This is a genomic window from Firmicutes bacterium HGW-Firmicutes-1, from assembly GCA_002841625.1.
Lineage (GTDB): Bacteria > Bacillota > Clostridia > Lachnospirales > Vallitaleaceae > HGW-1.
This window is the reverse complement of record PHAG01000013.1, coordinates 1-57,671: the sequence shown is the minus strand read 5'-3', so window position 1 is coordinate 57,671 and position 57,671 is coordinate 1. Positions and strand designations below refer to the sequence as shown.

Sequence of the window (57,671 nt, the reverse complement as noted above, 5' to 3'; positions counted from 1 at the left end):
GGAAATAGAAGTTAAAAATAGAGAAGGTAGTCGTATAATGAGATATATGAACCCTTCTTCTTATGTGATAGCCCTTGCAATAGATGGTGCCCACAAATCTTCAGAGGAATTGGCAAGTCATATTGAGAAGCTTGGAGTTCAAGGAAATGGTCATCTAACTTTCGTTATCGGAGGATCTTTGGGGCTATCTGACGAAGTTTTACAGCAATGCAATGAAAAGTTGAGCTTTTCGAAGATGACCTTCCCCCATCAATTAATGAGAGTCATTTTGCTAGAGCAGGTATATAGGTGTTTTAGGATTAACTTAGGTGAGCCGTATCATAAGTGACCTCAAAATGGGTTTGATCTTCCTCAGTATGAAAATTCATTAAATTTATGTCATTTAAACATAGAATAATTTCCTCAGAAAGTCGTTCCTCTATACGGTCACTTCTCTTAATTTTAATTTCTTTTATTAATGAATGAATCAATGTTTTTTGTATTTCAAAGGTGGCTATTGAAAATAGATTTTCAAAATTCTGTAATACTAAAGTGATTTTCTCAATATCCATTTTACTATTACTAATATTATTGATTTGTTTAGTTATCTCATTTTTTTCGCTAATTAATTTCATTTGTTCGTTATTTAGCGCTACTAATTTCTCCTTTATTTTTTCTATTTTAAGTGTTTTTAATATTTCTTCATCGGCCGCATATTCATAATATTTATCTTCTGCACCAATATTTTTTTTAAGCTTCTGTTCAGTTAATTTTAATTGAGCCTCCAATTCTTTTGTATCAGATGAATTCGAGAGGCGTTTATTTAGTATTTCATATAAATTTGGTGAATTAATAAATCTAGAAATTCTTTTTATTACTTGATCTTCTAAGGTAGCTGCTTTGACGAGATTTGGTTTGCAAATAGCTTTTTTATTGGCCCATTGTGAACACGCATAATATCTATAGTATACTATACCACCATTTTTTAGGGCACCTTTAGTCCTATGACTCACCATACTTGCTCCGCAGACTGGACATTTTGCTAAACCTGATAATAGGTAATGAAGATTTGTGATTTTTTCAGGAGCTTTTTTCCCTTTGCGAATTTCTCTTGTAAGTTCCCAAAGTTCTTCAGAAATTATTGATTCATGAATGCCTTCTGAGAGCGTGTAATTATTTGTAGTACCCTTTCTACGCTCCTTTTCCCAATTTAGTTGTTTCCCCCATCGTATATATCCCGCATAAACGGGGTTATCAAGTATAGTTTTTATAGTGGCATAACTCCAACTTTTATTGTTTTTGGTGGAAAATTCGTCTAGATTATTATTTAAAAACCTACAAATTCTTGAGTACCCACAGCCTTGTTTTGTATACATATCGAATATTTTAAGAACTGTTTGTTTTTCTTTCTCATTTATAATAAGTCCTTTTTCAGATGAATAATCATAACCAATAGCAGGTTTTCCACCATTCCACTTTCCTTCTTCTGCTCGCTTTTTCATCCCAAGTCTTGATTGTACAACTATGTTTTCTCGTTCCATTTCAGCAAACGCTCCTACTAAATAGAAAAAAAATCGTCCCATATTAGTGCTTGTATCTATTTTATCTGTGATACTAATTAATACAACATCATTCTTTTGGAGATGCTTTACTATATCAACTAAATCGCCCATATTTCTGCTGATTCTAGATAATTTCCATATTATTATGGCATCTATATTATTAACTTTAATATCTCGCAACATATCCTTTAAAGCTTCTCGTTTATCGATAGATGTTCCCGTAATACCTGCATCACAATATTTTTTCTCAATGCTAATTTTTCGATACCTACAATAATCTTCAATTTCATCAACCTGGGCTTCAAGAGAATAACCTTCTGTCTGTTCTTCGGTTGAAACGCGAGTATAAATATATGCGGTTTTTATTTCTTTGTCAACGGTGTCTTTAACATCTTTTTTAAATTCATCCATAAATTTACTCATAAATATTTCACCTCACAGGATTATGATTATTATATTATAACACAGTAGTTAAAGAGTTCCACATAATGTGAAACTCCTTCATATAACTTATCTGTCTGATCTAACTCAGCTAGCTCAACTAACGCATCTAACTGATCTAACTCATTTATCTCGTCTAATTCATCTAATTCATTTAGCTCATCTAAATCATCTAATTCATTTAGCTCATCTAAATCATCTAATTCATTTAATTCATGTGAAGCATCTGTTATACTCGATACATAAATAATTAGAGCTATTAATGAATCTAAAAAATGATTCAGATCGTGTTTTTCCTCTCTATTACTTAAAATTAAATCTATTCTGTCCATTTCTAAAACTCCCCCTTATATTTTTAATATGATAAACCTCCTTTATTCTAGATTATTATTGATTATAACTATTCAAATATCTAAAGTCCAATTTTACTCCAAAAAGTTTGAAAGAATTATTTAGCAACTTTTTTTATACTATGTATAAAGTTCCTGTGATAAGAAATTTTTAAGTAAGATTAAGGGTTCATGAATATATCAGGTCTTTCATGTTTTACATATTGAGACTCAAATCAAAAAAACATATCAAATCAAGCAATATATATTTGAATATATTGCTATTATGAAATTATTAAGCATAATCCTATGGTATTAGAGTTGCATTCTCTTATGATTAGATATTTATAAAACAAAAAACAATCTGTTCATGTGCTTGCAATTGTTCGCCCCGTGGAATATAATATTAACAAGATATATATTTTGGAAGGTGATTTTGTGAAATATATCACGGCTCGCGAAGCTGCAAAAAAATGGGGTATTACTCAACGGAGAGTACAAATTCTTTGTTCTGATAATAGAATCCAAGGAGTATTCAAGTTGGGAGAAAATTGGGCAATACCAAGAGATGCGGAGAAACCACAAGACTCAAGAAAGAAGAGGCTTTAGACTAAATATGGGAAAAAGAGTTTTTACAGCAATAGATTTGTTTTGCGGATGTGGGGGGTTGTCTTATGGGTTTAAAAAAGCAGGATTTAAGGTATTATTAGGAATTGATAATGATGCTGCAGCGCTTAAAACATTTGAACTAAACCATAAAGGATCTAAGCATATTTGTGGAGATATCACGCAGATTTCATATCAAGAAAACATCAAGCCATTAATAGGTAATAAAAAAATCGATTTGATCATAGGAGGTCCACCCTGTCAAGGTATGTCACTTTCAGGGAATAGACTATTTGAAGATCCTAGAAATAAATTGTATTTATCATATATTAGATTAGTAGATGAGATAAGACCTCAAGCGTTCGTTATTGAAAATGTTCCTGGTTTAGTTGGACTTTTCAAAGGTGAAATTAAAGAAAATATTTTAAAAAAATTTGCAGATATGGGTTACATAGTTAGCTTTAAAATTCTTTGTGCAGCAGATTATGGTGTTCCCCAAAACCGAAAAAGAGTATTTTTTGTTGGTTTAAAAGACAAAGAATTTATATTTCCAAAGGAGTTTGATAATAAAGTTACATGTGAAATGGCAATATCCGATTTATTTCCATTGGAATTTGAATTGGGGAAAGAAGTTGATGGTTACTATACCTTGCCACAAAATGAGTACCAAAAGTTAATGCGTAAAAATTCTGAAAATGTATATAATCATGTAGCTGCAAGACATTCAGAGAAAGTTCAGAATATTATTTCGCTGGTTCCAGATGGATGCAATTACAAAAGTCTGCCTGATGAATTTAGAAGTACTAGGAATTTTAATGTTGCATGGACAAGGTTTGGTAGTAATAAACCAGCACCAACAATTGACACAGGGCATAGACATCATTTTCATTATAAATACAATCGAGTACCAACTGTAAGGGAATGTGCAAGGATTCAATCCTTTCCTGATATCTTTGTTTTTTGGGGAAATAAGACCCAGCAGTTTAGACAAGTAGGAAATGCTGTTCCTCCATTAATGGCTCAACGCATAGCAGAGGATTTAATAAAATATTTGAGGTAGAAAGTAGGGATATTATGTATAACATTCCAAATGATTATTACTATCGATTGCATCATATTCGGCCAAGGTTCAAAGGTGATATCGAAAATGTATTAATATATATGGCTACAGAAATAACTAAATTGACAGAGTTGCCCTATGACGAATTTGCTAACAGGGTAAATGCGGCAATTAAATTATTTCCAGGTAATATGCATAGAAAAAATAAAACTATTAACAATTGGAGAACTGAGATTTCTGCTTTATTTGGATTTATAATTACAGAAAATGGAATTACAAAACCTGGGTTAAGAGCAATTGAACTTTCAACTAGTCAAGATTTAGTTGAGAGTTTTAAAGTATATCTTTTCAATTTCCAATATCCTGGTGGTCATATTAAACCTCATGAAACATACAAAATGATTGAAGCTGGAATTAGGTTTAAGCCAGCTCAGTATATTTTAAAATTGTTACAATATGCCGAGAAAGAAAGTGGTAATAGAGTTGGTGTTACAAAAGCGGAAGTTACACATTGTATTTTTAATGATCTAAGGTGCATAAGAGATAATGAAGATGTATCATTAACTTGGTTGAGGATAAATGAAAATAGGGACCATGAGATTGAGTACGATCAGACTGGGGATGTAGTTCGTTGTGCGGGTGATATTATAGATTATATGGAAATTGCAAATTTACTTGTAACGCATGATGGGAAAAACTATTACATAAATAATTTGGAAAGTGAAGCCATATTAAAGTTTGTAAATTCTACCCACTGGTTTACCATTTATGACAAGATGATTCACAGTAGAACAGCTGATTTGGCTCAAATTAGTTCGTTCCAGAAAAGCTGGTTTGAATATGTGAATCGTGATGTTTCTGATACGGATTTCCAAACAGACATATTAGCGTTCATTTCTAATAATCCCCAAGAATATGATGAACTGAAAAAGTCGAGCCTTGAATTAATAAAACAAAAATTAGGTTCTGGAGAATTATTAGTAGCAAAGGATATTGGAGATATTGGGGAAGGGTTGGTCCATGGACATGAATGTGAGAGAGTAAAAATAGGAGGAAGAGAGGAACTAATACATTTGATTAAGCGAATACCTACCCAGTTTGCTGTTGGATATGATATTCAATCAGTTGAGTTAGATGCTAGAAAAAGGTATATTGAGGTTAAGACTACTATAAGTTCTAAGCCTTTACAATTTAACAAAATTCATTTAACTACAAATGAATGGAATACCGCTGAAAGCATCAGAGATAGGTATTTTGTGTATAGATTATTGGTTAGTAAGTATGAAAGAAAATTATTTGTTATGCAAGATCCAGTCGGATTATACAAGCAAGATATACTACAAATGGTACCAAGGGATGGAGCAGATATAACCTTCAACCCAAATGATTCAGGTGCATTCGAGGAGTTGTTATCATGGGAAAATTAAGAGTTGCATCTTTATTTTGTGGATGTGGAGGAACTGATGTAGGATTATTAGGAAACTTTGAGTTTTTAGGCAAATACTATGATCAAAATGATGTGGAAATAGTTTATGCAAATGATATTGATGATAATGCTTGTAAACTATTTGAATTAAATTTTGATATAAAACCAGATAACAGAGATATAAGAGAAATTTTAACATCTGACATCCCAGAATTCGACATACTTACAGGAGGATTTCCTTGTCAGTCATTTTCAATTATAGCACAAAATCCAAAACGACTTGGTGTAAAAGATGAGAGAGGTAAGCTGTTCTTTGAGATGTGTAGAATATTAAAAGAAAAACAGCCAAAGGCTTTTATAGCTGAGAATGTGAAGGGACTATTATCTGCTAACAAAGGGAGAGCATTTCCTTTAATTATTGAGGAGTTCAAAAGTAGTGGATATGATGTTTATTATAAATTATTGAAATCGGCCAGTTATGGTGTTCCCCAAAAGAGGGAAAGAGTTTTTATCGTTGGATTTAGAAATGATTTAAATATAGAGTTTAATTTTCCAATTGAAAGCCACAACGAAGAAGAGTTTATACCGTTATTAAGAGTAATAGAATCAAAAGTTGATGAAAAGTATTTTTTTAGTGAAAAAGCAGTACAAGGAATGATGAAAAAAAGAGAAAGTATGAATAAAGGAAGGGCCCAGGATGTATCAAAACCTTGTAATACAGTTGGTTCTCATTTAGCAAAGGTATCTTTGAATAGTACGGACCCTGTTCTATTAGTAGGAGATAGATATAGAAGGTTTACCCCAAGGGAAGTAGCAAGAATCCAATCGTTTCCCGAGACCTTTATTTTAGCAGAGTCAGAATCAACGCAATACAGAGCATTGGGTAATGCTATTCCTCCAGTGATGATGTGGCATACTGCAAAGGAAATTATAAAGACTTTAAAAAGGGCGGATATCAAGTGAGTAATTCGTGAGAACTTTGACAGCATCTATGTCTATAATAGTGGGTAGATATGAAGCCCTCTAAAGGGCATATTGATTTTGGAATCGCAAAGAGTTAATAATGTTATTTTTGGATATTATTTTTACTTATTTAGAATGAATTATGGAGGTAATATTATGTCATATACGGATAAATTATTGCAAATATTGAATAAATTAGATAGTAATCAAAAACAAGAACTATATGATTTTGCAGTTTCATTAGAAAATCATTCAAGAGAAATAGATGAAGAGAATAACTAAAAAGAGCAATTTCAGAAGTAGTTGTCCCGATTATTGTTTCTGGAGCTAGAAAATCTGACCCAGTTAAATATCTCTGAAGATTACATTTAAATTGGTTAATAATAAATACGCATAGTCAAAAAGGACTTTTCTTCTAACAATAGAAAAGTCTTATTTATGTTATTACACCTCTCGCTGTCATTCCATATCTATTTTTCCGATACAATCGTGTAAGCCAAACTTCTTAAAAATTCGGATCTTTTCATCCTGGATAACTTGGCTTTTTCTGTAATCAATTCATCATCAAGATCAATTAAGTTTAATGATAATAGTTTTCTGTTTGAAGTATGGAACTTTCTGTCTCTTGAGAGCTCTTCACCTTGATATTTATCTACAGCGTCTAATAATAGCTTCGTTCTTGTGCCAAATCCGTCATCAATTGCCTTTGTTTTTAGTTTTTCATGAACCTCAGGGCTTAATGAAAGCCAGGTTCTTTTTGTGGTCATATATATCACCTCGTTCGTTTATTTGGAGCTTATAATAAGTATAAGAAATATTAAGATATAAAGCAACACTTTTTCGAATGAATTATGTTTACTAATATGTATATAAAAAGTTGACTTTTATCATATGTTGTGATATAATTTCAATATAGATTATATAATGGAGGTATTGAAAATGAAAAATATAATAAAAGATAAAGATTTAATAGAAAGCAGGTTCTTAAACACAAAAAACGGAAATTTTATTATAGCTAGAAGAAAAACAAATTTTTTCTTTCTACACTCAATTGAAACGACAATGGGATCCCAATACAAAATAAATAGCATCAAAAAATACACCTTAGCTACACATAGTTTGATTGCAGCTCGCATGATTGAGATTTTTAGTTAATAAATTTTTAGAAAGAGGATCTGGTTTTCGGAATCGTATAACTACTTTTTTCAATATATTTGCTGCATCAAAATAGTTTATGTTAATAGATATTAATTCATATTAATATAAACTAATATATATTAATACAAGTTAACATGTACTAATAGATGTTAATACAAATTAATAAAAATTAATCTTCATCTGTTCTGGTTAATATTATTTTTCCTTCATCAGTAATAGTTGAAACTACCGCTTTTTTAGATTGATTGATAAATGCATCTCTTTTATCCATAATAACTTTATCTAAATTTGTCATTCTGCTTTTAAAATCTTCGGCCACTTTTCCTTTTAATGTTAATTGCATCATATAATCATCACCTTTTATCAGTCTTATTGATTGGTTTAATATATATCATATCATATTTTCGTAAACTATTCGATTGTCAGCAACTTAAACAACTATTTTTAAGCGTAGGGGAGGGAAAAAACATGTATATTATTTTTGCAAAAGATATTATTATAGATGATGATGAAAAAGATATCATTTCTGTGCATTTATTAGACAGATTAAATGTAATAGCTTTTGAGAAAGAAGGACAAGATTTAATGTTCAATATTGATGATAATATGGTACACATGGTTGTGCTACCAACTGGCATTCTAATTAATAAAATATTTAGAGAAACAAAATTAATTAAATAAAAATAATAAAAGACCGTTCCCTAATATAAGGATATAAGGAATGGTCTTTGTTATACATCATCTTATCCCATTTAAAGTCTAGCGTTTTCGAAATCGATCGCGTTTTCAATATCGTTAACGATTTCATTGGAATTAATATTATTTTACGCGAAATCTTACCGCCTGTGATTGCGAATGTCACTAAACAGCATTAATAACTAAGATATATGCTTAACTTAACTCTTCATTTATTGAGATATTATCACTAATACTGAGTCTTTAGATAGTAGAAGGAAATTCACAAGAAGGAGCGATTTAAATTAAATGAAATTTAAATACAGTAAGGATATGTATAAGGGACCAGTCCAATCCGTTTTTTTAATTGTTATTATAATTGGTATTATCACATATTTTACAACCGATACAATTTTTACAGCAATAACTTTAAGCTTTGGAATTGGTATAATTTTGTTTATAAGCTTAGCTGATGTATATCGAAATCAATTTGCTTTTTTTATAGAAGAAAATTATTTGAGAATTATTTACAAGAAAATATCGATGGATTATTTGTGGACTGATATAGTGATGATTATCGAATATAAAAGCTATTTTAGTATTAAAACAAATAAAGATATAGAATTAACCATACTCAAAAAAGTGAACGACGAAATCGGCTTTAGATCAGCCATTACTCAAATAATAAATCAATACAACATTCCATTTCGAGATCAAATAGATAGCAAGAATAAAGTAGCCGCGCCAAGATCAAAAAAACTGTAGATATTGATAATCATTATCAGTAGACAAGTCGATCCTGGTGCGGCTTTTTTTTAAAAAATGAGGCCATCGTAAATTATTTAACAACCGCCTTATTCCTTTATAATAGCTTTTTTTTGTTCAAATAATTTTATGTATCGGTAGAGCGTTGGCCTACTCACTTCGATTAATCTTGCAAACTCAGCCGATGTAATTTCTTTTGATTGTAATTTTTGGTAATATTTACTAAAACTAGAGGGGAGAGTAACGCCAGGTCTGCCTATTGGCTTTCCAGACCTAGTTCCATATTTTTTTGCTTTTTGGATACCTTCATTCACGCGTTCAACAATCTGTTCTCGTTCCATTTCGGCGACTGCACCTAAGATCGTGAGCATAAATTTATATACATTACCTTCCGTATTAAAACCTTCTTTAATAAAATGAACTACCACATCTTTTTCAGAAAAATATTTACAAAGATATCTAAGATCATCGACATTTCGCCCAAGCCTTGAGATGCTTTCAATATAAATTTGATCTCCAGGTGTAGTATCGAGCATTAATTTATTGAGCTGAGGCCTATCTTTATTTTTCCCAGATAATTTATCTACATATCTCTTATCGATTTTAAATTGATTTAGTGATATTTCTTGCCGTTTTTCGTCCTGTTTAATAGTCGAAACTCTTTGATACGCATAATTCATATACTTTTATCACACTCCCTATTAAATTTCATCCTAATAGCTTGTACGGCTATCTCAAAGTTAAATTGTAAGATGGAACACCTTTAATCATTTCTTTTATATAGCGGCCATTATAAATATACCTGAACTATTGACTTTTTTAAAATAAATAGATAAAATAAATATGAAAAGCACAAATCACCTCTGTACCAACAATGCGAGGAAAATTAAAAAGTTTTTGAAATTGTCTCTATCTCATAATAGAGGCGATTTTATTATATTGATAAGTATATATTGTTTCAAAAACGCTGTCAAATTAATGATACACTTTTTTAAGTAATAAATGTGATAAAATAGGCATCTTAATTAGCTAATAAGTCTATTTAATTAACTGTAGGTTTTTAGAGATATAAAAATGGGAAGAATTCTCAGGGCCAACCAACTGAAGGACTAATGATTCCATAATCGACCGCGTTAAATATTTAACAATTTCCATAGACTAAGGATCTCTTATGGTTTGATCGGAGTTGCCTTTTTATTAAAAGTACCTGTTTCTTGCCGAGATAAAAAAAAGAAGATGTGAATGTCCTCGTCTTCGACATCCCCATCTTCCAAAGCTTAAATAATAAAATAATTATAAAAAAAATCATAAATTGATGCCCTAGGAACGATTTCAACTACTGAAGAGGTAAAAGATCTAAACTTGACTTAAATTTAGATGAAAATATAGATAGAGGCGCTGAGAACGAAATCTAGGCGAATAAACCTAATGTGAAGCGAATTTACATAGCTAATCATAGCGAATGCTCCGTTATTCATACTAAAATCGTTAAAATGTCTATATATCTCTCTAAAGAGGACCTTAATTTCGGAATCGCATAGCTTCGTCTGAAATCGTTCCACTTAGTTACTTTTCTAATTTTATTCCAGCTTTTATTATATATTTTTCAATAAGTACGAAAACTTAAATTCTTATGTTATTTCTCGTGCAGATATGTTTTTAAGCTACTAAATTACTCTTAATTTCTTAACTTCTTCTTTAGCATCCTCAAAAGGATTAATAAATTGAACCTCTTGCTGCTCGAATAAATAATTATAATAGTACAATTTTTGTCGAGTAAAATTAAGTGCTTTTCGGATTTCGGCTTTACTGTAACCTTTTCTAATCATTTCTGAGACTTTTCCTTCTATATCTAGTTTTTTCTGATCTCTTTCGGTTAGTCCTGTTGTTTTATCTCGTCTAGCTTCTTTGTGTCTTTGTATGTCTCTTAATTTGACATCTTCTTTCGTTATAATACATCTCATATCTCTTTGTTCTTCATTCGTAATTGCTAAATCTAAAATAAGCGTTTCGTTTTTATAGTTGTAGCCATATGTTAATCCATCAGCTCTCTTGGTATCTGTCATCCATTTCGTGTACATTTTGAAGATACTATCGAGCTTATAATCCAGATCATGCTCTGTAATAGGGCGAATAAAGCTATTATTTAACTCACAAGCTCTGTATAAGACATAGTTAATATCATCTCCAAAAACAATGAATAAGGAGTATATATAAGCTGTTAAAAGCGTGTTGCTGTGTCCTTCTAAATTGTGATTTCTTAGTTTGACAAGTTTCTGAAGATCATTTACTCTAGCTAGAGTTAAGTGGTTATCGAATACTTCTTTGTTTGTAACCTTGATTAATCCTATCGAATTTTATAGGTAATGTATTCTCATGGACAAAGATTGAATTACCATATATTTCTGATTTTTCATTAATTACTATTGTTTTTAGTTAATATTGATATATCTTTATATTTATCATCTATTGATTGATCTAATATTTGATTTAATAAATAAGAAATTGTTTTGCCTTCTGATATAGCTTGATATTTTAATGATTTTAAAATATCTTTATCGACATAAAAAGTGGCTTTTTTAGTGGTTTTCATCGTTTTATCCTCCTTTTGTAAAATTTAATTATTAAGAGACAAGTAATGCAATAGTGTATTAATTTAAGATGCGTAACCAGCTAATAAGTTAGATTATAAAGGGTGTTTATCTAGAATTATTGTTGCTGGTGATATTTATAAAATTAGCTTCAAAATACTTTTTTGCATAAATTGTCGAGATGTTATTAAGGACTAGCCCCCATCTTCATAGATAAAGACATATCTTATAGATAATAATATTTGAAAGACATTTTTACTAGGAAATTGTTGGGGCAACTCTGTTTTCAATGTTAACTTGAAGTTTATTACACCATCTGTAAAGTCTGAAATAAAAAAAGACTCTAATCCAAGTTGTTTTAAGTCTTTTATTCTAGTGCGATAATTGTTTAAATACTTTTCTTTTGCTTTCATACTTCCATATCTGCTAAGATAGTCTATAAAAACTAACAATTTTGCTTTTGATGTTGGTCTCATAATAGAAGCTTGAATTATTTTTTTAGCTTTTACTAGGTCTAATGGATTCTGAATTTTAATTTTTTGCAAGTATTTTTCCATGATTTTTACTGCCTGGGCATCTGTTAATATATCTTTTAAGATTACACCTCCTTTCTTATTAGAACTAAAAAGTTCTAAAAGTTTTCTCCTCCGAATTGAAGCTTCAAATCTAAATAAGTTTTCTGAGAAGGGTTTTATAATCTCAATATTTTCATCAGTAGATTCATTATCGTTGTTAAGTTTGGATTTTATCTCTTCGAATTTATTATAAAATTTAAAAGAATGTGATGTATTATAAAAAAATGCAGTTGTATCATAGGATATATTTTTGAAGTAGGGAACCTTACATTTATTTAATATTTTTATATATTTTTGGATTAAGTCAACTTGTTCAACATAGAAATTATAACAGTAATCTAATCTACTAACCTGCCAATACAAAATATTAGGCAACTCAAAACCAAATATTTCTTTAGAGATTAAATGAAAACTTTTTTGTAATTTCGGAATATCACTTTCATAAGCCATAAAAACATTAGAACCGTAAATTAAGGTTGGCATAGAGAAGCTAGCCATAAGTAAATTTTTAACGGGATTGTTTATTGTCTCAGGATAATATGTGAATGTAATTCCCTTTAATTCTTTGACATATTTAATTATTTTTTTTCCTTTATGAAGTTTCCAGGCAGCTAAAATAGAGGTATTAAGTTTTATTTTCTTGTAAATTTTTACTGTATCAAACATTTCATATCTCCTTTAATATATTGCTGTTTTAACAGCTTAAAGGGAGCATAGAAAATGATTAATTAAGATTTCAAGTATTTATAAAAATTATTTTCTTTTTTAGTAGGAGTGGAGTAAATATAACCAACACTGGCGGATAGAAATAGAAATCAAAATCAAAAACTAAAGTAGGGTTGATTCTTAGTTTTAGTGATCATAAAATTATTTTTTAGTATCATAAAAAGACAATTGTACTCACGAGATAATAAGAATATAATATAAGGAATGAGAAAGTATAGTTTTCATGCAATTTGTGATAAGGAGAATTCATATAATGAAGAAGTTTTTGCCACCTGATTTAATGGTCGATTTAGCTTGTATTGCATCTAGTGATGTTGATATAGAATTCCTTTCGATAATTTGCTGCTATGTTAATGAACCAAATAAATATTTACCTATTTTTGAAATGCCAGTGATAAGTAGTAAATTTGAAGAAGTTGAAGACATTTATAGTGATAATTATTTTCCAAGTATTGTTATAAAAAAATCAACAGTGCAAATGATGAACTCTCTTGCAAGAGCAAGGTGTAGCAGAATCATACTGGTAGGTTTAAGTGAAGAGCAAAAGAAATATCTTAAATTAGAAAAGTATTGGAAGGTTACATTTTTTGATATACATAGTATAAATGAAATAAATGATAAATTAAAATTTCTGAATAAACAGTTTAAAGGATTTTTTAATTGTAATAGAGCTGATATATCAAAGGGACTTTTGCATGCAAAAGATAATAATAAACTTCTAGTTGTTGACAATGCTGCACCGAGAATTAGTGATTATATTAAAAGAGAAGATAAAGAGAAAGGACTTATTGTTTTAGAATCTAAGAACGATGTATTGGACATTATAATACTTAATTACGCTTACTCCGTAAATGCTGATGTAAAATTAATAAATCACTTTAATCCATCTGAAATTAAAGAAATTAGAAGTAACTTTATAAAATGGAAAAGAGATCAGTCACATACTGCGTATCTCAGAATAAGAACATACATAGAAAATATATTTGAAGACATTAATGTGGCTGATTATGAGTATTTAACTTTTTTTAGTGACGGGATACCATATGGTGTTTTTTTTAATTCAGTCATCCCATGTTCTCATGTTATAAGATCAAATACACTTGACATATTTCTGTATAATAATATTATTTATGAACAATTTAACAATAACTTCGATAGTGCCATTGTTTTTTCTCCAGAATTATCAGATTTAAACTATACAAAAAAAGAGCATATAGAAGTATGTAATAGTTTGTTAGATGCTAGATTTTTTGTAAAAAAGCTCATTAATAAGTATGCAAAAGTGGAAGCTTTCAGTTACTATGGAAGTCATTATCCATATGATATATTACATATTTGTAGTCATGGAGGACAAATAGATGGTTATTATGTGGTACATGAATTTACTGATCGAATGGGTATAAACCACACAATTGAATATGAAGAAGTAGTAGGGTTTTCCCTAGATGAACAGGAGAAGGACTATGTTAATGTAGTAAGTAAAAAAATATTTAAGTTTTTTGATAATTTAATTTGGGATAGTGATGAGCTTGATAATGAAAATTATCCTAAATATATTTATACTGATATGTTTAATTCTATTAGATGTGAGGATGAAAACTCAAAAATAACAAGGGAAAAAATTGATTTAATAGAGACATCTTGTCATGTTAGATGCTATGACAGCATACATCAAGGACAATTTCATGTATTAGCTTCTCAAAACTATCCGTTTATATTCAATAATACATGTAATTCGTGGCCTGAATTTTCAGATCAATTAATTGCAAGTGGTTGTAGAGCATATATAGGCACTTTGTGGAAAATTGGAGATGAGATTGCTGCTTGTTCGGCTAATATATTTTATAGGAATGCATTTAATGATAATATAATTAATACAGCGAATAAGATGATTAATTCTATTGAGGATGAAAAGTATAAAGATATATATTTATTTTGTGGATTACATTTCTCGTGCTTAAAAGTATCAAAAATGCTTTCAAAAAAGAAAGTCATTATAGAGTTATCAAGGTATCTATATCAATGGTTGGAGAAAAGTCAAAAAGAAAATACTCAGGATGTATTATTAAATACCAAAAAAATAATTCAGTTTATATGTATGGAATTAGTACCATATTATGAACTGCCTGGTATGGTTGAACTTTTAGCTAGAGCAGCGCGAACTTGCTTTTATCTTGATGGTAAACTTTCAGATTAGAATAAAAATTTAATTAAGGATTGATAATTATTGTTTGTAAAAGACCAAGTTGAGGTGGAAAATTTAATAATGGCTTTCTCGAATTCTATATTATAGGTTATTATAAGTCTTATCCCAGGGGGGGTTTTTAATGATAGAGTTCAAATTCTTTTTTCTAATGTAGATAAGTGTTCACATAGTAATAGAAACAAAAATGAAACTGAAATGAGAGGTAGTTAATACATGGGAAATAATTGTGTTTTTTACAATAAACTAGTAAGAGATAAAATACCAGAAATAATTAGAAAGAATGGTGAAGTGGCAAATTTCCACATATTAGATGAGGGTGAGTATAAAGAGATACTTGGACAAAAATTGCTTGAAGAGTGTAATGAATGGATTAATGATAAATCAATTGAAGAACTTGCTGATATATTGGAGGTTTTTTATACAATCATTGAAGTACAGGGGATTTCTATGGAGGCGGTTGAAAAGGTTCGTAAAGAAAAGATTGAGGAGCGTGGAGGCTTCAAAAGAAGAGTGTTTTTGGAAAATGTTGTTAATAAGAGTGCTGATAAGTAATATTGACATAGTTGTTAGTAATTACTGGATTAAGGAGCGAATTAATGGAGAAAGAAGATTGTTTTATGGGAGTAGCTATACTAGTATCCAATTTAAGTCATGACCCTAATACGAAAGTAGGTGCTTGTATTGTCAATGTAGAAGGGGATATTATTGCGACAGGGTATAATGATTTTCCTAAAAGGTGTAAAACTGATAATTTTTCATGGGGAAAGACAGGAAAATTATGGGAGACAAAGTATGGTTATGTTTGTCATGCGGAAACAAGCGCTTTAATAAATTGTAGTGGCAAAAGCACATTACATGCCGTGTTATATGTAGTTGAATTTCCGTGTCATGAATGTGCTAAAGTATTAATTCAAGCGGGTATAAGTAAAGTAGTTTATCTTAAAGATGAACAAATGAATAGAGAGAGTGTAAAAACAGCAAAAATTCTTTTTGATTCAGCTGATGTTGAGTATAAAAAGTTTTCCTCAGATATAGAAGATATAGATATTAAGTTTAGGAGTTTATGAGTTGAGGAGTATATTTTGTGTGATTGATTATAGGGTATTGTAAACATTGATGACAATTGTTATACTACAATAGTACATACTAATAAAGGGGTTACTGCTAAGTAATACCTTTGATTTTAATATTCAATTCTTAGGAGATTAATATGCCAGTAAAAGTTATTTCTACAAATCAAAATGCAGAGACAATTGTTGCCGCTTCAGCGCGGATATCAACTACAAAAGGTTCAGCGCTAGAAATTTTCAATAGACAGAATCCGATTGATAAAGATAGGGACTTAATAAAAAAGGTATTACAGCTTGGTCATAATTCATTAATTGAACATGCCATATTTAACCTCGCATTCGAAGATGTATCAGCATTTGTTGAACAATTTATGATTGAATTTAGATTAGCTTCATTTACAGTCAAATCCCGTAGATATGTTGAATTTACAGACATGGGATATAATATACCTAATTTTGATAAATATGATGCTGAGTTTAAAAGCAAGTATATTAATCACATGGACATGTTATTTGGTTTATATGGGGATATGGTTAATGAAGGTATACCGAAAGAAGATGCAAGGTTTATATTGCCATATGGGTTTAAGAGCAATTTTTATTGTACAGTTAATGCTCGCGAAGCAACTTTGATAATTAAACGAGCTCTTAATAGTAGATACAATGAAATAATCGAAATTGGCAATAGCTTACTTGAACAATTAAATTCTATTTATCCGAGTATCATAAATAAAGAAACAATTTACAAAGAGGGTATCAAAAAAATCAATAAAGATAGTATTAAGAAAGAGTTTGACAATATTTCATATGAAAATATCGAATGTGAATTATGCTCTTATACTCAAAACCCTGAAGAAATTATTGCAATTGCAGAAATGTTAAATGAAACGGTAATGTCGTATCGAGAAATGAAAACCTTAGTTAGTAATAACGAGACTTATAAAATGGAACTTATTAATAGGGCTGTAAAAAAAGAGAAGAAGAGAGAATTGGAACAAATTACATTCACCTTTAATATATCTAATATTTCTTTAGCTGGATTAACGCATCTGGTAAGACACAGAATGCAGTCAATAATTATACCCGACCTATTAACGACATTTGATAAAATGAAATTTATTATGCCTGATACAATTAGACAGAACAAAAAGATACTAGAAAAGTATAAAAATGCGTTAGAACAACACAAACAAATCATTAGTTTTTTAGTGGATAATAATATTGATGAATCAGACTTAATTTACTTATGTTTGAGTGGTAATTTAATTGATGTAATGACAACTATGAATTATCGAGAATTATTACATTTTCTAGAATTACGCTCTTGTTTTAGGGCACAATGGGAAATCCAAGAACTATCATTGTCTATAATTAGACTTTTAAAAGATAACTTTAAAATTTTAGGTAAATTTGCAGGACCATCGTGTTATACAGGTGGTATTTGTAGAGAAGGAAAATTTTCCTGTGGGAAAGCAAAAGAAATTAAAAATTTAATTGATGGAGTTGATGAATAATTTGTATTATGAAGATGTTTTTTATGATGTTAAGGAAGCAATGGCTGTTGAAGAATATGAAATAGCCCTTATGAAGCTTAATAATTTAATAGAGGAAGCAGTTGAAGAGGAAGCAGTTTCTGTGTTGATTAAAGCTTTTCAAAATAAATCAGTAATTTATCGTAAGCTTGGAGATTTCAATAATTCTATTAAAAATAATATTAAAGCAATAGAAATTGTAGAGAATAATTTTCAAGTTGAAGATGAGTATAATGAACAAAAAGGTATTGCATTAATGAATTTAGCTGTTACTTATAATTATTTCAAATACAATGAGTTAGCGTTATTTAATTATAATAGTGCAATTAAGTTATTTTATGAAGTAAAAGTAAATGAGGAATTTAATAGCAGTACGCTAATCAAAGCCCTTTTTAATAGGTTTATGCTGCTAGTTGACATAAAGGACGATTGTAAAATAAAAGCCGAGGGGATAACGATTTTAGAAATGGCTAAAGAAGTTAAAAACGATCCGATGGTAGCAAATATTTACAAATCAGTTTACGAACTAATGGTTAGCTTTTTTAGTAAAGATAAAGATTTTAATTTGGATGAATTCATAAGGTAATATTATAGTATAAACATATAGGGATGAGGTGAATGAGAGTATGAAAATATTAGGAATAATTGGTGACTTGGGATTATATTTAACAATTGGGTTTTTAACGATTGTAGGAATACTTGATTTGGTAGATAAGTATAACTTTCCAGTACCTGTATACACTAAATGGGCGTTAAAAAAAAGGCAACAAGAGTTACGAAGAGATTTAGGCATTTTTTTTGAAACAAATTCTAACTATATTAACAAGAACGAGGAACTTTTTATTAATAGCGTTTTTTCTATGTTGAATTTAAATCAAGATAAAATGTTCAAATTAAGATATGCATTGTATAAGTTACAGGTGGAAAACGATGGTGATGTTAAAGCAAATAGCATTGAAAAAAAATTAAAACAAATATGTATTAGCGAGTTGTGCCTGATTAATCAACAAGCATTGGAAAATATACTTTACAAAAAGGTAAAGTATTTTATAGACTTTCATGATTTAATGTTTGTCGCACCATTGAGTAATGAGAATAGAATCAAAAATGAACAAATAGGATTATGTCAACTTTCATATGAATTATGTGATATGCTCGCTAAGGATATTCTTAAAATATTAGGAGAATCAATAAATGAGGTTACAAAAGTTATAATACCAATTGATGGTAATTTATTATTTGGTTGTAAGGTTGCCTCTATATTAAAAAAACCGTTTGTTCATGCTCAAAGTTCCCCTCAAATATTTGCTGATAAATATTGGCATGGTAAATTGGATGTAAAAGATAAAGTGATTATAGTTAACGATGTTTTAGTTACAGGAAATCAAATAATTGAAACAAAGGGATTGTTACCTGACTCTATGCATATATTTGGATTCTTTTGTTTACTGAATAGGAATGATTATAATGGTGTTGAAAGGCTGAATGATAATAATATTATTCCTAATTATATTATCCAGTTAAATGATGAAGAAATTGAAAAGATAGTAAGGGTTGGTGTTAAATAATTGCTAGTTTTATGCAGGGGGTAGCAGAAGAATGCATTGTTATTTTTGTGATTTGTACATAAAAAGTAGAGAAAATGTTGTAATAGAGAATGAATTTGCTTTTGCAATATATGATGAGTTTCCAATAAGTGTTGGGCATGCATTAATAGTACCCAAAAGACACTACGGGGATTATTTTTTGAGTATGGAACAAGATGTTCAGTCGATGTTTAGCTTAATCAGAGAAATGAAACAGATTATTTGTAAAGAATTTAATCCTGATGGATTCAATATTGGAATAAATGTCGGAAAATACGCTGGCCAAACTTTAGACCATGTTCATATACATCTAATACCTAGATATAAAGGTGATGTTAAATGTCTTGAAGGGGGGGTGCGAAATATAATTCCTCATAAAGGATCATATTGGCACAAAGTTCCAGTGTTTAAAAGTAAATATAAGTATAAATAGTCAACCTATTAATAGCAAAGAGTATTAATTTAATAATGGAGAGATAGTTATGGATGATTGTAGTATTTGTGCAGAAATAAACATGTTTGAGTCTGAAACAAATTATTTTGATAAATATTTAAGGAACGAAATACCATATAGAAATAATCGAATAATTTTTGAATCAAATAATTTTTTGGTATTGCCAACATTAGGCGCTTTTGTCAAGGGATATTTATTGATTATTTCAAAGCGCCATTATCAATCTGGAATTAAGTTATCAACTGATTTATTAGTTGAATTAAATTATGTCATAGAGCAAATTAAATCAGTTATAAAGGATATATATGGGAAATCAACAATAATGTTCGAGCACGGAACTATTTCTAGTGAAGGTAGGAGTGCGTGTTGTGTGGAACATTTCCATTTGCATCTAGTGCCTAGTAATATAAATATAGCTAATACTATAAAAAGTTATAATTTTGAAACATTATTTGTTGATGAATATATTCCTCTGGATATAGAGTTTTATGGTGGAATGCAATCTTATATTTATTATGAATATATGGATATAAAGGAAATTTATCTGAATGATATTTTCCCGTCACAACTTATAAGGCAAGTATGTTGTAGAGACATTATAAATAGTCATAAATGGGATTGGAGAAAGTATAAGTATATTAATAATATTATTGGAACCATCCAAGATATGCAATTTGCAAAAGAAAATAATATTGTTAATATTGGGAATGGGTATAATTTCAAGTGGTATTAGTTGTATAAAACGAAAACACTAGATTTTATTCTATTTAGGAATTGATTTTAACCATCTACAAATTTTTCTTCTGAACCAGGAAGTCTCCACTAGAGTTATAACTTCAATACTATTCTATTGCCAAAAATGCTACCATTATTTCGCCAGAGGTTGATAACCTCTGCATACAATTGCTTTTGAATGGCCTTATGCTATACAACGAGTGATAGTTCCTATTATAAACTGCATCAATTATTAGTTTTGTATTTAATAATATATATCTTTAATATTTACAAATGGTTTCTATCCAATAATAGGGCAACCACATTTGAATATTTCTTTTCTTTAAAGTGAATTTGAAAATATCCGCAGAAATAATATCTATAGTAAGTATTCACTTAATTTACTGCTGATAATTATAAATAAAAGCTTTTCTCCCTGATGTAAAGTCTTTCCTCCCCCTAAAAAACAAATTGTAAATCTAATCTTATCAACTTGAATTGTGATTAATTATAAGTGGATATAGTGTATTGTCACCTTTATAAACTTTCAGAATTATAACCTTCTTTTGATTGTATCCCTAAGTATATTTTCTAAAATAGTTTGGGATATATCTTTTTTTTTCATGATTAATTCTTGTTATGTAGAAAATTATTTTAGTTTGGAAAATTAATTAACATGTATAATTGCAGGGAGATTTTTGGTTTTAAATAGAAATAATATATTCAAAGTTCAGTTTGAGGTAACGATTGATACGGTGAACCGTATCATAAATAAAAAATGTATGTTCTTCTCATCATAACATTAGTATAACACATGACTCTTTTCGTAATGTAAAAACAGATACGCAATAAAGTCTAACTTTAAGGGGTCACCTCAAAATCATAGAGGTGTTTTATGATTTTATTCATATAAAAGCGTTAAGTAAGTGAAGCAAGTTAAGGATTTTTAAGCATTTGTTTAGCTGAAGTAACTGTTACCTAACACCCTAGTTAAAAATGAGAATTTTTTCATCATATCAAAGTCTTAACCTAGCTCTAGGTATTTTGCAGTACCTTCAATCACGAAACCAGTTCCCTGGTAATCCTTATATCCCAAAATGTCTTTAGTATCTATTGCAAGCTTTACTTTATGATTTTGAATTACAGTTTTTTCTGTTCTACCCAATGCAGGAATTAAAATCCTTCATTGGAGGTTACAATTAAATATGAGTTCCTAGTATTAACCACATGTGGTTCATCTGTCCCCCATGATATCATTGAAACTACACTTTCCTTTTTTAAAACATCAAAAAACTTTTCTGTAGCATTGTATATTTCCTCCTAAAAATTTAGTTTATAATATATGATTGGTTATTTTGTTGAGTGATTACTAAATCTTAGAACTAAGTTGAATAAAATATACATGACCTACAAATAATAAAATTATAAAAAAAGAAAGAAGATTAAAATGGGTATAGTAACTAACAAGACAGACTCTTTCCAAGCTTGTATTGATGCATGCGCAAAATGTACACAAGCATGTTATGAATGCTTTAATGCATGTTTAAATGAACCTGATTTAAAGGCAGGTATGTAATTAGGTATAATACTAAATTAATCCCCTGTTAGGTTGAACAAAAAATTCTTGGGCAGCTTAACAGGGCATTATAATATTTATAAATATTGACAAAAGGAGTGATAAAACTTGTTTTGGTTATCATTAATCCCTGCATTAATTACCATAATTCTAACCTTTAAAACAAAGAAGCTGATAGTCTCGCTTTTTATTGGCGTACTTACCGGCTCATTTTTAAATAATGGTTTTATTGGGGGAATTACAGGTGTGGGAGAATATATGATGGATGCAATGTCAGAAAAAGAAAGTTCTTATACATTGTCTTTTTTAATTGCATTTGGCTCATTGGCTGAATTAATAGAAATGGCTGGTGGGATATCTGGTTTTAGTGAGAAAGTTAGCAAGTGGGCTAAAAGCGAAAAAGGTGTTTTAGGATGGGCATGGGTTTTAAGTGCAATAACCTTTTTTGACAGTTCTTTTCATACCATTGCAGTAGGAACTGTGTTGACGCCGACAGTAGAAAAGGTCAAGGGCTCTAAAGAAAAGTTTGCATTTATTCTATCAGTAACGAGTTTACAACTGATTTTGATGATCCCTATTGCAACAGCCTATATTGGTTATATGGTAACAGTAGTAACAAATAATATCAAAAATACAGGCATAACTGAAACGGCATATACAATTGTAGCTAAGAGTGTACTCTGGAATTTCTTCACATTAGCGATGCTTATTATTGGAATAGGCGTAACAATATTTGGTCTAGGCTTTGGGAAATATAGGATAGGAAAAACGGTAAAGGAGGAGGATGAGTTTACAAAAGCACATATAATGAAGGAAGAGCATGCCAATCAGTCTATTATAGAATATCCAAAAAATAGTAAAAATTTGATTATTCCAGTAGCTATACTTCTAGTAAGTACAATTTTCTTTTTCTGGTGGACAGGTAGAGATAAGGCTACAAGCTTCTTTTCTGCGTTAAGTTCAGCAGATTTTAGTGTTTCAATATTTTCAGCAATTATGCTCACTTTACTTATAACAACTATCTACTTTTTAATCCAAAAAATAAGTTTAGCAGAGATCGAAACCCACATTGTTAAAGGCGGAGAAAAAGTGCTGTCCTTAGTCATTGTATTAATACTGAGCTGGGCGTTAACATCTGCTACTCAAGATTTAGGTTTCAATAGTTTGATTAGTGGTGACTTGGTTAAAAGTATACCTAAGTTCTTAATACCTTCAATTTTATTTCTAATAAGTAGTATTATAGCTTATACTATTGGTTCATCATGGGCAACATGGGCGCTTATGATGAACCTAGCGATTAATTTTTCGCTTAATTCTGGTGTTAATATTCCGCTTATGGTAGGTACTGTTTGGGCTGGTGGAGCAGTGGCAGATATCATATCACCATTATCTGCACAAATGGCTGGCACCGACTTTGGAGAACATCTTGCCACTTCTTTTCCTTATCTATTGGGAGGGGTTGTCACTGCAACTCTAGGATATTTGTTGGTGGGCTTTTTTATATGAGTTCAATAAACTATTATTTTTTGAAGAAGGTTTATATTAGTTTGTAACTGTATGAAATAACGGGATGTTGCTTTCTAGTGATGTAAAAACTCTGAATATCCCGAGTAAATATGTGTGGCAAAGTTAATTAAAGAAGGTAAACTAGAAAAAGTGAACAGAGGCGTATATAAGTGTATAATTAAATAGAAATAATATACTCAAAATTTTCTTTGAGGTAGCGATTGATACGATGAACCATATCATAAGTAATGGGTTAAAGGGGACAGGCACTTTGCTCTCAAATTGAACTTACGTAGCATGCTAATATAGTGACTAGAATTAATAGTAGCTTAACAAAATGGCATTGGGGATACCTAAGTACCATTTAGACCGAACGAATATCATGAGTTCGCTCTAACTTCGGGTAATATAAATTGCAAACGAATTAATCAATTACAATAGTATACTGAGTATTAAACAGTATTAAATTATCTTTATAAAGTGATTGAAAATAAAAAATAAAAATGGTACAATTAAACCGAACGAATAAAATGAGTTCGGTTTAATTGCTGGAGAGGGGTAAATAATGAAAGAACTAATTATGAATGGTGAGGATAAATACATCGAATATAAGAGAGAGTATACTAAAACCTTATTAAAAACAATAAGTGCGTATGCAAATTCACATGATGGATATATCATTGTAGGAATTGACGATTCAGGCAATATAATTGGTGTAACAGATTTTAATTCAGTAAGATTAAGTATAGAAAATGCAATTAACGATAATATATTCCCGAAACCATTTTATGAAATATATATAGAGGAATACGAACAAAAGAAGGTTGTAATACTGAAAGTTTATAAAGGTGACAATACACCATATACAATTGATAATAAAGCATATAAGAGAATGGATACATCTACTATTCAAGTTGATAAGATTGGATATGACGATTTGGTTTTAAGAGGAAGAAATTTAAGTTATGAGGTGTTGCATTATCAGGGAGACAAGCTTTCATTTAACATTTTAGGCAGTAAATTGAGAGAACAGCTTAATATAGGTATCATTTCAGAGGATATTTTAAAATCCTTAGAATTATTAACAAGAAACGAATATACAAATGCAGCTGCCCTACTATCTGATCATAATCCTTTGCCCAATTCAAACATCTCATTAATAAGATTTGATGGAAATTCTGTTATGAATATTAAAGATAGATTTAATTTGTCTAATATTTCAATAATTACACAATTTGAAAAAAGTATTGATTTTTATCATAAGCATATAAATAAAAAGGAAACAATTGATGGGGCTTATAGAAAAACCATCGAGGAAATACCACTCGTTGCTTATCGTGAAGCTATTGCAAATGCTATTGTACACAGGGATTATTCAAGAGCTGGGGAAATAAAGGTAGAAATATTTGACAATAGAGTTGAAGTTATATCTCCAGGGGGACTTCCTTTAGGTATCTCTGAAGAAGAATTTATAGATGGTAAAATATCAATACCAAGAAATAGAATAATATCTGATATTTTTTTAAGATTGAGTATCATTGAAAGATTAGCCACAGGAATAAGAAGGATAAAAGAGTATTATAAAAATGTTGGGCTAACACCTGTCTTTGAAGTGTCAGAAAATGCAATAAAAGTTGTGTTGCCAAAGATTGGCGATGATTTTAGTATAGATGAAATGGTAGATAAGAATAGAGCCATAGTTATGAAACTAGAAGGGAAAGAAAAAAATATAGTTGAATATATAGAGAAAAACGGTAGTATTAATAGAGTTATTGCAGAAAAATATCTAGGACTTAAAAAGACTCAAACCATTGAAATAATTAACACCTTACAACGAAAAGGTATAATTATCAAAATTGGAAGCGGTAAAAATACAGTATATATAATAAACAAGTAGCGAACGAATCCTTTTGGGTTCGTTTGCGTTCGGTATTCGTTCGGATAACGGAAATACAAAAGGTAATTAATCTGAATGAATAATTGCATGAATGGTGTAGAAAGGTATCTGATTAAATACAGTGAACCTTTCATCGCGATCTTTACGGTCGATAGGAAATTTACTATAATAAAAACGATAGCCCTTTTTCGAATGGACTGTCGTTTTTATTATTGAAAAAGTATTTCTATAATGTTAAAGTACTCCAATATAATAAAATTGGAAGAGGAGACTATTTAAAGAAAACGTGAAGAGAATAATTAGAATCTATTGTGGCTAATAAAATATCCTTAGCCTCTGTATTATAGGTTGTTTTCAGCAAATCTATAAGCCAATCCTTGGTTCTGTTAATATCCCGAAGAGCAGCTATATCAATATCACCTTCTTTTATAACCACAGCTGGTAGCGAAAATGGTTTTGTAGGTATTTGCAAATCATTAGGTGTGAGGGGTTGATAAGGAGTGTTCAAAAAAACAGATAATTTACCACTAGGTTCCCAAAAGGCAGTAGCTATTTTTTTTATATCTTCGATTTTTTCCATTCTAAGTTCCGATAATAGAAAATCGAGGGTTATTTTAGCTTTAACCAGATTTTTATATATTATAGCACCATTTTGAATAATAGGAATTGGAGCAGGACAAATAAACTTTTCAAACACTTTAGATTTTAATGTAAGTAGTAAAGATAAAATATACATAAAAACCAAAATAGATGTGGTTGTTATCGAACCAGTCATTCCTAACCCTTCATCAGATAAAGGGTGAGCTAAGATATTGCCCATAGTAATAGCGATTATGAAGTCAAGAAGTCTCAATTGTGAAATTGCTCGCTGACCTAAAATTTTTGCAGCTATAAGTAGTATGACATACGCAAGGATGCCTCTTAAGATCCATTGAATGATGGTGAGTGATTCATGACTATAGAAAAAGCTCAAAGTAGTTAACCTCCAGAGCAATATTATATGAATTATTGGAATGAAACATGTTACTAGTATACCAAGATTAATATGTATTTATAAGCAAAAACTGTTAGCACATATAGGAAGTACGTTAATATTAAAGTTAAATTCAAGATACAATTAAAATGTATTTAGTTGATCACGGTGAACCATATCATAAATAAAATTGAAAAAGGATATGAAGAGAGATTATGATAATTCAATAAACACCAATTAATAGGAATTTGGATATATTGTAGTATGAATAGGACAAACTTAGGAGGTGAAAAATTTTGAGACAACTATGCTATTATTATATCAACAAAAATCAAATATGTAGTAGACTTAAACCCATTGATAATCCATTTAAAAACAATATCAGTTGCAGTTGTGAAGGGCTTCTTCATCAACAATTTTCATTAAGTGAAACTTTTAGGAATCTTGAAAGTGCCCCATTGACTATCTATAGAGCCACTCCCTTTGAAGTTACATCATCAAATACACTTTCAAATGGGAATGATGTTACGTCGGTATTTCCAAGAGGAACTGTAATTGCGAGTAATCTATCAAATACAGCCTTTACCATGACTGTAGCAGGTGGTGGAGAAGAAGAAGAGACGGAAATTATACCACCGGGAGCGCAAGTTGCTATCACAGCAAGTGTCATTAGGTTAGTTTTCGTATTTGCTAATGTTTTTCCAACTGACCCAATTAGAGCCCTATTTAATTTTGACATATTCTTTCCAACAGGCCCAATTTAATAAACGCAATGGGAATAAGGGACTAATTAATTTGGTAGACACTTAATTACCAAAGATAAATAGAACCAACTAGATTAAAGAATACATAATTGGTAGACATGATACAAATTCAAAAATCACCTTACAACGAAAAGGTATAATTATCAAAATTGGAAGCGGAAAAACCACAGTATATATAATAAACAAGTAGCAAACGAATCTTTTTGGATTCGTTTGCGTTCGGTATTCGTTCGAATAACCGAAATACAAAAGGTATTAATCTGAATGAATAATTGCAGGTGCCTATGATATGTTTGCTGAACCTAGTTACGAAATATAAAGCAGTGTTATTAGTACTTATATGATATAATATAAGTTTACAATTGAAAGTTGAAGAACTTAGGTGTGAGAAGGATGCACTAAGAAAGCACTTTGGATAATGAAAACTGGTTAATCGTACAGTATCTGAAAGGAAGATTCACAATGTTAGAAAGAACTAATTCCAGACAAGAAACTGGAAAGCTTCCACAACGACAATATAATAAAAAGATTAAGTACCATGAAATAGGAAGAAAAATATTAAAAACGTTCGTAATACTATTTTTAGTAATAATGGCAGTCGGTGGTATTTCTGTTTTTGTTATTATTAAAAAAGCTCCTGAGCTTGACCCAGATAAATTAATACTGGCACAAAGCCCTCAAATTTTTGATATCAATGACGAGTTAATTGGTAATATTAATACAGCAGTAAATCGTCGTTCAGCTGATATTGATGATATACCACAAGTTTTGAAAGATGCTGTGATTTCCACAGAGGATGTTCGGTTTTATGAACATTTTGGAATAGATATTAGACGTATTGGAGGGGCGATTCTCTCCAATATTAATAATGGTTTTGGAAGTCAAGGTGCAAGTACAATTACTCAACAAGTGGTGAAGAATTTGTTTTTGACTGCAGATAAAACTTGGACGAGAAAAATACAAGAGCAATATTTAGCGATCCAACTAGAACAAGAATATGATAAAGATGAAATTTTAGAAATATATTTAAATGTGATATATTTTTCGGATTCTCGTTATGGTGTTTTAGAAGCTGCTGATTACTATTTCAATAAAGAGCTTTTAGAATTAACCATTGCAGATGCGGCTCTATTAGCTGCGATACCTCAACGACCAAATTACTATAATCCGTTCAAGAATCCAGAAGCTGCGCAGATAAGAAGAAACGTGGTTATTGATTTGATGGAGGAAAATGGCAAAATCACGACTAAAGATGCTGAAATTGCCCGAAACATACCTATTGAGGAACAACTTCAGAAAAGCCAGCGTGAGGTATATCCGTATCAAGCCTTTTTAGATCAAGTATTAATTGAAGTGGAAGCTATTGATGGAATAGAGGCATCAGATGTTTATACTATGGGTTTGAAAATACATACTACGCTGGATCCGGAAATACAACAATATGTTGAACATATAATGCAGTCACAGGACGTGATTGAATTTCCTGATCACAAATTTCAAGCGGGTATTACGGTAATGGAAACAAAAACTGGAAAAGTTCTTGCAATAGGAGGTTCTAGAGTACAGGCTGAAGGTGTAAGAAACTGGAATTGGGCAACAGACCCAAGACGGTCTCCGGGATCTTCGATTAAGCCTATTTTGGACTATGGTCCTGCTGTAGATGAATTTAAGTGGTCAACGTATCATCAGCTTTTGGATGAACCACATACATATTCTAATGGAACACCTGTTAACAACTATGATTTGGAATATAGAGGATCTATACCATTGAGAAAAGCAATGGAAACATCACGAAATGTAACAGCTGTCAAAGCCTTTCAAGAGGTTGGTATAGAAAATGCTAAAACCTTTGGTGAACGTTTGGGAATAGAATTAGATACCATTGAAGAGGCTTATTCCCTTGGAGGATTTAAAACAGGGGTATCATCATTCCAGATGGCAGGAGCTTATGGTGCATTTGGTAACAACGGAACATATAATGCACCACATACTGTTAGAAAGGTAGAGTTTCCTAATGGAAAAGTAATAGAGTTAACTCCTAAAGAGGTAGTTGCAATGAATGACTATACAGCATTTATCATTACTGACATAATGCGTACAGTTGTAGAAGGATCAGAAGGCACTGGTCGATTAGCCGCAGTATCAGGTATCGAAATTGCAGGCAAAACAGGTTCATCAAACTTTACAGAACAAGAAAAAGATCAATATAATATTAGTGATGGAATTAAAGACTCCTGGTTTGTGGGATATTCTACGGAGTTGACCACTTCAGTATGGACTGGATATGGGAATAATGCGGATGGCTATATTGACACGAGTGCTGGTTCTGGAGAAGGGCAGATTGCAAGGCTTTTATTTAAAGAGGTAATGACATATGCCCATGAAGATAGAGATGTGGCTAATTTCGTGCAACCAGATTCAGTTGTTCTTCTTGGCATAGAAAGGTCTACAGGGTTACTTGCCAGTGATTTTACACCTAGTGGTGAAATTGTATATGAATACTATGTTAGGGGGACAGAACCAGCTAAAGCATTAAAAAAGAAGGATGAGACAAAACCTGATAAACGACGAAGAAAAGAAGATAAACACCGAAGAGATGAAGATGATGACGATGACGATGACGATTAAAGGGGATTGAAGGGGACAGGCACTTTGTTCTCGTATTAGAAAGAACAAAGGAATCAGCAATGTTTTCCAAACATTGGATATAAAATAAGTAGTGAACGAATATTTTTGGTTCGGGTTGTATATACAGTCGATACGACGAACTAGCATAAGTAATCTGAATCAAGCAATTCCTCGGGCTAGGTAGAAATTATATATTTAAAATTCAGTTGAGGTAACGATTGATACGATGAAACATATCACAATGGACGCGATGTTTTTACACATAACATTAGATGACATATATGGAAGTGCTTGGAATACCAATTCTGACTTTTTGAGATAGGAGGAAATAGTGATGAATGAATATAGGAGAGAATATCCATTCTTCTCATTGTGTGGACTTAATTGTGGACTTTGTCCGCGCTTTCAAACAAAAGGTGAATCAAAATGCCCTGGATGTGGTGGAAAGGATTTCCATATAAAACACCCTTCATGTGCCATTATTACATGTAATAAAAAACACAGCCAAGTGGAATATTGTTTTCAATGTGCGTCTTTTCCATGTAAAAAGTATAGTGATTCAAGCAACGTTGACTCCTTTATTTCTTATCGAAACGTTATCACTGATTTTGAAAAAGTCAGTAATGAAGGATTAGACAAGTATAAGATTGAATTGAATCAAAAGATTGAAATACTTGAATTCCTAATCAACAACTATAATGATGGTAGAAGAAAAAATTTCTATTGTATTGCAGTAAATATTATGCAATTAAATGACCTTGAAAATATTATGGCAGAGATTAATGAGAATATAAGTAAAGAAGAGATCCCTATAAAGGAAAAGCTCGAACAAATTAGGTTGTTATTTGAAATCCAAGCAAGCAAAGATAATATTGAACTTAAGTTAAGAAAAGGCTGAAGATCAATCTTTTATTCTAAAGATGCAAATGGAAATTATATTAAATACCATATAATGGGTTTACCTTATAATAAAAAAATCCTATCTTAGGTTGTCTAAGATAGGATTTTCTCAATTCACTAGGGGAATATTTGCTAGATTGTTATTGAACTCAATAACAGTCCATGATTAAAAATCGAATTTAAGTAATATCTATGGAGAAGGTTTAGGTATTGGAAATTAATAATTTTTTGATTTATCATCCAGGACTAGAACCCAATCATTTCCACGGCCCTTTGATGGTGGGTTAAAAATTCTGTTCCCCGTGTTTTTATAGTCACCAATTACTGTAAAAGCACCTGTTCTGGGATTGTACCAAGAAGCACTTACAGTATCTCCTGAGATTTTTCCCATATTTACATTGAAGGACTCTCCCGTAGTGCTGTATATAAAAGCATAGTCATCCCCACGAGTTGCCATTATCTTATTAGCACCAGATAAGTCATCACTAATTAAGGATTGATCGGGAACACGTGCAAGCATGGGCCTTGATTCGAGGAGCACTTTAATCCACTTCATCGTAGTTCGACCTTCAGCATGAATAGCTTTTGTCCAGGGAGTAGAAGCTTTCATTATTGGATTCCTATTCACATCATACATTTGCCATATGCTATTGTGACCATATGTATGCCCGAATGCACCTGCAAACAGAGACCAATAGGCGGCTTGCCTTGCGTCGTATGCTTCAAATCGGCCATTATCTAAATTAAATTTGACAGGAAGATGTTCATACCTTGGTTCTATATCAAAAGTTGGCTTGATTGTATCCTTCTCGTAGTCTGTTTTAGTTAAGTTGTAATTTGCATAATCCTTCGCACGATGCCCTGATTGATGACTATTAAAATCTAACCAATCATCATTGTGGAAGTATTCAGAAGACGATCTACCTCCCCATGGATGATACGTTTTAATTTGTGTTCCTCCACCAGAGTCTAGACCGTTTGCCATATTACGGATTATTGTCAATTTTTCTTTGGAATCCGGTATGCGATCACCACCAAGCACCCATATGATATTATCTTTCTCTCCATATCTTTCTCCAAGCCATTTACCGTACGCAGAAGCATTAGTTACATTAAAAATTGGATCCGCTTCTTCCCCTTTATTTTCCCACAGGTAACTGGCCCAACTGGGCAATAATGCTACATAAATACCAAGTGAATCAGCTGTATCGATAATGTAGTCAATATGATCCCAATAGTCGTATTCCAAAGAGATCTTCGGGTCATTACCCGCTGTAATTGCGGGGATTGTAGGATTCTTATCAATTAAAGGCAAGTCACCGTAAGAATTGGGTTCTGTTAAACCACTTAGTTCAGCTAGAGCAACAAATTGAATGACATTAAATCCATTATCAGCGGCACTCTGTAAATATAGGGCTACCTCATTTCGATCTAACCTATGAGCTAACTCCCAGGCTGTATCACCTAACCAGAAAAAAGGGGTGCTGTCAGCTTGTGTCAAGAATCTACCATTATCACTAACTTTAAGCCTTGATAGATGATCAATGGTTGAAGGTGGTATGTCATTGTTTGGTGAATAATTGAGTGCTGTATCGATGGCCACAATGGCTTCAGCGCGAGTCATTGTGGCAAGAGGCCGAAAGTTTCCATCAGGATAACCTTTTAAAATTTGAGTTTCACTAAGGGAGGAAACTGCGAACCTTGCCCACGTAGAAATGTCACTAGAGTCTAAAAAAATGGATAAATCTAGAGTTTGAGGATCTTCGAGATTCAGAATTTGATTAAGCATAAGGGCAACTTCTTGCCGTGTAGCAGGACTATTCGGTGATACCATATTGGATGAATCACCCTTCATATAACCTGCCTTGTAAGCAATAGAAATCTGTTGATAGGCCCAATGATCATCTGGTAAATCTGTGTAGGGAAGTGATGCTGCAGTTGAAGTGTATTGAAAAGCATGATTAACAAATGTTGCAAATTCCGCACGAGTAACACTATCATTGGGACGAATTTTTCCATCATCATTAACATTAGGTATCCAATTAGAATCAATCCATCTTTGCAATGTATTCTCTGCCCAATGGTTTTCAATATCCGTTTGATTTTTTGCGGAAACACAAGATAGAGAAGATAGCAATAGAATTAAAGTCATTATTAAACTGAATGTAGTACGCAAAGGGTTCACTCCTTTTCAATTAGAGGTATATTTTATAGGTATATTTTATAGTTATCTCTCATAGTACCAATTATCATTAGGTAAGTCAATCCTAACAATTTTACTTTATATTAATTGTTGTTGTAAAGATAATCAAATTACGGATAGTAAAATAAAAATCAAGATGATATAATTACTTTATGTGTTTTGGGATAATATGGAGATTATGCGTTAATTTTCAAAAACTAATTTTAATCAAAGACAATTTTTATGAGTTAACTCATATCAAGCATAATATTTTTTTGAATAACATGAGGTGAATGAATATGCAACATCAAACTAGCAATATGTTCCATGCAGAATTATATGAAAATTTAAGAGTTGACTGCAAAAAATGTTTTGGATTTTGTTGTGTAGTACTGTATTTTTCGGCTTCAGACGGATTTCCAACAAACAAAGATGCGGGTAAACCTTGTATAAATTTACAGCATGATTTTACATGTGCGATACACAAAAACCTTTGGAAGAATGGACTTAAAGGGTGTACTGGTTATGACTGTTTTGGTGCAGGGCAAAAAGTTGCTCAAGTTACCTATGGGGGTTATGACTGGCGACAAGTATCAGAGTCGGCAAAGCAAATGTTTGAGGTGTTTCTAATTATGAGGCAACTTCATGAAATGATATGGTATTTGTCAGAAGCGCTTACACTCCAAGCTACGCAGGTTATCCATGTTGATCTAAGCTACATGGCCGATCAAATCAAAGGGCTTACCTATCTCAGTGCTGAATCACTCATAGCATTGAATATAGCAATGCATCGAGATAAGGTTAATCCATTACTTCTACGTACCAGTGAACTAGTGCGAACTAAAGCAGAGAATCAAAAAACAACTTTATTAAAACATCAGAAGCCAATTGTACGAAGAATGGATTTTATAGGTAAAGATCTTAGAAAAACGAACCTCAGAGGCGCAGACTTGAGGGGGACATTGCTTATCGCTGCCAACCTTAGTGGAGCTGACTTGAGTTATGCGGACTTCATTGGGGCTGATCTGCGAGATGCTGACCTTAGAGGGGCCAATCTGGCAGATAGTATATTTCTTACACAAGCTCAAATGAATACAGCTAAGGGAGATTCTAATACAAAGTTACCAATGACACTAGTTCGTCCAGCATATTGGGATAAATAGAGCGCTAAAAGAGCTAATGGTTAGGGGGATATAGAAAGCATGGAAGGTGTTTGGGTTAAAAGAAGTTTTATAATTAGTGTTTTCATTTTCACTATACTAGTAGGGTTCTCAATAATGAACAATAATGGCTTTTTCGATAAAGAAAGTGGTATTAAAATTGAGAAGCTAAATGAAAAACAAGTTGAAGATTTAAGTAAGCTATGTAAAGTATGGGGATTTGTTAAATATTATCATCCAAAGGTCATATTTTCATCAGTAAATTGGGACTAAGAAAGGCACCTAATGCCAAAGGTTATGGGAAGTAATTCAAGCGGTACAGATGGCAATATAGCTGTATTTAGCCTGCCAGGAGGAATAGAGACTGCTATAACAGGAGTTGGAATATATCATCCCGATAAATCAGAAACTCAAAGAGTAGGATTGGAACCTGATATTTATATAGAACCTACTATTATAGGAATAAAAAAGGGGAGAGATGAACTTATAGAAAAGGATGTGGACCTAATAAAACAATGGTAAAATGAACTTAGTAATAGATTGAGAGGAAGGTAATAATGGATAAAAAATTAATTTCACAAGTTATAAGCAAAAACCTAACACTTTTAATATTGTCGATTATGGCAAGTGTAAATTTTATGATGCAGGTGAGTAATGCCTTGTATACACCCAAGGGTATGGGAGAACTCAATGTAAACAGTGTTGTATACACCCTTTTTCAGTTAAAAATTGACATTACGCAAGGTACTTACAATCATCTATATTCAATTCATAATTATGTATTAATACCAGTTATCCTAGGATTAATATACAATATATACATATTAGTAAAAGTATTCAAGAACAAAGATAACTAAGGGCAGACAAAGAGGACAGGCACTTTTATCTTATAACGAAGGAGAGAATATGAACAAAAAATTATTTTACATAAAAACGATACATACAATAATATGGCTTTTCTTTGTTTTTGTAATCGGATATATTCTATATGCTAGTATTACTAATAAAATGGATGTTTTATTATTCGTTGCTATTGGCTTAGTAGTTTTAGAATTAATAGTACTCATCATTTTTAAATGGAGATGTCCCTTGACTATTATGGGCAACAAATATACGAATAATACTGAAATAGGATTTGATATATTTTTACCTAAATGGTTGGCCAAAAACAATAAAACAATATTTGGGATAATATTCATGATAGGATTATTAATAACTCTATATAGGTTGTTTATAGGCTAATGCGAATCATTTGTCGGTATGCTAAACAAGATAAAAACATACAATAAATAAAACCTATATTCCTTTAAGGTTTATAAGCGAAGCAGCAAATAAAGACGTTGTATGGCTGCAAGACTATAATTATGTAATATAAGTAATAAATCAAAGTGGATATCATGGTAGCGACTTTTAGCAAAAATTCTGTGTAAACTAAAAAAGCTCAGAGAATAAATCTCTGAGCTTTTGCCTTGGAATCTAAAGGATGAATTTTTGGATTTCTTTTGTTAAGCTCTTTGCTTCATTTACAAGATTTGTAGAGTCTTTTACGATCTTTTCTACAGAATAAAGCTGTTCCATAGTTGCAGCAGCAACCTCTTCAGTAGCGGCGGCACTTTCTTCTGTTACCGTGGCTACATTAGTGATTACCGTAGATACTTGCTGAGCTTTTTGATTAATGGATGCGGAGGCTTTTGCAACCAAATGAATCTGCTGTACAATCTCTTCGACTGAATTTTTAATCAGATTAAAATCGTCTTTAGATTGGGTTAAAGCTGCTTCTTGTTTTTCAACAACATCTCGAACAACCATAACTTCATGTACGTTTTCCTTTGTTTTATTGCGTATATCATCAAGTAGTTTTCCTATTTCATTACTAGAGGTAGAGGATTGTTCTGCTAACTTTCGCACCTCATCGGCAACAACTGCGAATCCCTTTCCATGTTCACCGGCTCTAGCTGCCTCAATAGCAGCGTTTAGAGCCAACAGATTGGTCTGATTTGCAATGTTACCAATTACTGTAACAATTTGTCCGATGACTTCTGTCTTACCATCTAATTCGGAAATAGATTGTTGAACTGTATAGGTACTAATCTTGTTTTCTGCCATCAAAGAAGATTGGTTGACCATTGCATTATACCCGCTTTTCACTGCAATTTGTACTTGCTCAATCATCTCAACAGAGCGTGCACCTATTATGGAGATCTCTGAAATAGATTTTGTCATTTCTTCAATAGCGGCAGCACCTTCATTTGCAGAGAATGCTTGATCTGAAGCGCCTGTAGATAACTCTACTATTGTTCTAGAGACTTCATTGGCAATTCGTCCATTTTCTTCAGCTACGGTCTTTACATCTAAAGATGCGGTTGTAACGATATCTGCAGATTGATTGATTTTTTGAATTAAGTTACCGATGTTTGCTACCATAGTGTTAAAGGCAATAGATAATTGTCTAATTTCTAATGCCCCCTTAACATCTGCTTGAACTCTAACATTTCCAGCTGCCATTTTTTCTGCACAAGATTTTAATCCTTGAATAGGTTTTACTATATTTGTTGCAACAATAAAAGCAATCATAATAACCAATAATGCAACTATAATATTTAAAATGATATAGTTGTTTCTGAGTGTATTTATATCCTTAAAAACCTCCGCTTTATCAATAACTACACCCATAATCCAGTCACTAGAAGGAATTGTTTCATATACCATGATTTTCTTAACTCCATTAAAGGTATATTCTTCATATCCATTTCCTTTTTGAATCATATTGTCTATAAGTGTTTTCATTTCTTCGATTTCATTCAGCTTTGTATTAACGATTTCTTTATCTGGATGCGAAATGGCCAAACTTTCTTTATCCATAAGTATCGCATATCCAGTTTCTCCAATTTTAAGCGAAGTTACTTTATCAGTAATTGTTGAAAGAAGAAGATCTTCAGCCAATATACCAATTTTATTGCCAGCCTTATCCACCAATGGCAGGGCAACAGAAATTGCATATTGGTTCGTTACCATATCTAAATAAGCACTTGTGAAAACCAACTCATTGGCTGCATCAGCCATTGTATACCATGGACGAGTTCGTGGATCATAATCAGAGCCGGGAATCCATCCAGAACCATCAAACATCTTTCCAGTAGTAGTGCCTAAATACAAATCAGAAATGATGCCTTTATTGGAAGGAACCGCAAGAGTTCTTCCAAGATATGATGAATTAAAAGTACTTTCATCAAAGTCGGCGGATAGGATAGACCCAACTGTTTCAACAATGTTTGCTTTTCCTTCTAACCAACCATCAATGTCTTTTGTTAAGGCGTTGACTTGTGCTTTTAGTTCGTTTTCCATGCTTTTTGTTGCTTGTCCTTGAATGAACACATATCCCAAGGCTGATATAATCAGAGTAGCAATAATGACTACGCTTCCAAAGACCATCATGAGTTTTGATTTTAGTTTCATTGTATGTCTCCTATTAGTATTTTGATTGTTAAGGGTAAATGATGTTAGCAATGCAATCAAACAATTATACAAACAGATTATGTAAACCATAATTATGTAGTACAGTAATTGTAATACAATAATGAATGTTTTACAACACACATATGTGTAAATTAGTCAGAAAATAATGGATGTTTCTTTTACATTAAATGAATCTATACTTAGCAGCCAAGGCAACCAATATTTCTGGAATTTGTTGATAAGTAATAGGAATTATGATAAAATTGAGCCAATATATTAGAATATCAATAACTAAATAATTGGGAGGAATGTTCAATGAAAAAATTTGGATTAATGTTTGTCTGCTTATTCGTTTTAACTCTGTCAGGATGTAAATCTGACGTTACTCTTGAAGAAGGACAGTATTATAAAGTGATAAAAAAAGATGGGAGCGCAAGCATTGACTGGTGCCTTTCAGATGATGAAGCGGAAGAAATATTTGGATTTGATTTCAAGAAAGACGATAAAGATGAAATGAAAGAAGCAATCCTTGATAAAATTGACGAATGGGATTACGATGTAGAGTTTACTAATTTCAAAAAAGGAGATGACTATATTAAGTATACTCTAATTGATGAAGAAGGTGATGATATCTTATTTGAGGATGTTGATTTCACTTTAGAAGATTATGCAGATGACTATTACAACTTAGATGTTGATGAACTAGCAGAAGATATGAAGTTTGTATATTATAAGAACGATGAAAAAGTGGATGAAGAAGATATAGAGGATTATGAGGACTCATTCGCAATTTCAATATACGGGGATATAGAAGGTGCTTACTATAAGGTTCCAGGTAAGATTTTATTAGTGGGAGAAGAAAGTGAAGATATGGACTATGAAAAAATTTCTAAGGATACGATTTTCCTTGATAAAGATGTATCTGTAGTTATTGTTTATAAATAATATTCCGATTGTATTTAGGTAGTTAAAAATGAGGAGTCCACTAATGGTTTCAGGTTACTAGTGGACTCTTCTATATAAATTAAGGGGTGGGATGAAACTATCTAACAGTAATATCTCCTGATGAAGCATTTAACGTTACAGCATAGATTCCTTTGCCGCTCGTTCCAGAGACAGAATTCTCTTTTTCTAATTTAACATCATCTAAATCATAATCTAATGAAATATTTCCAGAAGAACATTTTAAATCAAATTTTGCATCTAAATTAGCATTGTTAAAATCTACAGTGATATTCCCGCTAGAAGCAAGGTAGTCAAGATCTCCATTCAACTTTTTGTACCCAATAAAAACTTCACCCGAATTTGAGGTTCCATTCAATGCGCCTTCAAAGTCATCTAATGATAAATCACCTGAATGAGAAGTTATTGAAAGGTTTGAACATTCTATATCAGTTAATTCGATATCGCCAGAGGAACTTTTCAAGATTCCCTTTTCAAAGGACAACGTATTTCCCTTCATATCTCCGGAAGATAAATCGATATTCAACCCATTTAACTCAAAGTCATTTATATCAAGATCTCCTGACGAATTTTTAATATCTAAGCTTTCGCGGTAGTCTTTTGGAATATAAATAATTAATCGTGGCGAACTATTTATGGAGAAACCAAAGTTCAACCAATTCTCATCTTTAGCTTCAATGCGTACAGTTTTTCCATCTGATATCTCTAATCTAGGCCCTCTTTTATAAGTTCTTAAAACAATAGAGATATCATCTCTTTCTTCAGGCACTATTTCTATATCTGCGGAAGACGATTCCACAACTATTTTCTTAGTATTCTTTATTGAAACAGTATCTTTTTCTGTCATACCAGTACCCATACTAGTGCAGCCTGTTACAAAAAGTGTAAAAGCAAACAACGACATTACGACTATTCCTTTTTTCATAGTAATCACTCCAATTTATTTTATATTAGCAATTCATTAAATCTATTATATCTAACAATTATGAAATTCTAATTAGAAATATTAGATAAATTCATTAAGATGGATTAAGAATAATCCATCTTTTTAATAATCCAATATAATTAATTACATTTCAGGTTGTTGATAATTTAATAGAATGAGGAGGTTTTGTAACATCGACCTAATTATCCAACTAACGAAACAGAGATAAAAGCATTTTTTCTTCTAGATTAATACAAAAGGCAGTAAGTATTCATTTTTCGACTGACCGGCCGAAGGGTAAGGCTAGAAAAATGAATACTTACTGCCCAAAATGAGTACACCTATCAGAAAAAATGCTTTTATCGACAACCTGCAATATAACTAATTGCATTTATAATGCCTATAATTGGATGCTACTAATTATTTATTATTAAGTGTACCTTCAAAAAAATGCATCAAAAATCTTTTTTTACAAAAACTCTCTATAGGAGAAAAAAATACTAATAAAAATATCACGTCTTTTTATGTAAATTCTTGTACTTCTATGTTACAATAGATACACAAATATAACAGACAGGAGCATGTACCATGAAACAAAAAATTAGTTTAGTATTAGCAACCCTTCTTATGTTCGTTTACATAACACCCATTTCAGCTGAAGAAATAACGCCAATGTTAGAATCTGAAGCAGTTATATTAATAGAGGAATCAACTGGAAAGGTATTATATGAAAAAAATTCTGATCAAATAATGTACCCAGCAAGCACATCAAAAGTATTAACAGCATTAATTGCACTAGAAAATGGAGATCCAGATGATATAATTGTTGTAGGAAATGAGGTAAATGCTGTTCCTCTTGATGCTAGTAAAGCAGGACATGTATCAGGGGATAAATTAACTCTTAGACAGCTATTGACTGCGTTAATGTTGCCATCAGGAAATGATTCAGCATATGTTGTAGCATCCTATGTAGTTAAAAAAACGACAGGAAATACAAATATTGATGCTGTTGCAGCGAATAATCAATTTGCAATTATGATGAATGAACGAGCAGCAAAGATCGGCGTGAAGAATGTAAATTTTGCTAATCCAAGCGGATATCATGATGATAATCACTATATTACCGCAAGTGGTTTGGCTTTAATTACACGAGAAGCAATGAAGAATCCAATCTTTTTGGAGATTGTTGGACAATCTGAATATACAATGAAATATGAGGGTAAACCTGAAAGAACGGTAGTATGGAAAAACCGCAATCTTTTACTAAATAAAGGAAACATAAGTACATATTATCAATATGCAACTGGAGTTAAAACTGGAAATACTGATGAAGCCGGTGAATGCTTAGTTGCAACTGCTACAAAGGACAACCTGAAGCTTATTGCAATATTATTGAAAACCCCAGTGGATAAAAGGTGGGGAGAAAGCAAAGCGCTTTTTGAATATGGATTCAAGAATTATTCACTAAATCAATTCCTTGCTGTAAACGAACTTGTTGATATGATACCAGTAGACAAACACTCGCCCAAGGGGCCAGCAGGACTAGAGGTAATTGCAAAAGATAACTATATAGATTTGATTAAAAGAGATGATATTGCTAGAGTTGAAAGAAATATTGTCTGGAATGAAACACTTCTTGAAGCTCCTGTTGAAGCAGGAAAAAATGTTGGAAAAGCGATCTATTCATTAGATGGAACAGTATTAAAAGAGGTAGATTTGGTTGCGAAAAATGCAATTGAGAAACGTACCATCATAGAATTCATTTTTTCGGTAAGTTCTATACCTTATTGGATAGGAACAATTGGAATAGTTGCAGTAATTGGAATCATCATATATATTATTAATAAAAGAAAGAAAAGAAGAGGTTTTCGTATTAAATTTTAAAGGTTAAATTAAGATGAATGAGTAAATAAAATTCAAGCCTATCATTACTTAAATTCAAGTGATGACAGGCTGTTTTTATTATAATATTTATAATCCTAGGACCAAATCAAATTCACCAAAACTTAAATAAAATGGTATGCGATAGAATATTTTATCTGCTTTGAGTGTTGCGTTCTCTTGATTCGTTTGAACAGTTAGATCAAGTTCAACTCCAATATTTGACATATTTACAGTAAAAAGTCCATTGTGTAGATTTAAGAACTCGCCAATGGAATCTTTTGCATAATCATCCATTTCAGTAAAGGCTTCATCGGCATATTTGCCTGCGAAAGCAATTAGTGTTTCTGAATCACCAGCGATAGAAGTAATCATTTCCATTTCTCCAGTAATTTTTTGAGTAAACATAAATGGTGATTGCATACTGGTGATTGTTTGCGCTTCTTCAATTCGAACATCTGAATCAATAAAGCGAATGATATTCTTAAAAATCAAGGATACATATTCGCGGTAAACATGGGCTAACTCCGTATCATCAAAAGATAAGAATGCATTTACTACGATATCAACATTTCCATCCTTTAACGCATCGAATTGTTCATCAGTTAAGCTATGAGCGGCCTTATATTCCAAGAGCTCTTTTTCAAAGGTAGACATAGACATTAAATTTTCATCAATCAGGGCTTGAGCCAAGATTAGGTGTTCTGATTTTTGTTGTTGTAAAATTAAATCAAGTTGTTCTTGAGAAAGGTAGTTTTTTTCAATAGCTAATTCTCCAAAGCGTTTATCCTTCAAAGCTTGGAGCTCATGTATTTCTTGAACCTGTGTTGCGTTCATAAAGCCAGAGTTAATTGCTAAAACGCCTAATTTTAATCGTACTTCTTTTTGATTTTTTAAAACAGAGCTTAAATCTTCTGCAGAAACAAGACCTTTATTTAATATGTAATTACCAAAAAATGCACTAAACATAATGTAATTACTCCTTTCGACCGTAGGTATTTAATAGATTTCTTAATTTGTCTTCTTCACAAGGTTTTTGAAGGAAATCGACGGCACCTACTTCTAGGGCTTTTTTTAAATTGCTTTTAGTTCCAACAGAGGATAACATTACGATTTTGGCAGATGGATCAAGTTCTATTATTTCTGTTACCGCTTGAAGACCATCTTTTTCTGGCATCATAATATCCATAAAGACTAAGTCTGGTGTGTTCTGTTCGTAAGCTTGGACAGCAGTTACTCCGTTATCAGCTTCAAAAACAATACAAGGTTGAATTGTGTTCAAGGATTGTACTAGTTTTTTTCTTACTGTCATGGAGTCGTCGCAAACTAAAATCTTAATTTCGTTTTCCATAATTCATCCCCTTTTCATTTTGAGATATTGATAGGTCTATATGATTACATTCTACATCATGAAATTTAATAAGGCAAGGAAAATGAAATGATTCCCTGCCTTAAATTTATTCTTATTTATTTGGCTTAGCTACTTTTCGAAGTTAGGTTTGAAGGATGAGGTTTGATTGCTGTTTGTAAATTTGCCCAATCCACAGCTGGATATTCATTGTATTTTTGATCTAAACCGCTAATAATTGCTGAGGTTGTAAAAAACAACATACCAGTTTGAGGCAGGAGTAATGTGAAGTCAACAAGTCCGTGACCAATGATAAAGGCTTGGATTGCAGCCAATAATGGAACTATAGTCGAACCCTTTGAATACAGACTCATGATTCCTTTCATCAGGTAGAGCTTCATACTTAAATAGATGCAAAGTCCTGTAAATCCTAGAGTGGTAAGTAAAGTAATCCATATGTTATGACCATGAATCTCTCCAATTTGATTAAAGATACCAAATAAGCCCCAGCCAAGCAAAGGTTTTTGATTTGATAATATCAAACATTGTTGCCATAAACCAGCTCTTGAATTTAGAGAATGATTCATTACAGGAAGGGTAAATGCCATAACAATTACGAGGAAGAAGGTGGTAATTAACACTATTCTAGTTTGTTTGCATTTTGTAAAAATCGCATAGGTTAATATCGCAATTTCAAGACCTATCAAGGAGCCTTTTGAACCAGTTAACAGGGTAGTAATTATGAAAAGTGTTGCGCAGATTGCATAAGCAATACGTTTCTTGTTGCTTAGAAGAGTTTGATATAAGTAATTGAAAAAGTGTTTGTTAGTTGATGCTGTTTTCGGCTCGTCATCATTTTTCTTGTTTGCCGATTTTTGGATAAAGTATATACAGATTAAAAACATACATGCAAACCAATCACCAGCGACATTAGGATTGCCGAAGGTGCTATAGATTCTGTAAGCTGCTTTTGTTGGAATGTAAGTAGGACTCCAAAACAATTCAGATATCCAAGTCATATCAAAGAAGAATGAGGCAATTTTCTCGGAAATACCAATTGCAACCGTAATGAGTGAAAGCAACATCACTTTTAATGCTAACTTTTCAACTTTTGATTCTTCAGTATAATTGTTTTGAAAATAGATACATAACCCTAGATATAAAAGAATGCCAAATGATGCAATAGTTGATATCTTATCTCTATTAAAAAGACCTGATAATAGAGAACTTCCAAAAATTAGAACGATACCAATATTTAAAGGGTTCAGGAATACGAGCATTTTATTTTTATGTACAGCATATAGCATAGCAGCTGCTGGTATAAGTGCAGTAAAAGGGGAAATAAGGGTCATAAAAATTGCAATAGAAATCATTTTAACTCTCCTCTAGCTTTGTAAGCCTTAATGCCAATAAAGACGTAGGCTCTCTATATGATATTATAGTTTAAGCTTATTAATTTTGTCCATTAGTATGTTAATAAAATCCATACACTTCTTATAATACCATAAAACAATGGTATAATGATACATTTTTTTGTAAGAGTCTATTACTTATTTTATTTTTGCCCCATTATAAGGGTTTTTATTTGTATTAATTATTTCCATCTATATGGGAGTGATGACAAAAGTAGAAAAAAGTAGTAAAATAGAATGGTAAGTAAATGATGTTTAAATTCATCCCAAAAAGAGGTGTTATATGTATAAGAGACTCATGATCTTAGCTTTGTTACTGTGTACGATAGCTATATCCTCAATTTTTATTGGAACAACTGTTATAAATCATCAATCTTGGCAGGAAATCATAGATGATTTTTATGGCTCTAAAGTGGATTTAATGGATTATTTTATTGACCAGACTGTGGAGGATATGAATTCAATTATTTATTCAAATGCTGTGTGGACTGATCTTCAAGAAAAAATTGACGAAAAAGATTATGAATGGTTGTATGATAATGCAACGGGATATATTATAGATAATGAAAACTTGGAAATTGACGTTATTTTAGTTACAAGCGAGGATATTACCTTTATAGATAAACATGGAGAGGATGTTCATAGTGCGTTGATGTCAACTGCAGCGTTTAATCAAGCCCTTCAAATGGATACGATGTCTTCGGAAATAATTTGGATCAATCAAATGCCTATGATTATAGTAGCGGCTCCTGTGTTAGATAATAATTTTAATAAACCATCAGGCACGTATATTGTTGGACGTTGGCTAGACAAATCACAACTAAATGACTTAAGTAGCATCCTCGGAAAAGATATTACTTCAGTAATTTCCGTAAACAATAAAAAATATTATGATAGCGTTTCTACAGAAAAATATTCTATTATTAGATTTAGCCATGAAATTGAGTTGGATCATAGTGTAGATTATTTTAATGTTGAATTCAATTCCCCAGTATACCGGAAGGCGTTTGTTGTTACAAAAAATCATATTATGGCAATCATTATGTCAATAGGCGTTATATGTGTCTTTTTAACGCTTCTATATTATAGAAAAATGTCAAGAGCTATAATTAATGTGATTGATGCTGTTAGTAGAATTTCAGAGGGCGAGTATGATGCAAGAGCTGGCGGTACGAATATGGCCGAATTTAATCATCTAGTAGAGGCCGTTAATAAAATGGCTGTAGAGATTACATATAGAATTAAAGAAATTGATAAAAATTATCTTTCCATGATAGAAATAATGGCGAGTGCGGTTGAACTAAATGATGCATATACTTCAGAGCATAATTTAAGAGTTGCACATTTTGCAAGAATGATCGGAGAGTACATTAACTTTGAGCATATTGAAACGCTTGATGTGGCTGCTAGGCTTCATGACATTGGGAAGATTTCTGTGCCTACAGAAATACTTAATAAACCTGGGGTTCTGACGGAAAAAGAATTTGAAGTGATTAAAGAACACCCTGTTGCAGGATATCAAATTATGGATAATATAGACTTTTTCAAGGATGTTAAATATGGGGTATTATATCATCATGAAAGATATGATGGAAAAGGATATCCAGAAGGACTGAAGGGGGATGATATTCCAATCATCGCTCAGATTATCAGTGTTGCGGATGTGTTTGATGCCTTAGTTACGGATAGACCTTATCGCAAAGCCTTTAGTGTTAATAAGGCGCTTGAAATAATGGTTGAGAATTCGGGGACAATGTTTAATCCGATGTTGGTTAGTGCGTTTATTAATCAGTATAAGGTTGAGATGAAGATTGTTGGGGAAAGTGTGGCTGGTAGTTAAAATTAAAAAATGCAAATTATATTTTTGACAAATTAAATGATCAAATAAAAAAGTTGAATAAAAAAGTTGAATAAATCAAGGGGGGTGTCATAGGGCATCCCTTTTGGTTGTCGACAAAGAGGAACTAGAACACGGGTATTTAAATTTAATTTCATATTGACATTGAATTATTAAAATGATAATATATAAAAACAGTTAGACGGCTAACTAAAATGTGTTGGCACTTTTTTAAGGAGGTAGTGGGATGAAATGTTTTGAGTCTGATTCTGTGCATGCGTTGTTTGGGCAAGTGATTAGGGCGCATTTTCAATTAAGTCATGCATTATTAGAAAAATTAGGGGTATATCCAGGTCAACCACCTTTGTTGTTTGCTTTGAGAAATCAGGAGGGGCTTAGTCAGAAGGAACTAGCTAGTAAGTTAAATATTAAGCCGGCAACGATGACAGTTATGTTAAAGCGTATGGAAAATGCTAAGCTCATAGAGCGAATTCACGATAAAACCGATCAACGAATAACGAGAGTATATTTAACGGATGAAGGTAGGGTGTTACAAGAGGAAGCCCATGAAGTAATGAAGGTAATACATCGTGAGTGCTTTCAAAACTTTTCTCAAGAGGAAGAAGAATTCTTGAAAAAAATGTTTGTGAAAATGCGTGAAAACCTAATTCATGCAAGTGATAAAAATAAAGATTAGACTATAGATAGGAGATGATTATTTTGTTGAAATTATTTAAGTATCTGAAGCCCTTTAAGCTTTCGGTAATCATTGTATTCATTCTTACTTTTCTTAAAACCTTATCAGATCTTTATTTGCCCAATTTAATGGCGGATATAGTTGATGTAGGGATTGTGAAGGGTGATAGTAAGTATATTTTTCAAGTAGGTGGATGGATGCTCTTAATTGCCGCACTTGGAACAGTAGCGGTGATTTATTCTAGTTATTTATCAGCAAAGATTGCAGCTGCTTTTAGTCGAGATCTACGAAGTGCAGTATTTACACGTGTTGAAAGTTTTTCTCTTCATGAGTTTGATAAGCTCGGTACATCTACACTTATTACACGTACTACAAACGATATTAATCAAGTTCAACAAGTGCTGATCATGATATTAAGAATGATGATAAGTGCACCAATTATGTGTGTTGGGGGCATTATTATGGCCGCTTCCAAGGATGTTGAACTTTCTTTGGTCTTAGTTTTGGTGATACCTGTACTGACTATTTGCATGCTATTCGTAGCAAAAAAGGCTCTGCCATTGTTTAAATCCATGCAGGTTAAATTGGATGCCTTAAACCTTGTTTTGAGAGAAGGTTTAATAGGTATTAGAGTCATTAGAGCCTTTAACCGTGTAGAATTTGAAGATAAGAGATTCAATACGGCAAGTCGTGACTTAGTTGATACTTCTATAAAAGTAAATAAAATTATGGCAATATTAATGCCTATGATGGTTTTGGTAATTAATATAACTACTTTGGCAATTATATGGTTTGGTAGTCTGCGAATAGATAGTGGGAATATGGAGATTGGTGACATGATGGCATTTACCCAATATTTGATGCAAATTATGTTCTCAATTATGATTTTTGCTATGATGTTTATCATGATACCGAGGGCGTCAGCGTCAGCGATTCGAATTAATGAAGTTTTAGATACGATACCGGAGATTGTTGATCCGGAAAATCCAGCCAATGAAGTCAATATAAAAGGATACATTGAATTTAAAAATGTTACTTTTAGCTATCATGGAGCAGAACAAGCAGCGATTAGCAATATATCTTTTAAAGCATGTCCTTCTGAAATAACTGCAATTATTGGAGGCACAGGCTCAGGAAAGTCTACATTAATTAATATGATACCTCGCTTTTATGATGTCGATAGTGGACAAATACTTGTGGACGATGTAGATGTTAAAAATATCACACAAGAAGTTTTAAGAAATAAGATCGGGTTTGTTCCGCAAAAAACAATCCTTTTCAATGGGACGATTGCTGATAATATTAGAGCCGGAAAAGAATCGGCAACTATAGAAGAAGTTATGAAGGCAGCAAATAGTGCGCGAGCAACTGAATTTATCAATGATATGGAAGAAGGTTTTGAAAGTATCATTTCTCAAGGTGGAACGAATATATCTGGAGGGCAAAAACAAAGATTATCAATAGCTAGAGCTTTAGTAAAAGATGCAGAAATCTATATTTTTGATGATAGTTTTTCAGCCTTAGATTTTAAAACAGAAGCAAAGATAAGAGAAGAGTTAAAAAAGGAAACAGTCAATGCTACTGTACTTATCGTAGCTCAAAGAGTAAGTACTATAATGGATGCAGATCGCATTGTTGTTCTTGAGGATGGTTGTGTAGTAGGGATCGGTAAACATAAAGAGCTTTTGAAAACTTGTGAGGTCTATAGAGAAATTGTAGCTTCTCAGATGTCAGAGGAGGAATTGGCATGAGTCAAGAGGAAAGAAAAGAAAGTAAAAGCATGAGTGGACGTGGCCCAAGAGGAGGCTTCGGAGGTGGACCAGGATTTGGTATGCCTACGGAAAAAGCAAGCAATTTTAAAGGTTCTTTAAAAAGACTAATTAGATATTTAAGTGTATATAAAATCAAGCTTATTTTAATCGTAATAACTGCTATATTAAGTACCGTTTTTAGTATTGTGGGTCCTAAAATATTGGGGAAGGCAATAACTAGAATTTATGAAGGTGTCATGATGAAGCTTAAAGGTGTACCAAATGCAAAAATTGATTTCGATTATGTTTTGTATATTCTTTTCATTCTAGTTGGACTCTATATAATTAGTGCCCTATTTAGTTATATTCAGCAATTTATTATGGCTTCAGTAGCTCAAGAAACAGTTTTCGATATGCGAAAGGATGTCAGTAATAAGCTGAACAAATTACCGTTAAAGTATTTTGATTCTAAAACTCACGGGGAGATATTAAGTCGAGTTACAAATGATATTGATACTATTAGCACCACACTTCAACAGAGCTTAACTCAAATCATTACTTCTCTCGTGCAATTAATTGGGTTTATTATTATGATGTTGACAATTAGTCCTTTTATGACGTTATTATTAATTTTAACATTACCATTGTATATGATTATAACAAAATCCATAGCAAAGCGCTCTCAACAACATTTTGCAGCGCAACAAAAGGTGCTTGGACAAATGAATGGCCACGTTGAAGAAATGTTTACGGGACATATCATCGTAAAAGCTTTTGGAAATGAGAGAAAATCTGTTGAGAAGTTCGAACAGCTTAACTCAAAGTTATATGATGCTGGATTTAAAGCGCAATTTATATCAGGGATCATCATGCCTTTAATGATGTTTATTAACAACATAGGTTATGTAATTGTCTGTGTTGTGGGAGGACTGCTAGTTACAAAGGGACGTATTTCAATAGGTGATATTCAAGCATTTATTACCTATTCAAAACAGTTTACGCACCCTATCGTACAAACGGCTAACATTGCTAACATACTTCAATCAACAATCGCAGCGTCTGAACGTGTTTTTGAGGTGATTGATGAGGAGGAAGAATCGGCGGATGAAGCAGACTCTATAGTTATTCCATTGCCTAAAGGCGCAGTTGCCTTTAAGGGAGTTAAGTTTGGGTATTCAAATGAAGCAATACTCATTGAAAATATGAACATTGATATAAAAGTTGGTCAGACGATAGCTATAGTAGGGCCAACTGGAGCAGGGAAAACTACACTGGTTAATCTGCTCATGCGATTTTATGAAATTCAAGATGGAAAAATCACAGTGGATGGTATAGATATTAGGGATATGAAGCGTGGCGATTTAAGGAAAATGTTTGGGATGGTACTACAGGATACTTGGCTATTTAACGGAACCATTGGAGATAATATTGCATATGGAAGAGAAGGAGCGACAAAAGAAGACGTTGTTGCTGCTGCTAAAGCTGCACATGCAGACCATTTTATTAGAACCTTGCCCGAAGGCTATGACACGATATTAAATGAGGAAGCCTCAAATATTTCAGGGGGACAAAAGCAACTTTTAACCATTGCCAGAGCGATTCTTGCAAATCCCACAATACTTATTTTAGATGAAGCAACAAGTAGTGTTGATACAAGAACAGAAATTCAAATACAAAAAGCGATGACCAAGCTAATGAAGGGAAGAACCAGTTTTGTAATAGCTCATCGACTTTCAACAATTCGTGACGCTGACTTAATTCTTGTAATGAAAGAAGGGAGTGTAGTAGAAAAAGGAAATCATGAAGAGCTATTGCTTCAAAAGGGCTTTTATTCGGAGTTATACCATAGTCAATTTACGAGTAATCAACTAGTAAATCAAAGCATATGATGCAATAGAATTACTATAAACCGTGAATTTCCACAAAACACCTTAAAGATTCTGAAAAAGGAGTTTTTTAAAAGAAGAAGTTGAAATTTGTTGCCAAATAAGATATATTAATATTATGGGCTATTTATTACATCTTGCTAAGGGGGGATGCTTTTTGTGGAAAAAGGTTTTGATCGTTGAAGATGACGATGTGATGAGAGCAGTCATTTGTCATGCCTATAAAGACAAAGGGTTTCAAGTACTAGAAGCAGTTGACGGAGAAGAGGCTATAGAGGTTTTTAGTGAATGCGAAAAAGAAATTGATTTGATTATCCTTGATGTTATGATGCCAAAGTTGGATGGGTGGTCAGTATGTAGACGAATTAGAGACCATTCGGAGGTAGCCATTATTATGCTTACTTCCAGACAGGATGACTCTGACAAGCTATTAGGATATGAGCTTGGAGTAGATGAATATGTAACAAAACCTATTAATACTAAGGTGTTGCTAGCAAAAAGCGAGAGAATGTTAGAACGAATTACGAGTGGGACTTTTGGTAAAAAGAATGTTCTTGAATTTGATGGAATTGAAATTAACAAGGATGCCTATACTGTTAAGATTGATGGTATGGAGGTGGAATTTGCGCCAAAAGAATATGAACTGTTATTATATTTATTCGAAAATCAAGGAAGAGTGTTATCAAGAGAAAAGATATTAGATACAATATGGGGCTATGACTATTTTGGTGATGATCGGGTTGTAGATACTCATATTAAAAAGATTAGAAAAAAAATGGGCGATAAGGCAGAATATATTCAAACGGTAGTTAGAGCTGGATATAAGTTTGACAGATAATAAGTCACTTTATTGAATACAGACACAGGGGTGGAGTTTCGACATCTGATATGCAGTAACCTTAATACTAGACATGAACGATTCGCTAGTGGTAAGGCTACTGTTTACTAGGTGTAGTCCATCCTTTTGTTTTTCTTATGAATAAAAACATTGATATTAAATAGAAATAAGAGTAAAATTAACTTGATTAAGCTTTTTAAAGGAGGTCTATTCATGTATAAGAATTATTACTTTGATTTATATGGAACACTTATGTCAGTAGAAACGAACGAAGAAACAGATATGGTATGGGAAAAAATGGCGTTGTATTATGGTTACTATGGTGCTAATTATGATGCATATGAGCTTCAAAGCAAATATCAAAAAGCAACTACCAAGCTATTAAATTCAAATCAGGTGAGCCACCCAGAGATTGATATACAAGATGTCTTCTATAAGCTCTTCAAAGATAAAGATATTAAACTAAAAAAGAAAATGGCCAAGGATGCAGCTAGAGTATTTAGAATGTTAACAACGAATTCTTTAGAGGTTTATGAAGGTGTTATTGACATGCTTATGGCTTTGAAAAATCAGAAACGAAATGTATTTTTATTGGCGAATGCTCAAAATGCTTATGCGCTATACGAGCTTAGAAAAGGTGGAATCAGAAAGTATTTTGATGAGTTCTTCTTCTCTTCAGATTTTGGTATGTTAAAGCCTGAAACAAGTTTTTTTGAAGCTGCCTTTGCAAAAGAGGATATCAAGAAAAAAGATTCTATCATTATTAGTGCCGACTACACAAGAGATATCGTAGGTGCTAAGGCTTTTGGAGTTGATACACTTTATATTAATGCCGATGGAGAACACCATGATTCAGCAACTTGTACTTATGAAGTGAAGGGCAGAGATTATGCTAAAATTATTAATTTAATCGTTAAATAGGTCAAGGAGAAGTTATGGAAAACAATATACTGACAGAACATAAACAAATAGATATTGCTAAAATAAAAAGCAATTTAATTGAAGGTCTTAAAATTGGATTATTTGCTTTTGTGATTTGCTATCTAATATCTTTTGTACTTGCAATAGTACTTAATTTTACGGCAATGGGCTTTGTAAAGGATACAATGGTTGGTGCAATGGGGGGTAGTGGATCAGGTGGGTTTGGAACCATTGTTAAGTTAACTTCAATTCTTATGAGTGCATCCGTTTTTAACAGCCATGGAGCAATCAGAATAGGAATCATATTATTTGCAATCATACCTTTTGCTGCACTTTTTGCGATAGGTAATAAAGATAGGATAAAAGGTGGATTTCATCCATGGAATTTATTGTTATATCTGATTACTAGCGTAGTGTTTTCCTTAGCATTAATGCTACTTCAACTGGTTACTAGAGGCGATTTTCTAGATATTGATATAAATTTTGTATCTTTTTTAAATGTTATCACTACAATTTTTGTCATACTACTTATCCAATTAATCATTGGATTGAATTATAATAGAAAAGCGAAGAGTTGCATAAGAGCAACAAGGGTATTGTTTAGACTGATATTAGGTTTAGGAGCGATATTTGCTTTGGTTGATTTGATAAAGTCAGTACTGCACCTTAAACTTTTTCTTTTAGGAAAAATTGGCATAATTTTAGCAATGCTACCAAACTTCACGGTATATAAAAGCTTTTTATTTATGGGAAATAATATAGAAACGAGTGAATCTTTTGCAAAACTAATGGATAAAGCAGGAAGCTTGAAGATATCCTTCGATGGATTAAGCCTTCCTATGAGCATAGCAGCAATCATTACTTGGATATTATTAGTAGTATTCTCTTTGTTATATATCAATAAGAACAAGTATTGGAAAGAAATGTGCTTGTTTGCGCTGATTTTTTCATCTATGTCAACCTTCCTAGCATTTTGTACATCTACAAATTTAGGTAAAGTGATTTTAATTGGTGAAATATCAATCGGTGTTAATGTTCTGCAAGCATTTTTTGTGCCATTGGTATCGATACTTGCATTAGGGCTAATGGTGTGGATTATTAGAAAAATGATTTATATCATAAGAGAAATTTAGTGTAAATGTGTACGGTTCAATACCTTGACAAAGTCAGGTAACTATATTAAACTACAAGTATTAAATGAATAATTAAGTTGCGATGATGAGAAATAGTAAATAAGTTTAGTTATCCTAGAGAAGAAATCCAAGGCTGTAAGATTTCTATAAAGAGCTTGTTGAACCTATCTTTGAGCTTTATATGAAAATATAACGTTACTTCACGTTACGAAGCTTCAAGATAACAATGTACTATATTGTTAAATTAGGGTGGTACCACGACATACTTCGTCCCTTGGGGATGAGGTATTTTTTGTTTTCTAAAAAACAAATAAATTGAACTAAAGGAGTGTTAGAAATGGCAAACGAGAAAAAATTAGTTGAAGCAATAACATCTATGGATCAGGATTTTGCACAATGGTATACGGATGTAGTAAAAAAAGCAGAGTTAATCGACTATTCAAGCGTTAGAGGGTGTATGATTATCAAACCTTATGGCTATGCTATCTGGGAGCTCATACAAAAACAGCTTGATCAAAGATTTAAAGATACAGGGCATGAAAATGTTTATATGCCAATGTTTATTCCGGAGAGTCTACTTCAAAAGGAAAAAGATCATGTTGAGGGCTTTGCACCTGAGGTAGCATGGGTTACTCATGGCGGAACAGATAAATTAACAGAGAGATTATGTATTAGACCTACATCAGAAACTTTATTCTGTGATCATTATGCGAATATCATTCAATCCTATAGAGATTTACCAAAGCTTTATAATCAATGGTGTTCAGTTGTAAGATGGGAAAAAACAACTAGACCATTCCTTCGTTCTTTAGAGTTTTTATGGCAAGAAGGACATACTGCACATGCAACAGCTGAAGAGGCTGAAGAAGAAACAATTAAAATGTTAAATGTTTATGCAGAGTTCTGCGAAAATGTATTGGCTATTCCAATGGTTAAAGGCCAAAAAACTGAGAAGGAAAAATTTGCTGGCGCAAAGGCAACTTATACAATAGAAAGCTTGATGCATGATGGCAAAGCACTTCAATCAGGAACATCACATAACTTTGGTGATGGATTTGCTAAAGCCTTTGGTATTCAATATACAGATAAAGAAAATAAGTTAAAGCATGTTCATCAAACCTCTTGGGGTATGACAACAAGATTAATTGGAGCGGTAATCATGGTTCACGGCGATGATTCAGGCCTAGTATTACCACCATCAATTGCTCCAATTGAAGTTATTATAGTACCGATTATGCAGAAAAAAGAAGGCGTTCTTGAAAAAGCTGCAGAGTTAAAAGCAACACTTAGTAAATTTGCAAGAGTCAAAATAGATGATTCTGACAAGAGCCCAGGTTGGAAATTTGCAGAGTATGAAATGAAAGGTGTTCCAGTAAGAGTTGAAATTGGACCAAAAGACATTGAAAACAACCAAGCGGTTCTTGTAAGAAGAGATACAAGAGAAAAAACAATCGTTCCATTAGATCAGCTTGAGAACGAAGTAAAATTACTACTTGAAAAAATGCAAACAGGTTTATTAAGTAAAGCGCTTACTCATAGAAACGAACACACCTACAAAGCAACAAGTATGGATGAATTCACTAAAATTGTTGATGAAACTCCTGGTTTTATTAAGGCTATGTGGTGCGGTGACCTAGCTTGCGAAAATGCCATTAAAGAACAAACAGGTGCAACGGCTAGATGTATGCCATTTGAGCAAGAAAAAATTGGAAGTACTTGTGTTTGCTGTGGGGAACCAGCAGAAAAGCTGGTTTATTGGGGCCGTGCTTATTAGAGGTTATTCATTAAAATATTTAACTAAGTGGGGGAACTAATTTCAACAAAGATTGCATTCGGTTGCGAAACCGTAGCGAATGCGGAAGTTTTGTAACATTAAATCCAATAAAAAAGCCATCAAAAAGATTTAGAAGGAGGAAGAAGTATGGAGAATCAATTAAGTCAAGAAAAGTATTTAATTAGAAGAAAAGTTTTTACATTTGCAGGAGCAAAATTTCATGTCTATGATACAAATGGTCAACTCGTATTATTTTCAAAGTTGAAAGCCTTTAAGCTTAAAGAAGACATTAGACTATACACAGGTGAAGATATGACAACACAGTTGCTGAACATTCAAGCACGTAAGGTCATAGATTTTTCTGGAACGTACGATGTGACAGATACTATAACAGGTGATAAAGTAGGCGCATTAAGAAGACGTGGATTAAAATCAATGCTTAAGGATGAATGGGTAATATTAGACCCCAATGATGTTGAAATTGGAAAAATCATGGAAGACAAGATGTTGCTTGCAGTACTACGACGTCTTTTAACAAGCTTGATTCCACAAAGCTATGACATTTTTATTGGGAGTACACTTGTAAGTGAGTTTAAACAAAATTTCAATCCATTTGTTATAAAGTTAAACTTAGATTTTTCAAAGGATAACGGCCAGTTATTCGATAAAAGATTAGGATTAGCAGCAGGAATATTGCTGTGTGCGATAGATGGAAAACAAGGGTAAAGGGCAAGGGTAAAGGGGACAGGTACTTTTGCCTTGCTCTTTGCTTGTTATGGGAAATAGGTGTAAAAGGTAGAATATAATAATGATATATGCTACAAGAAAGGTCAGACTATTATGAAGTAATTCATAGTCTGACCTTTTATTATTAGAAAGTTAATCGCTAGGAAGGAGATTTTAATATTGGAAAAATTTTATTGTACGTAAAGAAACCTCAAACATAAAAAAGGGAGCGATCAGGTTGGCAAATATAATGATAACAAAGATGTGTAATCTTAAATGTCCATATTGTTTTGCAAATGAATTTGTAAATAAAAACAATGTAAATATGACGATGGATGATTACATAAAGGCAATCGATTTTATTATGACAGAACAAGGAGCAGGGATTGGAATCATCGGAGGAGAGCCAACAATGCATCCTGAGTTTAAGGAAATGCTAGAGATATTAATACATGATAATAGAGTAAATCAAGTAACTATATTTACAAATGGAATTAATATAGACAAGTTTGTTGAACAACTAGTACATCCCAAATTTGCCTTATTGATTAACTGCAATAGCCCAATAGATACGGGAGAAGCAGCCTATAACAAGCTAGTCAAAAATCTTGATCTATTTGTTAACAAGTATTATATGAGGGATAGAATAACTCTAGGAATTAATATGTATAAACCTGATTTTGATTATGATTACATATTAGAATTATTGAAAGTATTTGGGTTTAAATATTTAAGGACAGCCATTTCTGTCCCAAACACAGAGGATCTAAAAAACACGGATGCGATTACATATTTTAAAGAAATGAAACCTTATGTGCTTAGTTTTTACTATAAGGTATTAGAAAATAATATAGTGCCGTTTTATGATTGCAATATGATGCCTTCATGTATACTGACGAATAAAGAAAAGGACAAGCTCTACTACTTAATAGAGAATACGGAGATAGAAGATCGAAATCTACTTTGTAATATGACCAACTGTGAACCTGTTATTGATATATTGCCAGATTTAAATGCTATTAGATGCTTCGCATTGTCGGATAATGCAAAAGTTAGGATTGAGGAATTTGAAAATATATTTGAATTAAAAGCTTATTTTAATAACATGTTTGACTGTTTTGGATATAACGTGCTCTCGTCTTCGGAATGTAAAGATTGTAATAAACGTAAGGTAATGCAATGTTCTGGAGGATGTTATGCATTCAAAATAAATAAAATAATTGAAGCACAAAACTTAGTAAGTCAAATAAGTTAGTAATTACAATCAGGAGGAGAAAAAATAATGGCTAGTATGTTTTTTTATAAGAATACACCTTATCTGCCTATAAATGAAATATCAATCATAGGCGCATTTAATAAATTTGATCCTAAAGCCACACCATTAAGAAAAGAAAAAGACGGTTGGTATGTGGAGATAGATTTAGCAAAAGGGGAGCATCAGTATAAGTTTGTAATAAATAATGTGTTGAGATTAAATGATCCGACGGCCTCACGTTATTTACCAGACGAAATAGGTGAAGTGTGGTCTATGGCAGATGTAAATTCAAAGAGAGAACTAATTACAAGCGAAGCAAAAGAGCCTTTCTATCTAATGAATCATGTTATAACAAATAGAAAAGTAGATTTCATAGAAGAAGCTAGATACAAAAACAATTTAAGTCTAAGTATGGACAAAACAGTGTTTGCAGGGTTTGAATTTGGTGCTATTACGGGAATTCATACCATAACAGCAATATGGTTTACGCCACAACTATTTATGCATCACATCGCTGATCATGTGATTGAAGTAATGGAGGGTGATGAGAACAATGCTGCAGAAGTATGGTTTTGGATAGATCTTGAAGATAAAACACGAGAATATCCTCATGGGATATGGTATGTAAAGCTTCTTGCTGATGGAGAGTTTGTAATGGAAGATAAATTCAGCATTGGAACAGGTGGTACATATGTAGCAACCAATAAAGGGATTCTTGTAAATAGAAGTTTTGATAATAGTAATTAAAGAAATAAAAGTATATTCAATTCTAGTGAATGATTATTTTACGATTGAAACTTTTGTCCCATAATAATAATTTGTTTCTATTAGGAACAATAAATTATGCAATCTAGGGTAGACAAA

General features: G+C 32.1%; 52 protein-coding genes and 2 pseudogenes (1 of these 54 running past the window's edge). 41 read left to right on the top strand and 13 right to left on the bottom strand.

Annotation, left to right across the window (positions count from 1 at the left end; all coding sequences use genetic code 11):
• Positions 1 to 328: the 3' portion of a 23S rRNA (pseudouridine(1915)-N(3))-methyltransferase RlmH gene (locus tag CVU84_15280; protein PKM93538.1), read on the top strand. It extends 152 nt beyond the left edge of the window; the window shows 328 of its 480 coding nt (coding positions 153-480); the start codon falls outside the window, past its left edge; it ends in the stop codon at positions 326 to 328.
• On the opposite strand, the gene CVU84_15275 is transcribed toward CVU84_15280, so the two are convergent.
• Positions 300 to 1,964 carry a hypothetical protein gene (locus tag CVU84_15275; protein PKM93537.1) on the bottom strand — a complete coding sequence of 555 codons (1,665 nt, stop codon included), beginning with the start codon at positions 1,962 to 1,964 and terminating at the stop codon, positions 300 to 302. The two genes, CVU84_15280 and CVU84_15275, sit on opposite strands and share 29 nt — an antisense overlap.
• 67 nt (positions 1,965 to 2,031) lie before the next feature.
• Here CVU84_15275 and CVU84_15270 point away from each other — a divergent pair, with 67 nt between their 5' ends.
• From CVU84_15270 to CVU84_15250, 5 genes are all read left to right on the top strand, one after another.
• Complete coding sequence (locus CVU84_15270) at positions 2,032 to 2,232, top strand: hypothetical protein (protein PKM93536.1); 201 nt, start codon at positions 2,032 to 2,034, stop codon at positions 2,230 to 2,232.
• Between the two features lie 517 nt (positions 2,233 to 2,749).
• A complete protein-coding gene (locus CVU84_15265) occupies positions 2,750 to 2,920 on the top strand; it encodes a DNA-binding protein (GenBank protein PKM93535.1) in 171 nt (56 codons plus the stop codon).
• Positions 2,921 to 2,927: 7 nt separating this feature from the next.
• Positions 2,928 to 3,977, top strand: a complete 1,050-nt coding sequence (locus tag CVU84_15260; GenBank protein PKM93534.1) for a DNA (cytosine-5-)-methyltransferase — start codon at positions 2,928 to 2,930, stop codon at positions 3,975 to 3,977.
• 14 nt (positions 3,978 to 3,991) lie between these two features.
• Complete coding sequence (locus CVU84_15255) at positions 3,992 to 5,404, top strand: restriction endonuclease (GenBank protein PKM93533.1); 1,413 nt, start codon at positions 3,992 to 3,994, stop codon at positions 5,402 to 5,404.
• Entirely contained in the window at positions 5,392 to 6,366 is a 975-nt protein-coding gene (locus CVU84_15250) for a DNA (cytosine-5-)-methyltransferase (GenBank protein PKM93532.1), read from the top strand. The genes CVU84_15255 and CVU84_15250 overlap by 13 nt, the downstream gene beginning before the upstream one ends.
• A 470-nt stretch (positions 6,367 to 6,836) precedes the next feature.
• On the opposite strand, the gene CVU84_15245 is transcribed toward CVU84_15250, so the two are convergent.
• Positions 6,837 to 7,133 (bottom strand): hypothetical protein, encoded by a 297-nt coding sequence (locus CVU84_15245; protein ID PKM93531.1) that lies wholly within the window; start codon positions 7,131 to 7,133, stop codon positions 6,837 to 6,839.
• 172 nt (positions 7,134 to 7,305) lie between these two features.
• Here CVU84_15245 and CVU84_15240 point away from each other — a divergent pair, with 172 nt between their 5' ends.
• From CVU84_15240 to CVU84_15230, 3 genes are all read left to right on the top strand, one after another.
• Entirely contained in the window at positions 7,306 to 7,521 is a 216-nt protein-coding gene (locus tag CVU84_15240; GenBank protein PKM93530.1) for a hypothetical protein, read from the top strand.
• A gap of 471 nt (positions 7,522 to 7,992) precedes the next feature.
• Positions 7,993 to 8,205 (top strand): hypothetical protein, encoded by a 213-nt coding sequence (locus CVU84_15235; protein PKM93529.1) that lies wholly within the window; start codon positions 7,993 to 7,995, stop codon positions 8,203 to 8,205.
• A gap of 303 nt (positions 8,206 to 8,508) precedes the next feature.
• A complete protein-coding gene (locus tag CVU84_15230; GenBank protein ID PKM93528.1) occupies positions 8,509 to 8,964 on the top strand; it encodes a hypothetical protein in 456 nt (151 codons plus the stop codon).
• 89 nt (positions 8,965 to 9,053) lie between these two features.
• Here the strand turns inward: CVU84_15230 and CVU84_15225 are convergent, their stop codons facing one another.
• From CVU84_15225 to CVU84_15215, 3 genes are all read right to left on the bottom strand, one after another.
• Positions 9,054 to 9,644, bottom strand: coding sequence for a resolvase (locus CVU84_15225; GenBank protein ID PKM93527.1), 591 nt, complete (start codon positions 9,642 to 9,644; stop codon positions 9,054 to 9,056).
• A gap of 987 nt (positions 9,645 to 10,631) precedes the next feature.
• Positions 10,632 to 11,030 (bottom strand): hypothetical protein, encoded by a 399-nt coding sequence (locus CVU84_15220; protein PKM93526.1) that lies wholly within the window; start codon positions 11,028 to 11,030, stop codon positions 10,632 to 10,634.
• Positions 11,031 to 11,749: 719 nt separating this feature from the next.
• Positions 11,750 to 12,796, bottom strand: a complete 1,047-nt coding sequence (locus CVU84_15215) for a hypothetical protein (protein PKM93525.1) — start codon at positions 12,794 to 12,796, stop codon at positions 11,750 to 11,752.
• A gap of 313 nt (positions 12,797 to 13,109) precedes the next feature.
• Here CVU84_15215 and CVU84_15210 point away from each other — a divergent pair, with 313 nt between their 5' ends.
• From CVU84_15210 to CVU84_15175, 8 genes are all read left to right on the top strand, one after another.
• Positions 13,110 to 15,053: a hypothetical protein gene (locus CVU84_15210; protein ID PKM93524.1), complete on the top strand. Its 1,944-nt coding sequence runs from the start codon at positions 13,110 to 13,112 to the stop codon at positions 15,051 to 15,053.
• A gap of 222 nt (positions 15,054 to 15,275) precedes the next feature.
• A complete protein-coding gene (locus CVU84_15205) occupies positions 15,276 to 15,614 on the top strand; it encodes a phosphoribosyl-ATP pyrophosphohydrolase (GenBank protein ID PKM93523.1) in 339 nt (112 codons plus the stop codon).
• Positions 15,615 to 15,658: 44 nt separating this feature from the next.
• Positions 15,659 to 16,129, top strand: a complete 471-nt coding sequence (locus tag CVU84_15200; protein ID PKM93522.1) for a cytidine deaminase — start codon at positions 15,659 to 15,661, stop codon at positions 16,127 to 16,129.
• A 143-nt stretch (positions 16,130 to 16,272) separates the two neighbouring features.
• On the top strand, positions 16,273 to 17,646 hold the full coding sequence (gene thyX / locus CVU84_15195) for a thymidylate synthase (FAD) (GenBank protein PKM93521.1): 1,374 nt from the start codon (positions 16,273 to 16,275) through the stop codon (positions 17,644 to 17,646).
• The gene (locus tag CVU84_15190) at positions 17,639 to 18,250 is read left to right on the top strand and encodes a hypothetical protein (protein PKM93520.1); all 612 of its coding nucleotides are present in this window, start codon (positions 17,639 to 17,641) and stop codon (positions 18,248 to 18,250) included. Before thyX ends, CVU84_15190 begins: the two co-directional genes overlap by 8 nt.
• A gap of 40 nt (positions 18,251 to 18,290) precedes the next feature.
• Positions 18,291 to 19,232 carry a hypothetical protein gene (locus CVU84_15185; protein PKM93519.1) on the top strand — a complete coding sequence of 314 codons (942 nt, stop codon included), beginning with the start codon at positions 18,291 to 18,293 and terminating at the stop codon, positions 19,230 to 19,232.
• Between the two features lie 31 nt (positions 19,233 to 19,263).
• Positions 19,264 to 19,683 (top strand): HIT family protein, encoded by a 420-nt coding sequence (locus CVU84_15180; GenBank protein ID PKM93518.1) that lies wholly within the window; start codon positions 19,264 to 19,266, stop codon positions 19,681 to 19,683.
• Between the two features lie 49 nt (positions 19,684 to 19,732).
• Complete coding sequence (locus tag CVU84_15175; GenBank protein ID PKM93517.1) at positions 19,733 to 20,437, top strand: hypothetical protein; 705 nt, start codon at positions 19,733 to 19,735, stop codon at positions 20,435 to 20,437.
• 917 nt (positions 20,438 to 21,354) lie between these two features.
• On the opposite strand, the pseudogene CVU84_15170 reads toward CVU84_15175, so the two are convergent.
• A pseudogene (locus tag CVU84_15170) lies at positions 21,355 to 21,675 on the bottom strand (FMN-binding protein).
• A gap of 190 nt (positions 21,676 to 21,865) precedes the next feature.
• Between CVU84_15170 and CVU84_15165 the strand changes: the two are divergent.
• The 3 genes and pseudogenes from CVU84_15165 to CVU84_15155 all read left to right on the top strand — a co-directional run bounded on the left by CVU84_15165 (position 21,866) and on the right by CVU84_15155 (position 25,397).
• Positions 21,866 to 21,976 (top strand): annotated as a pseudogene (locus CVU84_15165) (four-helix bundle copper-binding protein).
• A 126-nt stretch (positions 21,977 to 22,102) separates the two neighbouring features.
• A complete protein-coding gene (locus CVU84_15160) occupies positions 22,103 to 23,500 on the top strand; it encodes a transporter (protein PKM93516.1) in 1,398 nt (465 codons plus the stop codon).
• Between the two features lie 565 nt (positions 23,501 to 24,065).
• Entirely contained in the window at positions 24,066 to 25,397 is a 1,332-nt protein-coding gene (locus CVU84_15155; GenBank protein PKM93515.1) for a hypothetical protein, read from the top strand.
• A gap of 271 nt (positions 25,398 to 25,668) precedes the next feature.
• Here CVU84_15155 and CVU84_15150 read toward each other — a convergent pair whose 3' ends face one another.
• Positions 25,669 to 26,370 carry a hypothetical protein gene (locus CVU84_15150; GenBank protein ID PKM93514.1) on the bottom strand — a complete coding sequence of 234 codons (702 nt, stop codon included), beginning with the start codon at positions 26,368 to 26,370 and terminating at the stop codon, positions 25,669 to 25,671.
• A 296-nt stretch (positions 26,371 to 26,666) separates the two neighbouring features.
• Here CVU84_15150 and CVU84_15145 point away from each other — a divergent pair, with 296 nt between their 5' ends.
• The 3 genes from CVU84_15145 to CVU84_15135 all read left to right on the top strand — a co-directional run bounded on the left by CVU84_15145 (position 26,667) and on the right by CVU84_15135 (position 30,660).
• Positions 26,667 to 27,134 carry a hypothetical protein gene (locus CVU84_15145; GenBank protein PKM93513.1) on the top strand — a complete coding sequence of 156 codons (468 nt, stop codon included), beginning with the start codon at positions 26,667 to 26,669 and terminating at the stop codon, positions 27,132 to 27,134.
• Between the two features lie 462 nt (positions 27,135 to 27,596).
• A complete protein-coding gene (locus CVU84_15140) occupies positions 27,597 to 29,762 on the top strand; it encodes a penicillin-binding protein (protein ID PKM93512.1) in 2,166 nt (721 codons plus the stop codon).
• A 334-nt stretch (positions 29,763 to 30,096) separates the two neighbouring features.
• The gene (locus tag CVU84_15135) at positions 30,097 to 30,660 is read left to right on the top strand and encodes a hypothetical protein (protein ID PKM93511.1); all 564 of its coding nucleotides are present in this window, start codon (positions 30,097 to 30,099) and stop codon (positions 30,658 to 30,660) included.
• A gap of 219 nt (positions 30,661 to 30,879) precedes the next feature.
• On the opposite strand, the gene CVU84_15130 is transcribed toward CVU84_15135, so the two are convergent.
• Entirely contained in the window at positions 30,880 to 32,838 is a 1,959-nt protein-coding gene (locus CVU84_15130) for a hypothetical protein (GenBank protein PKM93510.1), read from the bottom strand.
• Positions 32,839 to 33,143: 305 nt separating this feature from the next.
• Here CVU84_15130 and CVU84_15125 point away from each other — a divergent pair, with 305 nt between their 5' ends.
• Genes CVU84_15125 through CVU84_15105 form a run of 5 tightly spaced genes read left to right on the top strand, consistent with a single transcriptional unit; the run spans position 33,144 to position 35,246 of the window.
• The gene (locus CVU84_15125) at positions 33,144 to 34,007 is read left to right on the top strand and encodes a hypothetical protein (GenBank protein PKM93509.1); all 864 of its coding nucleotides are present in this window, start codon (positions 33,144 to 33,146) and stop codon (positions 34,005 to 34,007) included.
• A 39-nt stretch (positions 34,008 to 34,046) separates the two neighbouring features.
• Positions 34,047 to 34,277 (top strand): hypothetical protein, encoded by a 231-nt coding sequence (locus tag CVU84_15120; GenBank protein PKM93508.1) that lies wholly within the window; start codon positions 34,047 to 34,049, stop codon positions 34,275 to 34,277.
• A 12-nt stretch (positions 34,278 to 34,289) separates the two neighbouring features.
• Positions 34,290 to 34,526 (top strand): hypothetical protein, encoded by a 237-nt coding sequence (locus CVU84_15115; GenBank protein PKM93507.1) that lies wholly within the window; start codon positions 34,290 to 34,292, stop codon positions 34,524 to 34,526.
• 35 nt (positions 34,527 to 34,561) lie between these two features.
• Positions 34,562 to 34,861, top strand: coding sequence for a hypothetical protein (locus tag CVU84_15110; protein PKM93506.1), 300 nt, complete (start codon positions 34,562 to 34,564; stop codon positions 34,859 to 34,861).
• Between the two features lie 49 nt (positions 34,862 to 34,910).
• Positions 34,911 to 35,246, top strand: a complete 336-nt coding sequence (locus CVU84_15105) for a hypothetical protein (protein PKM93505.1) — start codon at positions 34,911 to 34,913, stop codon at positions 35,244 to 35,246.
• 234 nt (positions 35,247 to 35,480) lie between these two features.
• Here the strand turns inward: CVU84_15105 and CVU84_15100 are convergent, their stop codons facing one another.
• Positions 35,481 to 37,550 carry a hypothetical protein gene (locus CVU84_15100; protein PKM93504.1) on the bottom strand — a complete coding sequence of 690 codons (2,070 nt, stop codon included), beginning with the start codon at positions 37,548 to 37,550 and terminating at the stop codon, positions 35,481 to 35,483.
• A 225-nt stretch (positions 37,551 to 37,775) separates the two neighbouring features.
• Between CVU84_15100 and CVU84_15095 the strand changes: the two genes are divergently transcribed.
• On the top strand, positions 37,776 to 38,405 hold the full coding sequence (locus CVU84_15095) for a hypothetical protein (GenBank protein PKM93503.1): 630 nt from the start codon (positions 37,776 to 37,778) through the stop codon (positions 38,403 to 38,405).
• A gap of 97 nt (positions 38,406 to 38,502) precedes the next feature.
• Here CVU84_15095 and CVU84_15090 read toward each other — a convergent pair whose 3' ends face one another.
• On the bottom strand, positions 38,503 to 39,348 hold the full coding sequence (locus CVU84_15090) for a hypothetical protein (protein ID PKM93502.1): 846 nt from the start codon (positions 39,346 to 39,348) through the stop codon (positions 38,503 to 38,505).
• Positions 39,349 to 39,936: 588 nt separating this feature from the next.
• Between CVU84_15090 and CVU84_15085 the strand changes: the two genes are divergently transcribed.
• On the top strand, positions 39,937 to 41,232 hold the full coding sequence (locus CVU84_15085; protein ID PKM93501.1) for a hypothetical protein: 1,296 nt from the start codon (positions 39,937 to 39,939) through the stop codon (positions 41,230 to 41,232).
• Positions 41,233 to 41,319: 87 nt separating this feature from the next.
• Here CVU84_15085 and CVU84_15080 read toward each other — a convergent pair whose 3' ends face one another.
• From CVU84_15080 to CVU84_15070, 3 genes are all read right to left on the bottom strand, one after another.
• The gene (locus CVU84_15080; protein ID PKM93500.1) at positions 41,320 to 42,198 is read right to left on the bottom strand and encodes a hypothetical protein; all 879 of its coding nucleotides are present in this window, start codon (positions 42,196 to 42,198) and stop codon (positions 41,320 to 41,322) included.
• Positions 42,199 to 42,205: 7 nt separating this feature from the next.
• The gene (locus CVU84_15075) at positions 42,206 to 42,580 is read right to left on the bottom strand and encodes a two-component system response regulator (protein ID PKM93499.1); all 375 of its coding nucleotides are present in this window, start codon (positions 42,578 to 42,580) and stop codon (positions 42,206 to 42,208) included.
• Between the two features lie 125 nt (positions 42,581 to 42,705).
• Positions 42,706 to 43,950 (bottom strand): hypothetical protein, encoded by a 1,245-nt coding sequence (locus CVU84_15070; GenBank protein ID PKM93498.1) that lies wholly within the window; start codon positions 43,948 to 43,950, stop codon positions 42,706 to 42,708.
• 322 nt (positions 43,951 to 44,272) lie between these two features.
• On the opposite strand from CVU84_15070, the gene CVU84_15065 reads away from it, so the two are divergent.
• The 11 genes from CVU84_15065 (at position 44,273) to CVU84_15015 (ending at position 57,554) form a co-directional block, all read left to right on the top strand.
• On the top strand, positions 44,273 to 45,829 hold the full coding sequence (locus CVU84_15065) for a hypothetical protein (protein PKM93497.1): 1,557 nt from the start codon (positions 44,273 to 44,275) through the stop codon (positions 45,827 to 45,829).
• 244 nt (positions 45,830 to 46,073) lie between these two features.
• Positions 46,074 to 46,523 (top strand): MarR family transcriptional regulator, encoded by a 450-nt coding sequence (locus CVU84_15060; protein ID PKM93496.1) that lies wholly within the window; start codon positions 46,074 to 46,076, stop codon positions 46,521 to 46,523.
• Positions 46,524 to 46,546: 23 nt separating this feature from the next.
• A complete protein-coding gene (locus CVU84_15055; GenBank protein ID PKM93495.1) occupies positions 46,547 to 48,274 on the top strand; it encodes a multidrug ABC transporter ATP-binding protein in 1,728 nt (575 codons plus the stop codon).
• Positions 48,271 to 50,163, top strand: a complete 1,893-nt coding sequence (locus CVU84_15050) for an ABC transporter (protein ID PKM93494.1) — start codon at positions 48,271 to 48,273, stop codon at positions 50,161 to 50,163. Before CVU84_15055 ends, CVU84_15050 begins: the two co-directional genes overlap by 4 nt.
• A 154-nt stretch (positions 50,164 to 50,317) precedes the next feature.
• Positions 50,318 to 50,998 (top strand): DNA-binding response regulator, encoded by a 681-nt coding sequence (locus CVU84_15045; protein PKM93493.1) that lies wholly within the window; start codon positions 50,318 to 50,320, stop codon positions 50,996 to 50,998.
• Positions 50,999 to 51,211: 213 nt separating this feature from the next.
• Positions 51,212 to 51,919, top strand: coding sequence for an HAD family hydrolase (locus CVU84_15040; GenBank protein PKM93492.1), 708 nt, complete (start codon positions 51,212 to 51,214; stop codon positions 51,917 to 51,919).
• A 14-nt stretch (positions 51,920 to 51,933) separates the two neighbouring features.
• Positions 51,934 to 53,052, top strand: coding sequence for a hypothetical protein (locus tag CVU84_15035; GenBank protein ID PKM93491.1), 1,119 nt, complete (start codon positions 51,934 to 51,936; stop codon positions 53,050 to 53,052).
• 337 nt (positions 53,053 to 53,389) lie between these two features.
• Positions 53,390 to 54,826, top strand: coding sequence for a proline--tRNA ligase (locus CVU84_15030; protein PKM93490.1), 1,437 nt, complete (start codon positions 53,390 to 53,392; stop codon positions 54,824 to 54,826).
• 147 nt (positions 54,827 to 54,973) lie between these two features.
• Positions 54,974 to 55,552 carry a hypothetical protein gene (locus CVU84_15025; protein PKM93489.1) on the top strand — a complete coding sequence of 193 codons (579 nt, stop codon included), beginning with the start codon at positions 54,974 to 54,976 and terminating at the stop codon, positions 55,550 to 55,552.
• A 238-nt stretch (positions 55,553 to 55,790) separates the two neighbouring features.
• Positions 55,791 to 56,807: a hypothetical protein gene (locus CVU84_15020; GenBank protein PKM93488.1), complete on the top strand. Its 1,017-nt coding sequence runs from the start codon at positions 55,791 to 55,793 to the stop codon at positions 56,805 to 56,807.
• Between the two features lie 27 nt (positions 56,808 to 56,834).
• Positions 56,835 to 57,554, top strand: coding sequence for a hypothetical protein (locus CVU84_15015; GenBank protein PKM93487.1), 720 nt, complete (start codon positions 56,835 to 56,837; stop codon positions 57,552 to 57,554).
• Positions 57,555 to 57,671: the final 117 nt, after the last annotated feature.

Excerpts from the sequence above, each read along its gene's own strand:
- CVU84_15275 (PKM93537.1), bottom strand. The coding sequence starts at position 1,964 with ATGAGTAAATTTATGGATGAATTTAAAAAAGATGTTAAAGACACCGTT.
- CVU84_15260 (PKM93534.1), top strand. The coding sequence starts at position 2,928 with ATGGGAAAAAGAGTTTTTACAGCAATAGATTTGTTTTGCGGATGTGGG.
- CVU84_15255 (PKM93533.1), top strand. The coding sequence starts at position 3,992 with ATGTATAACATTCCAAATGATTATTACTATCGATTGCATCATATTCGG.
- CVU84_15250 (PKM93532.1), top strand. The coding sequence starts at position 5,392 with ATGGGAAAATTAAGAGTTGCATCTTTATTTTGTGGATGTGGAGGAACT.
- CVU84_15245 (PKM93531.1), bottom strand. The coding sequence starts at position 7,133 with ATGACCACAAAAAGAACCTGGCTTTCATTAAGCCCTGAGGTTCATGAA.
- CVU84_15240 (PKM93530.1), top strand. The coding sequence starts at position 7,306 with ATGAAAAATATAATAAAAGATAAAGATTTAATAGAAAGCAGGTTCTTA.
- CVU84_15235 (PKM93529.1), top strand. The coding sequence starts at position 7,993 with ATGTATATTATTTTTGCAAAAGATATTATTATAGATGATGATGAAAAA.
- CVU84_15230 (PKM93528.1), top strand. The coding sequence starts at position 8,509 with ATGAAATTTAAATACAGTAAGGATATGTATAAGGGACCAGTCCAATCC.
- CVU84_15225 (PKM93527.1), bottom strand. The coding sequence starts at position 9,644 with ATGAATTATGCGTATCAAAGAGTTTCGACTATTAAACAGGACGAAAAA.
- CVU84_15220 (PKM93526.1), bottom strand. The coding sequence starts at position 11,030 with ATGACAGATACCAAGAGAGCTGATGGATTAACATATGGCTACAACTAT.
- CVU84_15215 (PKM93525.1), bottom strand. The coding sequence starts at position 12,796 with ATGTTTGATACAGTAAAAATTTACAAGAAAATAAAACTTAATACCTCT.
- CVU84_15210 (PKM93524.1), top strand. The coding sequence starts at position 13,110 with ATGAAGAAGTTTTTGCCACCTGATTTAATGGTCGATTTAGCTTGTATT.
- CVU84_15205 (PKM93523.1), top strand. The coding sequence starts at position 15,276 with ATGGGAAATAATTGTGTTTTTTACAATAAACTAGTAAGAGATAAAATA.
- CVU84_15200 (PKM93522.1), top strand. The coding sequence starts at position 15,659 with ATGGAGAAAGAAGATTGTTTTATGGGAGTAGCTATACTAGTATCCAAT.
- thyX (PKM93521.1), top strand. The coding sequence starts at position 16,273 with ATGCCAGTAAAAGTTATTTCTACAAATCAAAATGCAGAGACAATTGTT.
- CVU84_15190 (PKM93520.1), top strand. The coding sequence starts at position 17,639 with ATGAATAATTTGTATTATGAAGATGTTTTTTATGATGTTAAGGAAGCA.
- CVU84_15185 (PKM93519.1), top strand. The coding sequence starts at position 18,291 with ATGAAAATATTAGGAATAATTGGTGACTTGGGATTATATTTAACAATT.
- CVU84_15180 (PKM93518.1), top strand. The coding sequence starts at position 19,264 with ATGCATTGTTATTTTTGTGATTTGTACATAAAAAGTAGAGAAAATGTT.
- CVU84_15175 (PKM93517.1), top strand. The coding sequence starts at position 19,733 with ATGGATGATTGTAGTATTTGTGCAGAAATAAACATGTTTGAGTCTGAA.
- CVU84_15155 (PKM93515.1), top strand. The coding sequence starts at position 24,066 with ATGAAAGAACTAATTATGAATGGTGAGGATAAATACATCGAATATAAG.
- CVU84_15140 (PKM93512.1), top strand. The coding sequence starts at position 27,597 with ATGTTAGAAAGAACTAATTCCAGACAAGAAACTGGAAAGCTTCCACAA.
- CVU84_15135 (PKM93511.1), top strand. The coding sequence starts at position 30,097 with ATGAATGAATATAGGAGAGAATATCCATTCTTCTCATTGTGTGGACTT.
- CVU84_15125 (PKM93509.1), top strand. The coding sequence starts at position 33,144 with ATGCAACATCAAACTAGCAATATGTTCCATGCAGAATTATATGAAAAT.
- CVU84_15120 (PKM93508.1), top strand. The coding sequence starts at position 34,047 with ATGGAAGGTGTTTGGGTTAAAAGAAGTTTTATAATTAGTGTTTTCATT.
- CVU84_15115 (PKM93507.1), top strand. The coding sequence starts at position 34,290 with ATGCCAAAGGTTATGGGAAGTAATTCAAGCGGTACAGATGGCAATATA.
- CVU84_15110 (PKM93506.1), top strand. The coding sequence starts at position 34,562 with ATGGATAAAAAATTAATTTCACAAGTTATAAGCAAAAACCTAACACTT.
- CVU84_15105 (PKM93505.1), top strand. The coding sequence starts at position 34,911 with ATGAACAAAAAATTATTTTACATAAAAACGATACATACAATAATATGG.
- CVU84_15100 (PKM93504.1), bottom strand. The coding sequence starts at position 37,550 with ATGGTTTACATAATCTGTTTGTATAATTGTTTGATTGCATTGCTAACA.
- CVU84_15095 (PKM93503.1), top strand. The coding sequence starts at position 37,776 with ATGAAAAAATTTGGATTAATGTTTGTCTGCTTATTCGTTTTAACTCTG.
- CVU84_15090 (PKM93502.1), bottom strand. The coding sequence starts at position 39,348 with ATGAAAAAAGGAATAGTCGTAATGTCGTTGTTTGCTTTTACACTTTTT.
- CVU84_15085 (PKM93501.1), top strand. The coding sequence starts at position 39,937 with ATGAAACAAAAAATTAGTTTAGTATTAGCAACCCTTCTTATGTTCGTT.
- CVU84_15080 (PKM93500.1), bottom strand. The coding sequence starts at position 42,198 with ATGTTTAGTGCATTTTTTGGTAATTACATATTAAATAAAGGTCTTGTT.
- CVU84_15075 (PKM93499.1), bottom strand. The coding sequence starts at position 42,580 with ATGGAAAACGAAATTAAGATTTTAGTTTGCGACGACTCCATGACAGTA.
- CVU84_15070 (PKM93498.1), bottom strand. The coding sequence starts at position 43,950 with ATGATTTCTATTGCAATTTTTATGACCCTTATTTCCCCTTTTACTGCA.
- CVU84_15065 (PKM93497.1), top strand. The coding sequence starts at position 44,273 with ATGTATAAGAGACTCATGATCTTAGCTTTGTTACTGTGTACGATAGCT.
- CVU84_15060 (PKM93496.1), top strand. The coding sequence starts at position 46,074 with ATGAAATGTTTTGAGTCTGATTCTGTGCATGCGTTGTTTGGGCAAGTG.
- CVU84_15050 (PKM93494.1), top strand. The coding sequence starts at position 48,271 with ATGAGTCAAGAGGAAAGAAAAGAAAGTAAAAGCATGAGTGGACGTGGC.
- CVU84_15040 (PKM93492.1), top strand. The coding sequence starts at position 51,212 with ATGTATAAGAATTATTACTTTGATTTATATGGAACACTTATGTCAGTA.
- CVU84_15035 (PKM93491.1), top strand. The coding sequence starts at position 51,934 with ATGGAAAACAATATACTGACAGAACATAAACAAATAGATATTGCTAAA.
- CVU84_15030 (PKM93490.1), top strand. The coding sequence starts at position 53,390 with ATGGCAAACGAGAAAAAATTAGTTGAAGCAATAACATCTATGGATCAG.
- CVU84_15025 (PKM93489.1), top strand. The coding sequence starts at position 54,974 with ATGGAGAATCAATTAAGTCAAGAAAAGTATTTAATTAGAAGAAAAGTT.
- CVU84_15015 (PKM93487.1), top strand. The coding sequence starts at position 56,835 with ATGGCTAGTATGTTTTTTTATAAGAATACACCTTATCTGCCTATAAAT.